41 protein-coding genes, 2 tRNA genes and 2 pseudogenes (1 of these 45 running past the window's edge) are annotated in these 51268 nt (G+C 40.0%); 24 read left to right on the forward strand and 21 right to left on the reverse strand.

Features of this window, described 5'->3' with window-relative positions:
• From mutS to ACE1AT_RS15190, 5 genes are all read left to right on the forward strand, one after another.
• Positions 1-1195: the end of a DNA mismatch repair protein MutS gene (gene mutS / locus ACE1AT_RS15170; RefSeq protein WP_374869690.1), read on the forward strand. The gene continues 1442 nt to the left of window position 1, outside the view; only the last 1195 of its 2637 coding nucleotides appear in the window; its start codon lies beyond the left edge, outside the window; it ends in the stop codon at positions 1193-1195.
• Between the two features lie 272 nt (positions 1196-1467).
• Positions 1468-2379, forward strand: a complete 912-nt coding sequence (locus ACE1AT_RS15175; RefSeq protein WP_374869692.1) for a DUF4007 family protein — start codon at positions 1468-1470, stop codon at positions 2377-2379.
• Between the two features lie 17 nt (positions 2380-2396).
• Positions 2397-5900: a hypothetical protein gene (locus ACE1AT_RS15180; RefSeq protein ID WP_374869694.1), complete on the forward strand. Its 3504-nt coding sequence runs from the start codon at positions 2397-2399 to the stop codon at positions 5898-5900.
• 10 nt (positions 5901-5910) lie between these two features.
• Complete coding sequence (locus tag ACE1AT_RS15185) at positions 5911-6249, forward strand: type II toxin-antitoxin system HicB family antitoxin (RefSeq protein WP_374869696.1); 339 nt, start codon at positions 5911-5913, stop codon at positions 6247-6249.
• A gap of 534 nt (positions 6250-6783) precedes the next feature.
• Positions 6784-9657 (forward strand): cation-translocating P-type ATPase, encoded by a 2874-nt coding sequence (locus ACE1AT_RS15190; RefSeq protein ID WP_374869698.1) that lies wholly within the window; start codon positions 6784-6786, stop codon positions 9655-9657.
• Positions 9658-9709: 52 nt separating this feature from the next.
• On the opposite strand, the gene ACE1AT_RS15195 is transcribed toward ACE1AT_RS15190, so the two are convergent.
• The 3 genes from ACE1AT_RS15195 to ACE1AT_RS15205 all read right to left on the reverse strand — a co-directional run bounded on the left by ACE1AT_RS15195 (position 9710) and on the right by ACE1AT_RS15205 (position 12112).
• Positions 9710-10597, reverse strand: coding sequence for a pentapeptide repeat-containing protein (locus ACE1AT_RS15195; protein ID WP_374869700.1), 888 nt, complete (start codon positions 10595-10597; stop codon positions 9710-9712).
• Between the two features lie 65 nt (positions 10598-10662).
• Positions 10663-11751 carry an ATP-dependent 6-phosphofructokinase gene (locus tag ACE1AT_RS15200; RefSeq protein ID WP_374869772.1) on the reverse strand — a complete coding sequence of 363 codons (1089 nt, stop codon included), beginning with the start codon at positions 11749-11751 and terminating at the stop codon, positions 10663-10665.
• A gap of 289 nt (positions 11752-12040) precedes the next feature.
• Positions 12041-12112, reverse strand: a tRNA-Gly gene (locus ACE1AT_RS15205).
• Positions 12113-12548: 436 nt separating this feature from the next.
• Between ACE1AT_RS15205 and urtA the strand changes: the two genes are divergently transcribed.
• From urtA to urtE, 5 genes are all read left to right on the forward strand, one after another.
• On the forward strand, positions 12549-13868 hold the full coding sequence (gene urtA / locus ACE1AT_RS15210) for an urea ABC transporter substrate-binding protein (protein ID WP_374869702.1): 1320 nt from the start codon (positions 12549-12551) through the stop codon (positions 13866-13868).
• A gap of 144 nt (positions 13869-14012) precedes the next feature.
• Positions 14013-15173 carry an urea ABC transporter permease subunit UrtB gene (urtB, locus tag ACE1AT_RS15215; RefSeq protein ID WP_374869704.1) on the forward strand — a complete coding sequence of 387 codons (1161 nt, stop codon included), beginning with the start codon at positions 14013-14015 and terminating at the stop codon, positions 15171-15173.
• Between the two features lie 163 nt (positions 15174-15336).
• On the forward strand, positions 15337-16458 hold the full coding sequence (gene urtC, locus ACE1AT_RS15220; protein WP_374869706.1) for an urea ABC transporter permease subunit UrtC: 1122 nt from the start codon (positions 15337-15339) through the stop codon (positions 16456-16458).
• Positions 16433-17179, forward strand: coding sequence for an urea ABC transporter ATP-binding protein UrtD (gene urtD / locus ACE1AT_RS15225; RefSeq protein ID WP_374869708.1), 747 nt, complete (start codon positions 16433-16435; stop codon positions 17177-17179). Before urtC ends, urtD begins: the two co-directional genes overlap by 26 nt.
• 114 nt (positions 17180-17293) lie before the next feature.
• Positions 17294-17992 (forward strand): urea ABC transporter ATP-binding subunit UrtE, encoded by a 699-nt coding sequence (gene urtE, locus ACE1AT_RS15230; protein WP_374869710.1) that lies wholly within the window; start codon positions 17294-17296, stop codon positions 17990-17992.
• Here the strand turns inward: urtE and ACE1AT_RS15235 are convergent.
• From ACE1AT_RS15235 to ACE1AT_RS15245, 3 genes are read right to left on the reverse strand one after another with little or no spacing between them, the layout of a single operon-like run.
• Positions 17971-19065 carry an AI-2E family transporter gene (locus tag ACE1AT_RS15235; protein WP_374869712.1) on the reverse strand — a complete coding sequence of 365 codons (1095 nt, stop codon included), beginning with the start codon at positions 19063-19065 and terminating at the stop codon, positions 17971-17973. The two genes, urtE and ACE1AT_RS15235, sit on opposite strands and share 22 nt — an antisense overlap.
• A gap of 8 nt (positions 19066-19073) precedes the next feature.
• Complete coding sequence (locus ACE1AT_RS15240) at positions 19074-19517, reverse strand: NUDIX domain-containing protein (RefSeq protein WP_374869714.1); 444 nt, start codon at positions 19515-19517, stop codon at positions 19074-19076.
• Positions 19518-19552: 35 nt separating this feature from the next.
• The gene (locus ACE1AT_RS15245; protein ID WP_374869715.1) at positions 19553-20164 is read right to left on the reverse strand and encodes a DNA-binding protein; all 612 of its coding nucleotides are present in this window, start codon (positions 20162-20164) and stop codon (positions 19553-19555) included.
• A gap of 171 nt (positions 20165-20335) precedes the next feature.
• Here ACE1AT_RS15245 and folD point away from each other — a divergent pair, with 171 nt between their 5' ends.
• From folD to ACE1AT_RS15260, 3 genes are all read left to right on the forward strand, one after another.
• Complete coding sequence (gene folD, locus ACE1AT_RS15250; protein ID WP_374869717.1) at positions 20336-21220, forward strand: bifunctional methylenetetrahydrofolate dehydrogenase/methenyltetrahydrofolate cyclohydrolase FolD; 885 nt, start codon at positions 20336-20338, stop codon at positions 21218-21220.
• Between the two features lie 135 nt (positions 21221-21355).
• Positions 21356-22282, forward strand: coding sequence for a geranylgeranyl diphosphate synthase CrtE (gene crtE / locus ACE1AT_RS15255; RefSeq protein WP_374869719.1), 927 nt, complete (start codon positions 21356-21358; stop codon positions 22280-22282).
• 197 nt (positions 22283-22479) lie between these two features.
• Complete coding sequence (locus ACE1AT_RS15260) at positions 22480-22938, forward strand: divergent PAP2 family protein (protein WP_374869721.1); 459 nt, start codon at positions 22480-22482, stop codon at positions 22936-22938.
• Positions 22939-23031: 93 nt separating this feature from the next.
• On the opposite strand, the gene ACE1AT_RS15265 is transcribed toward ACE1AT_RS15260, so the two are convergent.
• From ACE1AT_RS15265 to ACE1AT_RS15295, 7 genes are all read right to left on the reverse strand, one after another.
• Entirely contained in the window at positions 23032-23718 is a 687-nt protein-coding gene (locus tag ACE1AT_RS15265) for a hypothetical protein (RefSeq protein WP_374869723.1), read from the reverse strand.
• 233 nt (positions 23719-23951) lie between these two features.
• A complete protein-coding gene (locus tag ACE1AT_RS15270) occupies positions 23952-24281 on the reverse strand; it encodes an MgPME-cyclase complex family protein (RefSeq protein ID WP_374869725.1) in 330 nt (109 codons plus the stop codon).
• A gap of 63 nt (positions 24282-24344) precedes the next feature.
• Entirely contained in the window at positions 24345-25064 is a 720-nt protein-coding gene (locus tag ACE1AT_RS15275) for an ester cyclase (RefSeq protein ID WP_374869727.1), read from the reverse strand.
• 200 nt (positions 25065-25264) lie between these two features.
• Positions 25265-25987: a pyridoxine 5'-phosphate synthase gene (locus ACE1AT_RS15280; protein WP_374869729.1), complete on the reverse strand. Its 723-nt coding sequence runs from the start codon at positions 25985-25987 to the stop codon at positions 25265-25267.
• Between the two features lie 198 nt (positions 25988-26185).
• A complete protein-coding gene (locus ACE1AT_RS15285; RefSeq protein WP_374869731.1) occupies positions 26186-27181 on the reverse strand; it encodes a HEAT repeat domain-containing protein in 996 nt (331 codons plus the stop codon).
• A 106-nt stretch (positions 27182-27287) separates the two neighbouring features.
• A complete protein-coding gene (locus ACE1AT_RS15290; protein WP_374869733.1) occupies positions 27288-27818 on the reverse strand; it encodes a hypothetical protein in 531 nt (176 codons plus the stop codon).
• Between the two features lie 173 nt (positions 27819-27991).
• Entirely contained in the window at positions 27992-28366 is a 375-nt protein-coding gene (locus tag ACE1AT_RS15295; protein ID WP_374869735.1) for a cyclic nucleotide-binding domain-containing protein, read from the reverse strand.
• Between the two features lie 250 nt (positions 28367-28616).
• On the opposite strand from ACE1AT_RS15295, the gene ACE1AT_RS15300 reads away from it, so the two are divergent.
• The gene (locus tag ACE1AT_RS15300; RefSeq protein WP_374869737.1) at positions 28617-30344 is read left to right on the forward strand and encodes a dipeptide ABC transporter ATP-binding protein; all 1728 of its coding nucleotides are present in this window, start codon (positions 28617-28619) and stop codon (positions 30342-30344) included.
• A gap of 370 nt (positions 30345-30714) precedes the next feature.
• Here the strand turns inward: ACE1AT_RS15300 and glsA are convergent, their stop codons facing one another.
• Entirely contained in the window at positions 30715-31686 is a 972-nt protein-coding gene (glsA, locus tag ACE1AT_RS15305) for a glutaminase A (RefSeq protein WP_374869739.1), read from the reverse strand.
• Between the two features lie 881 nt (positions 31687-32567).
• Between glsA and ACE1AT_RS15310 the strand changes: the two genes are divergently transcribed.
• The 3 genes from ACE1AT_RS15310 (at position 32568) to ACE1AT_RS15320 (ending at position 35988) form a co-directional block, all read left to right on the forward strand.
• Positions 32568-33668, forward strand: a complete 1101-nt coding sequence (locus ACE1AT_RS15310; protein ID WP_374869741.1) for a septal ring lytic transglycosylase RlpA family protein — start codon at positions 32568-32570, stop codon at positions 33666-33668.
• 176 nt (positions 33669-33844) lie between these two features.
• Entirely contained in the window at positions 33845-35449 is a 1605-nt protein-coding gene (locus tag ACE1AT_RS15315) for a bifunctional pantoate--beta-alanine ligase/(d)CMP kinase (protein WP_374869743.1), read from the forward strand.
• Positions 35450-35616: 167 nt separating this feature from the next.
• The gene (locus ACE1AT_RS15320) at positions 35617-35988 is read left to right on the forward strand and encodes a hypothetical protein (protein ID WP_374869745.1); all 372 of its coding nucleotides are present in this window, start codon (positions 35617-35619) and stop codon (positions 35986-35988) included.
• Between the two features lie 121 nt (positions 35989-36109).
• On the opposite strand, the gene ACE1AT_RS15325 is transcribed toward ACE1AT_RS15320, so the two are convergent.
• A complete protein-coding gene (locus ACE1AT_RS15325) occupies positions 36110-37288 on the reverse strand; it encodes a response regulator (RefSeq protein ID WP_374869747.1) in 1179 nt (392 codons plus the stop codon).
• A gap of 480 nt (positions 37289-37768) precedes the next feature.
• On the opposite strand from ACE1AT_RS15325, the pseudogene ACE1AT_RS15330 reads away from it, so the two are divergent.
• A pseudogene (locus ACE1AT_RS15330) lies at positions 37769-37882 on the forward strand (IS5/IS1182 family transposase); the annotation flags it as partial.
• A 187-nt stretch (positions 37883-38069) separates the two neighbouring features.
• Here ACE1AT_RS15330 and ACE1AT_RS15335 read toward each other — a convergent pair.
• Positions 38070-38151: transfer RNA gene (locus tag ACE1AT_RS15335), tRNA-Leu, on the reverse strand.
• A 194-nt stretch (positions 38152-38345) separates the two neighbouring features.
• Between ACE1AT_RS15335 and ACE1AT_RS15340 the strand changes: the two genes are divergently transcribed.
• Entirely contained in the window at positions 38346-39089 is a 744-nt protein-coding gene (locus ACE1AT_RS15340) for a DUF561 domain-containing protein (protein WP_374869749.1), read from the forward strand.
• Here the strand turns inward: ACE1AT_RS15340 and ACE1AT_RS15345 are convergent.
• Positions 39086-40240, reverse strand: coding sequence for a DegT/DnrJ/EryC1/StrS family aminotransferase (locus ACE1AT_RS15345; protein ID WP_374869751.1), 1155 nt, complete (start codon positions 40238-40240; stop codon positions 39086-39088). The genes ACE1AT_RS15340 and ACE1AT_RS15345 overlap by 4 nt on opposite strands.
• A 312-nt stretch (positions 40241-40552) precedes the next feature.
• Between ACE1AT_RS15345 and fetB the strand changes: the two genes are divergently transcribed.
• Complete coding sequence (gene fetB, locus ACE1AT_RS15350) at positions 40553-41329, forward strand: iron export ABC transporter permease subunit FetB (protein ID WP_374869753.1); 777 nt, start codon at positions 40553-40555, stop codon at positions 41327-41329.
• 94 nt (positions 41330-41423) lie between these two features.
• Here the strand turns inward: fetB and ACE1AT_RS15355 are convergent, their stop codons facing one another.
• Positions 41424-43232 carry a hypothetical protein gene (locus ACE1AT_RS15355; RefSeq protein WP_374869755.1) on the reverse strand — a complete coding sequence of 603 codons (1809 nt, stop codon included), beginning with the start codon at positions 43230-43232 and terminating at the stop codon, positions 41424-41426.
• 1013 nt (positions 43233-44245) lie between these two features.
• Between ACE1AT_RS15355 and ACE1AT_RS15360 the strand changes: the two genes are divergently transcribed.
• Together ACE1AT_RS15360 and ACE1AT_RS15365 are read left to right on the forward strand one after the other, a co-directional pair.
• Entirely contained in the window at positions 44246-45478 is a 1233-nt protein-coding gene (locus tag ACE1AT_RS15360; protein ID WP_374869757.1) for an ATP-grasp domain-containing protein, read from the forward strand.
• A gap of 139 nt (positions 45479-45617) precedes the next feature.
• Positions 45618-46499, forward strand: coding sequence for a CoA-binding protein (locus tag ACE1AT_RS15365; RefSeq protein ID WP_374869759.1), 882 nt, complete (start codon positions 45618-45620; stop codon positions 46497-46499).
• A gap of 107 nt (positions 46500-46606) precedes the next feature.
• On the opposite strand, the gene ACE1AT_RS15370 is transcribed toward ACE1AT_RS15365, so the two are convergent.
• Both ACE1AT_RS15370 and ACE1AT_RS15375 read right to left on the reverse strand, forming a co-directional pair.
• The gene (locus tag ACE1AT_RS15370; protein ID WP_374869761.1) at positions 46607-47953 is read right to left on the reverse strand and encodes a serine/threonine protein kinase; all 1347 of its coding nucleotides are present in this window, start codon (positions 47951-47953) and stop codon (positions 46607-46609) included.
• A 48-nt stretch (positions 47954-48001) separates the two neighbouring features.
• On the reverse strand, positions 48002-49324 hold the full coding sequence (locus ACE1AT_RS15375; RefSeq protein ID WP_374869763.1) for a serine/threonine protein kinase: 1323 nt from the start codon (positions 49322-49324) through the stop codon (positions 48002-48004).
• 340 nt (positions 49325-49664) lie between these two features.
• Between ACE1AT_RS15375 and argB the strand changes: the two genes are divergently transcribed.
• The gene (gene argB, locus ACE1AT_RS15380) at positions 49665-50558 is read left to right on the forward strand and encodes an acetylglutamate kinase (protein ID WP_374869765.1); all 894 of its coding nucleotides are present in this window, start codon (positions 49665-49667) and stop codon (positions 50556-50558) included.
• A gap of 63 nt (positions 50559-50621) precedes the next feature.
• Here the strand turns inward: argB and ACE1AT_RS15385 are convergent, their stop codons facing one another.
• Complete coding sequence (locus tag ACE1AT_RS15385) at positions 50622-51029, reverse strand: hypothetical protein (RefSeq protein ID WP_374869767.1); 408 nt, start codon at positions 51027-51029, stop codon at positions 50622-50624.
• A gap of 82 nt (positions 51030-51111) precedes the next feature.
• Here ACE1AT_RS15385 and ACE1AT_RS15390 point away from each other — a divergent pair.
• Positions 51112-51268 (forward strand): annotated as a pseudogene (locus tag ACE1AT_RS15390) (RNA-guided endonuclease TnpB family protein); the annotation flags it as partial.

Raw genomic sequence — 51268 nt, forward strand, 5'->3', positions numbered from 1 at the left:
AGAAGACCAAAAATGGATTGCAAATTTAGAGGTTGATGAACGGGCGAGGACGGGTATTCAGACGCTGAAGGTGGGATTTAATAAAACTTTTGGATATTATATCAGTATTTCCCGTGCCAAGGCTGACCAAGTACCGTCAAATTATATACGCAAACAGACTTTAACGAATGAAGAACGCTACATTACTCCAGAGTTGAAGGAACGGGAAGCGCGGATTTTGACGGCGCGGGATGATTTGAACCAGATGGAGTATGAAATTTTCGTGGCGTTGCGGGAGGAAGTTGCAGCCCAAGCGGAGGTGATTCGGAATCTGTCGCGGGCTGTGGCGGCGGTGGATGTGTTGTGCGGTTTGGCGGAGTTGGCTGTATATCAAGGTTATTGTCGCCCTCAAATGGTAGAGGGACGAGAGATTTATGTTGTCGATGGGCGTCATCCGGTGGTAGAACAGTCTTTACCAGCTGGGTTTTTTGTACCGAACTCTACGAGTTTGGGAGGAAAGTCATTAGTCACTAGTCATTTGTCATTAGCAACTGATCAAGAACAAATCACAAATGACCAAGGACAAATGACAAATGACAATCCAGATTTGATAATTCTCACGGGACCGAATGCGAGTGGTAAGAGTTGTTATTTGAGACAGGTGGGGTTAATTCAGTTGATGGCGCAAATTGGTAGTTTTGTGCCTGCTAGGTATGCGAAGTTGAGTGTGTGCGATCGCATTTTTACCCGTGTGGGTGCGGTGGATGATTTGGCGACGGGTCAATCTACGTTTATGGTGGAAATGAATGAGACAGCGAATATTCTCAATCATGCCACATCGCGATCGCTGGTGTTGTTAGATGAAATTGGGCGAGGAACGGCGACTTTTGACGGGCTGTCAATTGCTTGGGCGGTGGCGGAATATTTAGCCGCTGAGATTGAGGCACGAACAATTTTTGCAACACATTATCATGAGTTGAATGAATTGTCAAGCATTTTACCGAATGTGGCGAATTATCAGGTGACGGTGAAGGAGTTACCAGACCAAATTATCTTTTTGCATCAGGTTCAACCGGGGGGTGCAGATAAGTCCTACGGTATTGAAGCGGGAAGATTGGCGGGTTTACCTGGGGTGGTAATTCAACGTGCCAAACAAGTGATGAGTCAAATTGAGAAGCACAGTAAAATTGCGATTGGATTGCAGAGTTTGGAGTAAAGCGATCGCTTGAATTTGTGGAGTTTGATAGAACCAAGGCGATGTCCGTTGGCTCGCCACGATTATCCCTAATAAAATTTTATTTTTTTGATGATACAACGTGAGTCTCCAACGGAGGCACACATCAATACAAATACATCGGTAGGTGCGTACAGTTGTACAGAGTTACAAGATATAAAAATTAAGCTTGTTAATATCATTTAGATTTAAATTATTTTATCTACTTTGAGTCATAATAACCAAAATAGTCTCTATTATATTCAATCCTACTTGTGATCCAGACAACTCTGAACTTAAAATATTTTGAAAATCCGGTAAATCCAGTCTTTGCCAACCATGAAACTTTTCACCCTCGTTTCGGTTGGTTGAAAAAAGGGTTTGATGCAGTCAATAGAAATCCAGGAATTTTTTTACAGGATGATGCGCCTGTACGTTTAGGCGTTGGTAAAAATATGGTACGTGCGATTCGCTATTGGTGTAGTGCTTTTAAAATTATTGATAAAAATAATTTACCAACAAGTTTCGGAGATAAACTTTTAGGAAACAATGGATGGGACCCTTATTTAGAAGATCCGGCATCATTATGGTTATTACATTGGTATTTGTTAAAACCTACTTGTGAAGCTGCTGCCTGGTATTATATTTTTAATGTATTTCGAGATTTAGAGTTTACAAAAGAAGATATTTTAGCAGGGCTGAAAGATTATATAGGTAACTTTAATAAAACTATTGCCGAATCTTCTTTTATCAAAGATGTGAATTGTATTTTAAGAATGTATGCTACACAGGATTTTAGTAAAAATAATACTCCAATTGAAGATTCGATTGATTGTCCTTTTAACGAGCTTGGTTTAATTCGTCACTTTGGTAAAAATTATCAATTTAAAATTGGCGCAAAGGCGAATTTACCTGCACAAATTATTGTTGCTACTTGTTTAGAATACGCTAGTTGGGTAAGTCAAGATAGCAAAACAATTACTATTCGGCGGTTACTTTATGATGAGGGTAGTCCGGGGATGGTATTTAAACTGACGGAAAATATTTTATGTGCAGCTATTGAGACGGTTGCTAAAGAATTTGAGGCGATAATTCTTTCTGATACCGCCGGGTTAATTCAACTATCTTTTACTGATGAACCAGAGACTTTAGCTGAAGAAATTTTAGGGCAATATTATAATTATTAATCAACATAAGTAAAAATATGATTAACAAAAAACTATCCCATTATTTCAGCCTCCAGCGTCGCTATTCTCGTTCAATAAACTTAGAAAGAGATTTAGAGAGTGTGGAAGCATTAGATGGTTATGTTCTGACTAAAAGAGCAATTGATTCTCTAGGGCGGATTTTAAATAGTTTGAATTCCGATGAAGGAAATAGAGCTTGGACATTAACCAGTGTTTATGGTACGGGTAAATCTGCTTTTGCTCATTATTTAATTTCGCTATGTGCTAATTCTCAAAAGAAAATACACATAAAAGCTTTATCTATAGCAGAGGAAGCATTAGGAAAAGATCATGTTATTTATCAATTAATTAAATCACAAATTAATTCTACAGGATTAGTTAGGGCTGTGGCTACGGGACAAAGAGAACCGATTAGTCATACAATTATCAGGGCTTTATCAATAGGCGTTAATAGCTTTTGGAGTGTTACTCAAAGAAACAAAATTAATATTGTTCGTAAATTGGTAGATTTAGAAACAGAAATTAATGATGGTGGAACGGTTGATAGTAAGGAAATTCCTAATTTAGTGTTAGAAGTTGCTAAGGAATCCAAAAGTGGAATTTTCCTGGTTATTGATGAATTGGGTAAGAATTTAGAGTATGCTGCTCATGCTCAAGGGGCTGAAGATTTGTATGTTTTACAACAATTAGCTGAATTACCAAAAGATAGCAAAACTCCTGTTTATATTTTAGGTATTTTACATCAGGCGTTTGCGGAATACGGTCAAAGATTAGCATCTGTGCAACGCAACGAATGGGCGAAGATTCAGGGACGATTTGAGGATATTGCTTTTACTGAGTCATCTGGACAAATGATGAGTTTAATAGGTGAAGCAATTGACTCTTCAGCAGCAGAAAATATAAGTTGTGCTATTAATAGTTACTCTCAAGAGTGGTGGCAATATTTAGAATCTACAATTGTAGACGAAGAAGTAAATGAGCAGGTGATTAAAGAAGTTTATCCATTACATCCTTTGTCGGCTTTAGTTTTACCTACTCTTTGTCAACGTTATGCTCAAAATGATCGTTCTTTATTTACTTTTTTAACTAGTAGTGAACCTTTATCTTTTCGTAATTTCTTAGAAGAAGTCACAATTACAAATGATAATTTGCCAAGTTTGAAATTAGAGCGAGTTTATGACTATTTTATTGAAGCCGCAGGAATGGGTTTAGCTTCTCGCCCTAATTTGCAAAGATGGGTAGAAATCCAAGATTTAATTAATGATGCTAAACGGTTAGAGGAAGACAGTCTTAGGGTTCTAAAAACGATTGGGATTTTAAACTTAATTACAGTTACAGGTTCAATGAGAGCGACACGAACTTTAGTTTCGTTAGCCATGTGCGATCGCCCATCAGAAGAACAGATTAATTATTGGCAAAAAATTATTGATCAACTGCTCAAGCAGAATTTAATTACTCATCGTCGTCAATTAGATGAGTTGCGGATTTGGCAAGGTTCTGATTTTAATGTTGATGGTGAGTTAAGTAACTATATAGAACAAGAGCGATCACCTTTAGTGAAACTGTTATCTGTTCACCGTCCTCTCAAACCTTTAGTTGCTCAACGTCACAGTTATCAAACGGGAACTTTACGTTATTTTGAACGAGATTATTTAGATAATTCTCAAGATTTGCATCTATTATGTTGTAGTAGTGCGGATGCAGATGGTTTTGTCGGGTATTGGGTAGACAAGGAAACTCCTCATTCTGTTCCTCCCACAACTAGCGATGGTAAACCATTGGTGATTTTGAGTGCTGCTAACTTAGATATTTTGCAAATTCGTACCCTAGAATTTGTGGCTTTAAATAATATCAAAAAAACAGCCAAAGAATTACAAACTGATGGAGTGGCGAGAAAAGAAGTAAATTATCGCTTACAAGAAGCCGAAGAATTTTTAGATGAAACCCTGAATCAGTCGTTTAGCATTGGTGTAAATCAGCAATATTGGATTCAAGGAAAAATCGAAAAACTCAACAACATTACTGATTTTAATAGTAAGCTTTCTGATATTTGCGATCGCGTTTATCATCGCAGTCCAATTTTGTGGAATGAATTAATTAACCGTCGAGATTTAACCTCCCAAGGGGCGAAAGCTAGACGAGAATTGATTCAAGCAATGTTGGAACATCAAAATGAAGAGAGATTAGGGTTAGAAGGTTATGGCCCGGAAGTGAGTATGTATTATTCTCTGTTAGAAGAAACAGGGATTCATCGTCAAGAAGATAATTATTGGGACTTTTACCCACCATTAGAAAATTCAGGATTGAATTCTCTGTGGGAAGCAGTTGAGAATTTTTGTTTAGCCGCAACAGAAACCAGCCAAAGTTTTGATTTACTCTATCAACATTTAGCAGCACCCCCTTATGGTGTAAAACAGGGTGCTATTCCAATAATTTTAGCGGCGGTACTGTTGTATCACGCTGATGATTTAGGGCTGTATCAAGACGGAACATTTATTCCTGTATTGGGAACAGAACATTTTGAATTACTAGTAAAATATCCTGAACGGTTTGCTGTGAAGTATTTTGCAGTCGTCGGATTAAGGGCAGAAGTATTTAAAGAATTAGAAGTTATTTTACGCAATCCGCAGTTAAAAAAATTGGGTAAAGTGCGTAATGCAACTTTATTAACTGTGGTTACTCCTCTTTATCAATTTGCCAAGAAACTGCCGAAATATACTCAACAAACCCGACGGCTTGCAGATGAACCCAGAGCGATTTTAAAAGCATTACAAACTACTGTTGAACCTGATGAATTGTTATTTAAAGCCTTACCAGCAGCTTGTAATTTACCTGCAATTGGGACTGAAGCTGGGGATGATGGTGTAACTGCGAAAACTTTACGCACGAAATTAGTTCATGCTCTGCGAGAAATTCATACAGCTTATGATCATTTATTAAGTGATTGTCAAAAACTGATTTATGAAGCATTTGGTGTGAGAAGTCAAGAAACAAAACTCAGGGAAGATTTGCGGGTAAGGGCGAATTATTTGGCGGGAAAATGTATTGAACCTTTACTAAAACGCTTTATTCGCGCCGCATCCGATGAAACGAAGAGTGATTTTCAGTGGTTGGAAGCTTTGGTAATGATTGTTGCAGATAAACCGGCTGAGTCATGGAGTGATGATGATGTGATCGCATTTGAAATGAAATTAGCAGATTTGGTGCGACGGTTTATAAATCTGGAAATTTTGCAAAAGGAAGTCGCCGCTAAGGGGGAAGGTTTTGAAGCGCGACGCATTACTATAACTCGTCCCGATGGTAATGAATTCAATCGAATGGTATGGGTAGATCATGGGAGAGAATCGCAGGTTGAGCAGATTGTTGACAAAATTCTGGGGGAATTACCCGATGATCAGCAGTTACGACAAGCGATTTTGGCAAAGTTGAGTGAACGGATTTTAAATCCTGATTTGGGAGATGGAGTTACTAAGATTGGGGACAAGGAAAATGATCAAATAGCGGGGAAAAATGTTAGTTGAAATAAGCATTATGATAGGAAAAGAGAACCTAGCATCAGTATTTATAAATTCTCTAGCCGTCACAAGTTTACATAAGCTGTCTCTTCATGTTCTAGTTGAACAGGCTGAGTCGGGACATTTTATTGCATCAGTCCCTGAGTTACCTGATTGTACGGTTGAAGCTGAAACCCGTGACACAGCGATCGCATCTCTACAGGAGCAAGTTAAAGCTAGACTGGCAAATATGGAGGTGCTGACGCTAGAAGTGGCAAATAATCCTTGGACAGATTTTATTGGGATGTGTTTGAGGGAGATGAAGAGTTTGCGGATCTGGCTCAGGAACTACGTAATGAGCGTGAGTTGGATATAAATCAATACGGTTCAGTTAAGGCTAAAAACTAAAACTAGCGTAGGTTGGGGAGCCAGTGCGTTGCGGGGGTCCCAAGAGTTGTAGCTGGACTGTACTTGACTATATGCATAAAAATTTTCGAGCCAGTGCGTTGCGGGGGTCCCAAGAGTTGTAGCACCTGGCGTTTGAGGAACGTAGACGCGCCCTGCGCGGCTTCTCGCAGAGTAACCCAACATTATCAACGCTTTGTTGGGTTTCGCTTGCGCTCAACCCAACCTACATTTCTTCTTAACTGAACCGTATTGGGTTATCAACAAATTTTAGTTATCGTTAAATTCTAAGTTAGAGGTTAAATATAAAACTTGAGAAACTTGTGAGGGTATCAAAGCACATCATTAGCTTCACAAGTTCCTCAAATTCTTGTCGTAACTTGAAACTTGGTTATACAGCCAATCTTAGAAGTCAAGATTTCTAGGATTGGCTGATTACTTAACAAAATTTAAAACAACTGCAATATACAGATATTCTGCACTTCATCTTTTCTTAAATACTGCGATGATTCCACATTCACCAATTTGGTCATTAACACCTGAGCAGGTTTACCAAACCTTAGCAACTAATCAGCAAGGACTGAGCGAAGCTGAAGCCAATTTCCGCCTCAAACAAAATGGCTACAACGAACTACCTGAACCACAAACGCGTTCTTTATTATTGCGTTTTATTGACCAATTAACTCATTTCATGGCTTTGTTATTGTGGGTAGCAGGAATTTTAGCATTTGTTTCTCAAATACCGGAATTAGGATGGGCAATTTGGGCGGTTATTTGGATTAATGCGATTTTTAGTTTTTGGCAGGAATTTCAAGCAGAAAAAGCGTTATCTGCTTTAAAACAAGTATTACCCGTCCAAGTAAAAGTTTTTCGTGATGGTGAATTATGCATTTTACCTGTACGGGAGTTAGTTGTAGGTGATGTTATTCAATTAGAAGAGGGAGACAAAATTTCTGCTGATGCGCGACTAGTTGAAAGCCAGTCATTTTATGTAGACCTGTCTGTTCTCACAGGGGAATCTGTACCGGTAACTCGCTCATGTGAACCAGTAATCTCAGAAAATACACGTGGTTCAGAGGCTAAGAATTTGGTTTTTGCCGGTTCTACGGTTGCTTCAGGACGAGGAACAGCAGTGGTTTATGCAACGGGTACTCATACAGAATTTGGGCAAGTAGCGCATTTGACCGCGAACGTAAAGCGCGAACCTAGCACTTTAGAAATACAAATATCGAAAGTAGTTCACATGATCACAATGATCGCCATCAGCATGGGGGTACTTGTGTTTATACTCACTAATTTATTAGTGGGTATGGGAATCAAAGAAAGTTTCATTTTTGCAATTGGTATTATTGTCGCATTTGTACCAGAAGGATTGTTACCAACAGTTACTCTTGCTTTGGCAATTGGTGTCAAGCGAATGGCACGAAAAAATGCTTTGGTACGCCGTCTTTCAGCAGTGGAAACATTGAGTGCAACGACAGTAATTTGTACCGACAAAACAGGAACTTTAACTAAAAATGAAATGACTGTTCGTAAGCTTTGGATTCCTGGTGGAGAGATTAATGTAACTGGAGTGGGTTATGAACCTAAAGGAGAAGTAGAAATTTTTAATTCTGAATTTGAATCTCAAATCAAGTTAATGTTAGCAGGTGCAGCGCTTTGTTCCAATGCGCGGTTAAATCATCCTCAAGGTTCAAGTCAATGGCAAGCATTAGGTGATCCCACGGAAGCAGCATTACTAGTTGTTGCGATTAAAGCTGGTTTGCATTTGGAAGAATTGCAGCAGCAAGCACCACGGATTCGAGAAATCCCATTTGACTCCCACCGCCGAATGATGACGGTAATACTAGAAAAAAGTTCTAATTTTTCTGTATTAAATAATGAATTAAAAAATACTATTTTTTCCCAATCATATCAATCGACACTCAGAGAGCAAAATTCAACACTAGTATTTACCAAAGGCGCACCCTTAGACATACTGCAACATTCCCGATTTATTTTGTGTTCTGGACAACAGCAAGAGTTAACAGAAGGACAACGAGGAGAAATCGAAGTAGCAAATGATCATTTAGCTTCTCAAGGTTATCGTGTTTTGGGGATAGCAACTCGCCAAGGTGGAGCAGAGTTACGGGAATCTGATGATCATTCTTTAGAGCAAGACCTAACGTTTGTTGGACTTGTAGCCATGATCGATCCACCGCGTCCAGAAGTTGCGGATGCGATCGCACTGTGTCAACGTGCAGGTATCCAAGTTACGATGATTACAGGTGACTACGGCTTAACAGCAGGTGCGATCGCTCAGAAAATTGGTTTAATCAATGATAAATCTAACGGTAAACCAAAAATTATCACAGGCGAACAGCTAGGACATCTTTCTAACGCCCAGCTACGTCAAATCCTCCACAAGCAGAAGCATGGCTTAGTTTTTGCGCGAGTGATGCCAGAACAAAAATTAAGGCTAGTACAAGCATATAAAGACCTGGGGCATGTTGTCGCTGTGACTGGTGATGGCGTTAATGATGCACCAGCCTTACGCGCTGCTAACATTGGCATTGCTATGGGTATGAATGGTACGGATGTTGCCCGTGAAGCTGCTGATATTGTCTTGGTGGATGATAATTTTGCTACCATCGTGATTGCCATTGAACAGGGACGAGCAGTTTATCAAAATATTCGCAAGTTTATTACTTATATCCTCTCGTCCAACATGGCGGAGTTTCTGCCATTTTTAGCAATGGTGTTGTTCAAAATACCCCCAGCTTTAGTAATTCTGCAAATCCTAGCAATTGACTTAGGAACAGATATGCTTCCAGCCCTAGCATTAGGTGCAGAGCGTCCGGAAAAAGGTTCAATGGTCCAACCACCGCGCCCAAAATCCCAAGGGTTGCTGGATTTACCACTGATGCTGCGTGCCTATTGTTTTTTGGGTTTACTCGAAGGATTAGCGGGGATGGTAGGATTCTTATTAGTTTGGTGGGCAAATGGCTATGGAATTACGGAATTGCAAGCAATCGCCCCAAGTATTTTATCGCACTCAGCTAATGCTAAAACCATGGCGATTTACTACCAGGCGACGACAGTCACACTAGCTGCGATCGTTGCGTGTCAAGATGGTAATGTTTTTGCTAGTCGTTCTGAAAGAGTTTCTATTTTTAAGTTAGGTTTTTTTACTAACCGTTTAATTTGGTTGGGAATCGCTGTGGAATGGGCGTTAATTTTATCGATTATCTACTCCCCAACATTGCAGAAAATCTTTTCAACAGCTCCTCTACAAGCTTCACAATGGTTAGCATTGCTTGTATGTCCACCATTGATTTTGATTGCGGATGAATTACGTAAGTGGGTTGTGCGACATCAAAAAGCCGCTCAAAAAAGTTGAATTAGCTAAAGATGTGAGCAGAATCACAGCGTCACCTCTCTAGCTAAGAAAATCATAATTCTACATTCTCTAGCTTGGCATGAGTGAGGTTAGCTTCAGTCATGTCAGCCTCTTTCAATTTTGCTCCACTCAAGTCAGCATAGGCGAAGTTAGCACTCATGAAAGTCTTTATAAAATTGACTCTGTTAAGTTTAGCCTCAATGAAATTAGTTCCGTTCATGATTGCTTCTCTCAAATTTGCTCCAGTCAAATCGGCGTTGCTGAAATTTGTTTCGCTTAAGTCTGCTTTCATGAGGTCTGCATCTTGCAAATTAGCTTCACTAAAATTCGCTCCACTCAGATTTGCTTTTACCATATAGGCATCTTTCAAAGAAGCTTTTCTAAGTTGAGCGCCGCTGAGATTTGCTTCCCAAAAATTGGCTTCATTAAGAACCGCCTCATTTAAATCAGCCTCAGACAGATTAGTATGTGCAAAGTTAGCTCTGCTCAGGTCTGCACCGTAAAAATTAGCACCATTACAACTCGTGTGGCTCAGATTAGCTTCAATAAATTTAGCCCTGACTAAATCAGTTGCTTTAAGGTTTGTGTTTCTCAGATTTACGCCAGTTAGATCCGCCTCACAAAGATTTGCCCCGAGCAAATTTGCGCCCTCAAGATTCGCTTGACAAAGATTAGCTTTGCAGAAGTTTGCTCTTACCAAATAAGCTTTGAATAAGTTTGCATCATTAAGATTAGCTCCAGTCAAATCAGCCGACATCAAATTAGCTTCAGATAATTGACTAAAGGAGAGATTTACACCCTTGAAGTTTATATATTGTAAGACGATGGAATTAAGATTTGCTTCCGAAAGATCAGGCACTAAATTTGGATTTTTGATTCTCCAATGATTCCAAGCATTTACACCTTTTTCGAGGATAGCAAGATGTTTGTCATTTGCCATATCAATCACCCTGATGAAATAAAATTTTGAGTCTTTCGAGATTGTCTAATACCTACTCAAAAACTTTAGGAAGTAAGCGCGACCGAAACATCAACTTTATTTCCGACATAAATCCCTAAAGCACGGGCTGTTTGCACTAGATAATCATTCGGATCTACATGTAAAGGACTGCGATCTAAAACCATTTCTAATGGTACTGCTTCCACTTTCCCATTACGCCAGGCAACCATTTTTCTTGTTTCTCCAGCCGCCAGTAAATCAACCGCAGCTTTACCAAATGCAGTCGCTACCAATCGGTCTAATGCTGAAGGAATCCCACCGCGTTGAATATGTCCTAAAACGGAAACTCGAATATCAAGTTGATTGTGGCTACAATTGCGAATTTCTTCGGCGATGTACTGTCCCATTCCGCAGCTAGGCGTTTGACATGATGTATAGCAACAGGAATCATCAGCTACTTTTGCACCTTCAGCAACTACAACGATCGCAAATTTCCGTCCCCAGCGATCGCGTAATTGTTGTAAGTGCAAACAAACGTCTTTGATCGAATAAGGAATTTCTGGAATTAAAATTATATCAGCCCCGCCTGCAATTCCGGCTTGCAAGGCTAGGTGTCCAGCACTACGCCCCATTACTTCTACAATCATGACGCGATCGTGACTTGCTGCTGTAAAGGTTAGGCGATTGAGTGAATCGACAATTGTATTGACTGCGGTATCAAAACCAACTACCCGTTCAGTTAACGCTACATCATTATCAATTGTTTTGGGGATAGCAATAAACTGCCAGTCGCCTTTAGTTTGCAATTCATTCAGAATCGCTAAACTACCATCTCCTCCTATACCAATTAAGGCACTGAGTTCTAGCGCTTTGTAACCCTTGAGTATGTTATCAATCTGTGCTAAAGTATCACCTTTATTAATACTGCCAAGAATTGTCCCACCCATATTTAACAATGGGTCAATCCCACGTAAATCTAAACCGTGAAATGAAAGCGGAATTGCTTTTTGTTCTAGTAAACCTCTGGTCGCGTAGGGTATTCCTAATACTTGCCAGTCATAAGTGAGGGTAGCATGACTAACCACTGCTCTGATCACGGCATTTAATCCCGGACAGTCTCCTCCACTGGTCAAAATGCCGATTCTTTTTTGGATTTTCATGCTTCACCTCAAAGATTGTCTTTTTTAGATTTAAGATTTTAGATTGAATCTAAAAGCTGATATATCTTTGAGATTAGGCAATAATTTTGAGGAATTTGTGAAGTTTTAATATATTGTAGCTGCGATGCTCCGTTTCCTTTAGTTAATACCCCAATTACCAATTACAGGTTCGTAGTAAGCACTTTATTGCTTAAAGATTTGAGGACTTAAGTCCTCATTACAAACACATAACCTCTGTGAATTAATATGGTTGAGTTCTACACAAGGCATTAATTTTTTCCAAAGCGGGTAACGCGATTCGAACGCGCGACATTCACCTTGGCAAGGTGACGCTCTACCACTGAGCTATACCCGCAAACTTTGCATATATACAAATATGTCAGATGAACAGATGATTGTCAAGAGGTAAAGGAAAATTTTTTGAGGAAGTGAGAACACAGGCTGTGTAAGGATACAAGCCCCTTAATTTATTAATGGAGAAAGAAAAAAAATTGTTGATTGAGAGGCGCAAAGCGCGATCCAACAAGGCGTCCTTGTCCAAATCCCCCTGATTCTAATTATCGGGAATATGTAATTAATTTTGTTTAAGTAAGTCGGCGGGAATAAACATAACGGGAGTTACGAAAAGCAAACATGTCTAAAACCCTTACCAATGACCAATGACCAATGACCAATGACTTATTATTAATCTTTGATAACAAACAGTATCAAAATAGACTGTTTCCGAGTTAAATGTAACACTAACATGCTTGCAAAAGTTTTTAGCTAATTCGTTTGAAAACAATTTAGATATGAGAATTAATCGGCGTAAATTTTTGGTCTATGGTTCCGCATCTTTTGGAGGAACTTTTTTCTTAAAGGCTTGTGCTAACAATTCTTCTACAAATACCGCAGAAAATCCAACTCCAGTCGCATCTGATGCAGCTTCTCCTGTCAGTGCTGCGAGTAATGGAAACACCATTAAAGTGGGAATTTTGCATTCTCTTAGCGGCACAATGTCTATCAGTGAAAAAAGCGTTGTCGATGCCGAAAAATTAGCAATTAAAGAAATCAATGCTGCTGGCGGTGTCTTAGGTAAACAAATTGAAGCGATTGTTGAAGATGGTGCTTCCAACTGGGATACATTTAGGGAAAAAGCCACCAAACTAATTGATCAAGATAAAGTTGCTGTAGTTTTTGGTTGCTGGACTTCTGCTAGCCGTAAGAATGTTAAGCCGGTATTTGAAAGCAAAAACCATATGCTTTGGTATCCGGTGCAGTATGAAGGTCAAGAATGTTCTAATAACATTTTCTACACTGGCGCTGCTCCCAATCAACAAATTGAACCTGCTGTTGATTGGCTACTCAAAAATAAAGGCAAAGAATTCTTTTTAGTTGGTTCCGACTACGTTTTTCCCCGCACAGCAAACACAATTATTAAAGCGCAATTACAAGCAAAAAGTGGTAAAACAGTCGGTGAAGATTACTTACCACTTGGTAACACAGAAGTTACGCCTATTATCACCAAAATTAAACAAACTTTGCCCAACGGAGGCGTAATTTTCAATACCTTAAATGGTGATAGCAACGTTGCATTCTTCAAACAATTGCAAGGTGCTGGTTTAACACCAGATAAATATCCTACCATGTCTGTAAGTATTGCTGAAGAAGAAGTTAAAGCCATCGGTGTTGATTATCTTAAAGGACACTACGCCGCTTGGAATTATTTTATGACAGTTGATACTCCCGAAAATAAAAAATTTGTCGAAGCTTTTAAGAAAGAATATGGTAATGATCGCGTCACCAATGATCCGATGGAAGCTGCATATATCGGAGTTTATTTGTGGAAACAAGCAGTCGAAAAAGCCAATTCTACCGACATCGCAAAAGTCCGCACCGCAGCCTACGGTCAAACCCTGAATGCACCCGAAGGACGAGTTACAATGGAAGCCAACCATCACATATCCAAAATTGTGCGGATTGGTGAAGTCAGAGATGATGGTTTGTTTAAGATTGTCTATGCAACTCCCGCACCAGTTGACCCAATTCCTTGGAATCAATTTGTGAAAGAAACCAAGGGATTTGCTTGTGATTGGTCAGACCCAAATAAAGGTGGTAAATACAAAGTTTAACCGATGAATTTTTCTTGGTGTCTTGGTGTCTTCGTGGTGAAAAAAATATTTTTTGAAACACATAGACGCGCCAGCGGCTTCCCGTAGGGTAGACACGAAGACACTAAGAATATTGAATTGGATTGATAGCTGCTTGGGGGAAATGTGTTAGCAGGATTTTTGGATGCCATATTTAATGGTATTAGTATCGGTGCTGTGTTGTTAATTGCAGCATTAGGTCTAGCCATTGTCTTTGGACTGATGGGTGTCATTAATATGGCACATGGCGAGTTGATGATGTTGGGAGCATATACCACATTTGTGGTGCAAAATGCTAGTAAACAACTCGGTGGAATCTGGTTGGAGAGTTATATATTTTTTGCTCTGATTTTTGCTTTTTTATTAACAGCAGTTGTGGGGTTAGTTCTAGAAAGAGGTGTGGTGCGTTATCTCTACAAACGTCCTCTAGAAACTCTGTTGGCAACTTGGGGTGTGAGTTTAATTTTACAGCAGTTTGTTCGCAGTGTGAATTGGGTTTTGGTAATTGCGATCGCGCTATTTTGTTTATTATTTTTTGGTGGTTTATGGGTTTTGAATTCCCGCACAAATTTAGGACGAGTTCGTAACTGGATTGTAACAGTAATCTTGTTACTTTCTTTAGGGGTGACAATCGCTGTCAGCAACTTTTTAAGCACTACTTATAAATTAGCAGTGACTCAACCTTGGTTTGGCGCTCAAAATGTAGATGTGACTGCACCTAGTTGGTTACGAGGGGGTATGTCTTTGGGTGGTGTGCAATTACCTTTTGCGAGGTTATTTATTATTGCTTTGACGATTATTTGTGTGGTGGGTATTTACCTATTTTTACAACGCTCAAATTGGGGATTAAGAATTCGCGCTGTCACACAAAATCGCAGTATGAGTGCTTGTTTGGGTATCCCGACACAAAAAGTTGATGCAATGACTTTTGCACTGGGTTCGGGATTAGCTGGTGTAGCTGGATGTGCGATTAGTTTACTAGGTTCTGTGGGGCCAAATACAGGTCAAAATTATATTATCGATACTTTTATGGTTGTGGTTGTGGGTGGTGTAGGCAACTTGATCGGTAGTATTGTGGCAGCATTGGCGATTGGAACGGTTAATTTTTTGATTGGTTCTGGAACTCTGGCTTTGTTATTGACTCCTGTTCAGCCTTTAGCAGATGTGTTTACGTTTTTTGCAACAACGAGTATGGCGAGGGTGATGGTGTTTGCGTTGATTATTGCGTTTTTACAGTGGAAACCTGCTGGTATTTTTCCACAGAAGGGTCGTAGTGTTGATGTTTAAATTGGCGAACAGGGAATGGGGATTGGAGATTGAAAGAATATGATCTCAGGTTCGTTTGATTACTTAATAATTCCCTTTGAACCCCACCCCGGTTTTGTCTAGCGCCAAAACCGGGGTGGGGTGCAATGACTGTGGTAAGTACAACTAATTATCTGAACCTGATATGAAAAGAAATAGAAGAAGATTAATTTTCATTGAAGTGGGGGTGGTGGTGGCGATCGCACTCATCCTAATTTTGATTATGCCTGTTATTTTGTCTAACTTTCGACTGAATTTGCTGGGACGATTTTTATCGCTGGCGATTGTGGCTTTAGGTATAGATTTAATTTGGGGTTATACCGGGTTGTTGAGTTTGGGACATGGGATTTTCTTTGGTTTGGGTGGATATGCGATCGCGATGTACCTGAAACTGCAAGTTCCCCAAGGTGAGTTACCTGATTTTATGGGATTGTATGGGGTGACGGAATTACCGTGGTTTTGGAAACCTTTTTATTCGTTTCCTTTTGCGGTTGTTGCTGTAGTAGTTATCCCCGCAATCTTAGCAGGATTATTAGGATATTTAGTATTTCGTAATCGTTTGAAAGGTGTATATTTTTCGATTTTGACGCAAGCGGCGACAATTGTTTTTTTCAATTTCTTTAATGGTCAACAAAAACTTTTTAATGGTACGAATGGGTTAATAGATTTTACAACTTTATTTAAAGCAACAGTTAGCGATGCAAAAACGCAGTTTGTTTTCTATACTATCACGGTATTGTTTCTTGTTGCTACCTACGCTCTTTGTCGCTGGTTAACAAGTGGACGTTTCGGTAGGTTGCTCATCGCAATTCGTGATGATGAAAGTCGGGTGCGTTTTTCTGGTTACAATCCTACAGAATTCAAAGTGTTGGTTTTTGCTGTTTCGGGAGCAATAGCAGGAATCGCCGGAGCATTTTACACTTTGCAAAGTGGTTCTATATCACCCAGAGCTATGGATATTGCTTTCTCAATTGAAATGGTAATTTGGGTGGCGGTGGGGGGACGCGCCACGTTAGTAGGAGCAATTTTAGGTACTTTGCTTGTTAATTATGCTCGTGTTTTTCTGAGCGAACAATTTTCTGAAATCTGGCTATTTTTCCAAGGCGCACTATTTTTAATAGTCGTGACAGTCCTACCAGATGGAATAGTTGGATGGTTACGTGAGCAAAAATTTTCGCTTTTACAACGTCCTTCTCAAATTGCTACTTATCCCAGTTTAGAACAAGACCCCGAAGTGCAGCATGAACGTCAAAATCTTGGAAACTGAAAACCTCACTGTGACTTTTGATGGTTTTCAGGCATTAAATCAATTGAACTTTAGCATGGATGTAGGGGAATTACGAGTAGTAATTGGTCCGAATGGTGCTGGTAAAACAACTTTTTTGGATGTGATCACAGGTAAAGTCCAACCCACAAAAGGAAGGGTATTATTTCAGGGTAAAAATCTCCGTTTTCTCAAAGAACATCAAATTGCACGTTTAGGAATTGGTCGCAAATTCCAAACTCCTCGCATATACCTGAATTTAACGCCTCGTGAAAATCTGGAACTGACTAGTAATCGTAATAAGAATGTATTTTCTACTTTATTCGGACGTTCGAGTAATGCTGAAAAAAATAGCATCAAAGGATTATTAGAAACTATAGGTTTAAGAAATAAAGCAGATATCCCAGCCGGTTTACTTTCTCACGGCGAAAAACAACGTTTAGAAATAGGGATGCTAGTCGCCCAATCTCCTGATTTATTACTCGTTGATGAACCTGTGGCTGGTTTAACTGATGAAGAAACTTATAATGTCGGAGAATTACTTTTGGCGTTAGCACAGAGTCATTCAATTTTAGTGATTGAACATGATATGGAATTTGTGCGCCAAATAGCCAGGAAAGTTACAGTTCTCCATCAAGGTTCGGTGTTGTGTGAAGGTAATATCGAAGAAGTGCAAAATGATCCTCGTGTGATTGAGGTTTATTTGGGACAACAGCAAGATTGATATGTGAACAAAGGGGACAAGGGAGACAAGGAGGACAAGGAAGAATTATTTAACAAGTCTCTTCCCAATGACAAATGACCAATGACCAATGACCAATGACAAATAACCAAAATAATGTTGCAAATATCTAATCTCGATGTTTATTACGGCGAAAGTCACATTCTTCGGAATGTAGATTTGAATGTGCCAGATGGACAAATGGTTTGTCTCATCGGACGCAATGGTGTAGGGAAAACAACTCTCCTCAAAACAATTATGGGGTTACTCAAACCCCGTGGTGGTACAATTACCTTGGCTGAGACTATAATTAATTCCAAATCTCCCGATCAAAGGGCAAAAATGGGTATTGGTTATGTACCCCAAGGACGGGAAATCATACCACGTTTAACAGTGAAGGAAAATCTTTTATTAGGTTTAGAAGCGAGAAGAAAGCAAGGGAAAAATCAAGAAATTTCGGAAGAGATTTTGACGCTATTTCCGGTTTTGAAAACTATGCTGACGCGCATGGGTGGTGATTTAAGTGGTGGACAGCAACAACAATTAGCGATCGCTCGTGCTTTAATGGGACAACCCCAGTTACTTTTACTAGATGAACCCACAGAAGGAATTCAACCTTCGATTATTCTCGAAATTGAAGCCGCAGTCCGTCGCATTGTTGCGACTACTGGTATTTCTGTTTTATTAGTCGAACAACACCTACACTTTGTCCGCCAAGCTGATTATTATTACGCTATGCAAAAAGGCGGGATTGTCGCTTCTGGTTCTACTGATGAACTTAGCCAGGAAGTGATTCAAAGATTTCTGGCTGTCTGAATTTCGGAACTGTATTTAACATCTTCGTCAGTTGCTGGAGTGAATTTTCCTTCACGCCAATTATCACCAACACTTTTGATAAAACTTCCTAAGGGAATTGCAACTAAAAGTCCTAATAATCCCCCTAATTTTGCTCCTATTAATAAAGAGATGACTACCCAAACTGGGTTTAAACCAGTTAAATTACTCAGAATGCGAGGAGCAACAAAGTTGTAGTTAAATTGGTCAATTGCTACTGCTACAGTTAAAGCTTCAACCCCTAACCAAAAATTACTTAATGCTACTAAAGAACTTACTATAGTAATACCTATTCCTGTACCAAAAGGAAACAAAGCAAAAAAACCAATTACTAATCCAAAAAGTAAACTTAAAGGAACTCGTAACGCTAAAAAAGCTAGGGTAATTCCTGATGCTAAGATAGTCGCTAATGTTACTTGTCCAATAAAATAATTTTGAAAGTCTTCTCGTAATGACTGACGCACTTGTAAGCCAATATGAGATGGAAACCACAAAAATATCCCATCCCAAAGACGTTCGCCATTTAAGACTAAGTAAAAAGTCAGTACTACTGTTAATAAAACATTGACCAAGCTACCAATAGTATCTAAAGCAAAGCTCAAGATTTTACCTGTAAAATTTTGAATTTGGTTGGAGATTCTATCGAGAAGTTGGGGGATTAATCCACTTAAATGAAAAGGTAACTGTTCTGTTGTTGCCCAATTTTGCAAAGCTTGTAGTTGTTGTCTCCCAGAATCTATCCATGTGGGCAAAATATTAGCTAATTCGTTGAGTTGTTGTATAATTAGCGGTACTAAAGTAATACCTAAACCTACCAATATTAGTACAGCCAAAAGAAGTACTCCAGATATGGCAAGATTACGTTGTACGCCTCTCTCTTGCACAAATCGAATCGGATAATCCAGAATAAAAGCTAATAAAATAGCCGCAACAACAATGCTTACTAAAGGTTGAAAATAATTAATTACCTGAAGCAATACCCAACCATTTAAGATGAGCAAAGGAAATGCTAAAGCTAAAGTTAACCATCTGGGTAGCTGATTTACAGATTGCATACTAATCACTAACCACTAACCATTTTGTGTCTCATAAAATCTAACAAAATTCGCTGATGTACTGGTCCAAGAGGGCGGATTTCCCCTGCAATTTGGGAATAACATTGTCCCTGGTGAATGTCTTCTAGCGTTACTAAACCCATATCCCAACCTTCGTTGAGAACAAGTTGGTTTAATTCCACCAACAACGGTGCTTGGAAGACGTGACGCACCACAGAATCATCTGCATAGCAGCCAAACTCAGACACCATTGGTGGTAGATTATAGCCAATTTCCTCTAAAACTTCTCGCTTGACAGCTATATCTGGGGTTTCTCCAGGTTCAATGTGTCCACCAAAGAGTCCCCAGTAACCAGGGTAGAGAATATTGGGGATGTTATCGCGCAGTTGCATCAGAAATTTGTCTTTTTGATAGAGAATAGCGATCGCTACATGCACCAATTGCTTACTCATAAATTTTTGATTGGGAAAGTGTGACGTTATTATTATTACCTTTCTTCTATATAAACTTCCCCATATTCTTTGCCTGCAATGGGAATACTACGGTAGCGAATTTGACCTTTAATTACTACTTGATCTCCGACTTGCAAATTTGTTTGATTGGTGATAGCCCAAATTTTACCAGTCTCGTCCTTTACTAGATAGGCTTGTTTTTTTAACAGGGGAGCAATTTTTTCAACCTTGCCTTGGATGTATACTGTTGTATTACTATCTGGTTGCGATCGCAGTTCTCGAATTGGAGTCACATTTGCACCGATCGCATTGATACCAGAAAAAGTAAAATTACCACAACTTATTAATCCTGCCATGAGAAAGTAAGTCAATCCCAAATGGAAAACCGTGAAAGGAAGGTAATACGATTTTGGATTTTGGATTACCCTGCGCTTCGACACGTAGACGGACGAAGTCCGGCTTCTCGTAGAGTAGTGGCTTCTGTTCCCTGAAAGGGTTCCCGAAGGGTAAGTAGCCGCAGAAGCGTCTATAGATTTTGGATTGGGATGAGATTTTGGATTGGGAATCGCCTTGTAGATATGAGTTCTGTCAATCCATCTGTCACATTCTTTTTTCAAATTGGTGTAAAATTCTTGTGCCTGTAGCATAAAAGATACCCTGGGAGAGAATTTTGGCATCAATGGTTGGTTCGTCGCTATTTAGAATGAATCAGTTCCCATTTAGTCTATGTTCTCACCACCAAAAAGACACTCTCAATTGAAGCAACCAATCTGAGAAAATGGGTAATGGGTAATTGGTAATGGGTAATTGTTAATCTAATGGAAACAAACACTGCAAAACTGCTTGATGGTAAAGCCCTAGCAACAAAAATTCAGCAAGAATTATCTGCTACTATTACCAGATTACAACCCCAAATGGGACGACCGCCCGGTTTAGCAGTGCTAATGGTAGGCGATAACCCAGCCTCAGCTGCTTATGTGCGCGGAAAAGAAAAAGCCTGTGCGAAAATTGGTATGGCCTCTTTTGGTAAGCATTTTTCCACACAAACCACTCAAGCTGAACTTGAAGAAGTTATTCACAACCTCAATCAAGATGAACGAGTGGATGGTATTCTCGTACAACTGCCCCTACCCAGTCATCTAGATGCGATTTCTTTATTACACCAAATAGATCCCAACAAAGATGCCGATGGATTGCACCCAGTAAATATGGGAAAGCTAGTGCGGGGTGAACCCGGTTTACGCAGTTGTACACCAGCTGGAGTTATGCGCCTGTTGCAGGAATATGAAATTTCCTTGCGCTCTAAACAAGCGGTAGTGCTAGGGCGTAGTATTTTGGTGGGTAAACCATTGGCATTGATGCTTTTAGAAGCTGATGCAACAGTGACAATTGCCCATTCGCGATCGCAGGATCTCGCAGCCATAACTAAAAACGCTGATATTTTAATTGCAGCTGTTGGCCGTCCAGAACTAATTACAGCTCAGATGGTTAAACCAGGCGCTGTTGTGGTAGATGTGGGGATAAATCGTGTCATCGATGCTAGTGGTAATAGTCGCCTAGTCGGCGATGTCCACTTTGAATCAGTTGCAAATGTGGTAGAGTTCCTCACCCCAGTTCCTGGCGGTGTTGGCCCTATGACTGTCGCCATGTTATTGCAAAATACGGTGGATAGCTATAGCCAACGCTTAAAGACTAAAGAGTGATTATTGCTCATTGTCATTTGTCTATTGTCATTTGTGAAAAACTATTGACCATTGACCATCGACTATTGACTATTGAGCAATGACTCTTTCCCTTAAAATTGTTACTTAAATAACAGAAATTTAAGGAAATTAAGGATGGTAACAACGGATAACCTGAAACTAACTCCAGAAAAAGCCAATTTTGACCTCATTACCTATTTAAAAGAAAGACAAAAGCTATGTGAAATAGCTTTGGAACAGGCTATTACCGTGAGTTATCCCGAAAAGATTTATGAAGCAATGCGCTACTCTCTTTTAGCTGGAGGTAAGCGCTTGCGTCCGATTATTTGCCTTGCAACCTGTGAAATGACTGGTGGCAAAATCTCCATGGCTATGCCAACTGCGTGTGCGCTGGAGATGATTCATACCATGTCTTTGATTCACGATGATTTGCCCGCTATGGATAACGATGATTATCGTCGCGGTAAACTCACCAATCACAAGGTATACGGCGAAGATATCGCAGTTTTGGCTGGAGACGGCTTATTAGCTTATTCTTTTGAATATGTAGCAATAAATACCAAAGATGTACCAGCAGAGCGAGTATTACGAGTAGTTGCGATTCTGGGGCGTGCAGTCGGAGCTGCTGGTTTGGTGGGTGGTCAGGTACTTGATCTAGAATCAGAAGGAAAATCGGATATTTCTTCCGAAACACTCAATTTTATTCATAATCACAAAACAGGAGCGCTTTTAGAAGCAAGTGTAGTTTGTGGTGGTATCTTGGCAGGGACATCCGAAGACAATGTACAAAGGCTGTCTCGATATGCCAAAAATATTGGACTAGCTTTTCAGATTATTGATGACATCTTAGATATCACCTCTACGCAAGAACAGCTAGGAAAAAGTGTCGGTAAAGATCAAAAAGCTAAGAAAGTAACTTATCCAAGCCTGTGGGGAATTGAAAAATCTCAAAAACAAGCCCAACAGCTCATTGAATCTGCTTGTGCAGAATTAGAACCGTTTGGGAAAGCAGCAGAACCATTAGTGGCACTAGCTCATTTTATCACCAGTCGCAGTCACTAGGCTGTTATTAATCATTAGTTATCAGTTATCAGTTACTGGTTATTGATTGACTGTAGCCTGCGGCAAGCTGCTACGCGTCTACACTGATTTTCTGCTGCACAGCACTGGGTTAATTGAGGATTTTTGGTTGCATCTATTACCTACTCACACACAAACACACAACTGCTGCTCATTGTTATTAACCTGACCAAAATACCATGCAGGATATAGGCAATATTTTAGACAACCGGGTGCTGGTGGTTGCTCTAGTAGCTTGTTTGATAGCTCAAGCTTTGAAGCTCATCATTGAACTAGTCAAAAATCGGAAATTGAATGTGAGTGTTTTAGTCACAACCGGAGGTATGCCCAGCGCTCATTCAGCTTTAGTTACGGCTTTAGCAGTTGGTGTGGGGCAAACTCATGGTTGGGCTTCTGCTGAATTTGCCCTGGCCACAGTTTTTGCGATTATTGTTATGTACGATGCAGCTGGAGTCCGTCAAGCTGCTGGCAAACAAGCTCGCATTCTCAATCAAATGATTGATGAATTGTTTCACGAACACCCAGAGTTTACAGGCGATCGCCTCAAGGAATTGCTGGGACACACACCATTTCAGGTGATAGCTGGCTCGGCATTAGGTATCACCATCTCTTGTTTAGCTAGTTATGCTTATAAGTGATATCCTCCCACACCATAATCTCTGATTTGGTGTGGGCGTATCCTTGTTAGTAGTTAGTGGTTGTTGACCAATGACCAATGACAAATGACCAACTTAATTTTGTGGTACGGCCACTGCCGATCGCAACAGCGTTACCTTACTACTATCAACAATCACTGCAAAAAAACCTCGTTCTGAAAGCTTCTTTAATGTACTGTATGCGTCTTTCTGATTAGTTGTATAAGTCGCTAGCAAGTAATGGCGTTGCCCATAAGCTGCAAAACCCACATCACCCCCCACTGCTTGCTTTACTTGATTTGCGAGTTCTGGACGGTTGAAATAATCTACTAACACAGCAAAACCATTTCCCAAACGTTGAGGTTGAAAACTTAGTGTTTGAGTCGGTGCTGCTGCTACCTGTCCTGGTCGAGTGGTGATAATAGCCGACAAACCCGCAATGCTATTGACATATCTAGCCCAACGGTTAGCATCATCAATTTTAGTAAATCCACCGATTCTAGTTACTGTATCGTTAAGATATTTACACGTTGTACTCTTAAGCTCAGGCGGTAAAGCACGACGCAATTGATTCCGACTATCTGTAGTTGGACTGATCACCAGTAACACATATTCACCGGGTTTGGGAGACTGACAAACGGGAATATTTTTTTCTTGGGCAAAAGCAGTATTCATCACAGCGATCAAGGAGGCGAAAGAAGTAACAGAGGCGATCGCTAGTGTGAAACTACTTACTAAAATATTTGGTAGATTATGAAATTTATACACTGCTGATTTATACATAAATTCCCAGTATTATCCACCATCTTTGATGAAAAATACATATATTTTCGAGATTGGGTAATGGGTAATGGGTAATGAGTAATGGGTAATAGTTGGTTGTTGGTTATTTCCGATCCCCGTTACCCCTTCGCCCCTAATCCCCACTCCCTTGGGCTACGGTGTACACACAAGCCTTGGGGGGAGAGGGGACCCCACCTGTCCCTTATCCCCAATCCCCAATCCCCTTTCCCCAACTAAGACACAGTGGTAAGAGATGCCAGAGGCTCGGCGATACTTTCAGAAGGGGCTTGAAATTCCCCTGTGATCACGTATTCTAATCGCAGTTTCAGCCAAGTAATAAATTGGTGATTAGTAGAAATAATTGCTACTGCTGGTTGCGGACATTTTGCCTTAACTTGTGCCATCTGGGGTGTTTCCAGAAAAGCAGGTTGTTTCACTACCCAAAAATCTATTTCTTTTTCTTGTTCGTGATAGTGACGGGTACGTTCTCGCAACACTTCTTCCATTGGTTCTTCTTCTAATAGAAAGCGTTGACTTGCCAAAACGTAATAGTATGTTTTCATTTTCGTTCTTTGCTAAATAGATTAAAGTGGGGACATAGTATTATCTACTATGTCCTTGACAAATTATCTCAGTTTTAATCTTTTTAACCACGATCCAAAAGGACAAGCATTGGCTGGTTGTTGATCATTAGCCTGTTTGTTACCACTTGTGAGCTTGTTTAAAAATTCGCTATTGTCAAAATAATGCTCAACAGCAAGAATTTTCAAATTATCTGTAACACGAGCAAGACTCATCCCAACTATTTCCACCGTCTGTCCTGTGGGTGCATAGTCTTTATATGGCCCATTAAATGTTCCCCAATGTCGCCACTTGAATGTAACGTTGGGTGGACCTGAATAAACCTCCAGTACTTCCCACAAAAATCCTTTTGGAAACGCAGTCCGGAAAAGTTTACCTGAAGATTCAAAGGTTTCCTCAGAAGCTTTATAATTTTCTACATCACCAATAAATGTATTGTAAGTTCCAGAAGCATATACATCTTGAGCAGTGTAGAGCGAGCCGCCGTTACTACTCATACGAAACTTATCTTGTACAACTGACAACCACTGTTGGGGATTGCTTTTAAAAGATACCTCCATTTCAAAGGTTCTCACCAAATTTTGTACGATCGCTTCTAGAGAACCTTCTAAATGACAACATTTGCTCTCCTGAGCAAGACCTGCTTTTGATTCGGCATAATCAGGAGGGACACCGTAGCGCCATTGAGCATCTTTGCTTTGTGCAATGACTTCATCCCGGTCTTGTACCCAAAGTGGTAGGTCTTGAGATTGTTGTGCGCTCATAGAATTTTTTGGTTTCAGATTTAACTTGTAGTGTCCGTAATTACCAATAAATTTCTAGATTTCGCAGAGATTTTATTTCTAGGGATCGGGAAAAGGAGACAAGGGGGACTTATCAGTTATCAGTTATCAGTTATCAGTTATCAAAATTAGACTGTTAACTGATTCATGACCAATCCCCAATCCCCAATCCCCAATCCCCTCTAAAATTGCCCGCGCATGGCTAATTTCATCTCCTGGACTGCTCTTTCCATGCCTACTAATACAGCCCGGCTGATGATGGTATGACCTATGTTAAGTTCTTCCATACCAGGAAGACAAGCAACGGGGTAGACATTCCAGTAGGTGAGTCCATGACCGGCGTTGATTCGCAATCCGGCTTTCATCGCTTGCTCGCACCCGGCTGTTAACACATCTAGTTCCTGCTTCCGACTTTTTTCGTCTTTAGCTTCAGCATAGCGTCCAGTGTGCAGTTCAATGAATTTTGCCTTTACCTTGACAGAAGCATCTATTTGTGCAGGTTCGGCATCGATAAACAAACTTACTGGAATACCAGCACTTTGTAGTTTATCAACAACCTCTCCAATTCTAGCAATTTGACCCGCGATATCTAATCCACCTTCTGTGGTTACTTCCTCCCGTCGTTCAGGGACTAAAGTTACATAGTCTGGTTTGATATCGAGGGCGATCGCTACCATTTCATCCGTAGCAGCCATTTCCAAATTTAAATGTGTTCTGACTGTCTGTCGCAATAAACGCACATCCCGTTCTTGGATATGTCGTCTGTCTTCTCGCAGATGGGCCGTAATCCCATCTGCACCACCTAATTCTGCTAATACCGCCCCTGCGATGGGGTCTGGTTCCACCGTCCGTCGCGCTTGCCGGATGGTAGCGATATGATCAATATTTACGCCGAGTGTAGGCACCCTCGTTTCTCCCTATGCACAGTTCACAGGATTTGATTGTAGCGGAATACTCCTGGCAAAGCGATCGCATCCTCACTCACCTGATTTAGTTGAATTTGCTGACAGTCAAGGTTGCGAATATGGAATGGCTATATTAATTATAATTAGCATTCAAAATTGATGAAAAGGGCTAAAGCCCTTACTACAAACAATTTAATTTTATTTTTTTGCTGGGGATGAATTATCCGATATACTGTCACCAGCAGGTAAACCTCGAATACGATTCATTTGTATCAGAGCATATCGGGCTGTTGCTTGGACTTCGGGATCACAATCTTGCACCGCATGACATAAAATTTGACTAATTTGAGCCATCATGTCATAAACACGAGTGAGATCACGAATAGCATTTTGCCGTACTTGAGGGCTTTGATCTTGTAGAGAGATAGCTAAAGCGTTATTCATTGGTTTAAGTGTGCTAACCCCAATTTCTGCTAAAGCAGCCAAAATGAGACTGCGCTGTTGTGAATCTGCATCAATCATTAAATCTACTAAGGGTTGAATAGCCCGTGAGTCTCCTTGTTGACCTAAACTCCAAATCGCTTTGCGTCGCTTGATGGGATCAGGACTGCTTAAATCTTGAATTAATTCTTCAACAATATTTACTTTGGCTAGGCGAGAAGTACTTTCTGTTGGTGATGGTGGTAGTAATTTTGTAGATTGTGACGTGGTAGATACTTGTAGAGTGGTATTTAATTCTTGTGAAGGTGGTGTCTCTTGGAGGAATTCTGTTTGAGTCGAGCTTTCCAACAAGGGGGTATCTTTTTTATTAGCGGTAACTTTTTTGCTTCCACCCAAGAATTTGATTAAAAATAATAATGCACCAGTACTTCCGAAAATAGCGATCGCCACTACTAACCACCAAACAAAATCGCGCTCTTTTGGTTGCTTGTTGTTTGTGCTAGATTCTGAATTGAGGCTGACAAAAATATTTTTATCCCAAGTTGTGGTCAAATCTGACACTTTGAGCGCTGGGTAAGTAGGGAGGTGCTTCCTGGTCAAAATGGCGGGATTTCTGAATACAGTCTCCCGATCACAAAACACCCCATCTGTGCATCTCTCAAGGTTTTGTGTCGCTGTGCTTGGGGAAGCATAAGCCAAACTCAGGTAAGTAAAACAGATGGTCAGCGTAATTGAATAACGGCATAGCCTCATATACTAAGTTTCAGTCAGAATATACGTGGAATTCATGGATACCACGATAACTTCAGACAGAACTAAATGTTAACTGTTACCAATGAATTTAATTTTGTCCAACTACTTAGCCTTTTGCTTGTCGCTCCAGATACTGACGTACCCCTTCGCTCATTTGCAATAGATTTGGCTGAATTTTCTTGCCGAGAAAATCCTCAACTATCTCTGCAACTTTGCTAGCAATAAACCAAGGTACACCTTTGATTTGCTTGGAATCAATCATGAGTTCGCCACGACTTTTAATAATCGTGCTATCACCATCTGCGAGAAAGCGGTTCTTTCCTGCACAGTGGACAGCTTCGGTATAGACGTGAGTTTTAATCCGCCACTCCACTAAAAACTCAGCTTCGTTCCAAGTATTGTATTCTGTCCAAGAGAGCATATCTTCACTGAGTATAGCCCTTGCTGCGAGTGGAATTTCTCCCCCTCCATGCCATTCGTTGATACTGTAGACTTGTCTATCCTCCTCACGGCGGGATTTCACCTCAATTTGACGTATGTTTGGCATGTAGGGAATTAGTTCAACTAGCTTATCTCGGTAGGTGGCATAAACTAGGGAACGAGGGAAAGAAATCCGCGTATCAGCAGAGATCAGCATTGTGCAATTTCTTTGGGATTTGAGATTTTTGATTTCACTGGAACTTTAATCTTACAATTTTCCATAAATCAGCGATATATTAAGATGCGCGATCGCCGCTATTACAAATTTCTTTGGTTTCTTAGGAACTAGCCATTATATTTTTATCTCATTGCCAATTATAGGGTACTAGTTCACCCCAATAACTCTTGTCGTAAGCGAGTCAATCGTTCTGAGTAGTTTCTGATCACTTCGATCGCAAATACCGGAGTTTCCTGAACAGCGAACAAAAACCTTGCTTGGTCTAAATAAGCTAGTTTGCACTCTATTTTGGCGATCGCTGTATAAGTTCTGTTTTTGATACCAATCAGCACTCCTGTACCAAACACATTTCCGGCTTTTATAGTCTCTACAATCCTACCATTGACTTTTAACTCAACTTCTCCTTCTACCACACCATACATGCAATCTCCTAATTGTCCTTCCTCAAAGATTATTTGACCAGGTGAAAAGATTACCGGACCAAGTTGTTTTTGAAAAATAGTAATAGTTTGTATAGGTTCCAACATGGCTTCTTCACCCCACTTCAAAACAAATTGAAATTATAGTGTGTTTTATTTTATAGATTTTATGAACAAAATCTCACACTCTAATAATAAGTTTGATACATTGTTCGTCATGAAGTAGGTAGACATTAACGAGCAAAAATGCTAAACATTAAAACCATCTCAGGGATGATTTTTTCTCTCTGTTTTTAGTGGTGATGCTTTATATTTAGTAACTTACACGCTGATATCTGATTGATAAAAATTAAATCATATGACCTTATTTTCTATTGAACATTTGCGGGTTGCCTATCCTCACCGTAGTCATGAAAATACTCAGTGGGCTGTTGATGATGTATCTTTCAGCCTGCAACCGGGTGAAAAAATGGGATTGGTAGGAGAGTCTGGGTGTGGTAAATCAACTTTGGGAAGAGCAGCAATGCGGTTGTTACCACCATCTACTCAGATTGAAGGACAGGTGACATTTCAAGGTCAATCAGTGTTTGATTTAACACCAATACAGATTCGTAAATTTCGGGGTGAGGCGGTAGCATTAATATTTCAAGACCCAATGACGCGCCTTGACCCATTGATGACCATTGGCAATCATTGTGTAGAAACACTAAAGGCGCACTCACCCAAATTGTCAGCAAAAGCAGCGAAAGAAAAAGCGATCGCCACTTTAGAGAAAGTCAATATACCTGCTACTCGCTGGAATCAGTATCCGCATGAGTTTAGTGGTGGAATGCGACAACGGGTAGCAATTGCTTTAGCTTTGTTATTGCAACCAAAGCTAATAGTCGCCGATGAACCCACCACCAGCTTAGATGTCACAGTCTCAGCCCAGATTTTGCAAGAACTAACCCGACTGTGTGCAGAAGAAAACATGGCACTACTCTTAATTTCCCATGATTTGGCAATGGTGGCAGAGTATTGCGATCGCATTGGCGTTATGTATAACGGCAAAATGGTAGAAATGGGTACCACAGAATCAGTATTTCGACATCCAGAACACGAATATACGCGATCGCTCCTCCAAGCGGCTTTGCATATTCAAAGTGTAGAAGATACTGAGTTGGGACAAGGGGGAATTTCTCTTTTGTCTTTTCCCGATCCCCAATCCCCAATCCCCGTACTCTATGAGAAGCCGCTGACGCGTCTACGCGTAGCGTCTCCTCTGGAGAATCCCCGATCCCCGATTCTGCGTGTCCAAGACCTCAAACAGCATTACACTATCGAGCCTAATTTTGTTGAGCGCATATTTAAAGGGCAAGGTCAAACTATCAAAGCTGTTGATGGCATTAACTTAGAATTATATCCAGGGGAAATTTTAGGATTAGTCGGGGAGTCTGGTTGCGGTAAAAGTACATTATCGCGGACAATCTTGCAACTAGTTCGTCCCAGTGCTGGGAAAGTTGAGTTTCTTGGTAAAGACATCACTAACTTATCTCGACAAGAAATCCGCCAGCAACGACGACAAATGCAAATGGTATTTCAAGACCCCCATGCTTGTCTCAATCCGGCGATGACTGTAGGACAAAGTATAGCTGATCCACTATTAATTCATCAGATTGCAACTCCTGAAGAAGCAAAACAGCAGGTTTTAGGAATGCTAGAAAAGGTCGGATTACAACCAGCAGAGGTTTATTATCAGCGTTATCCCTCAGATTTATCAGGAGGACAGCAGCAGCGAGTCGCAATTGCTCGTGCTTTGATTACTCATCCGAAACTTTTGATTTGTGATGAACCCGTGAGCATGTTAGATGCTAGCGTACAGTCGCAAGTATTAGATTTGATGTTGGAGTTGAAAGAAGAATTTGATTTAACGTATTTGTTTATTACTCATGATTTGTGGTTAGCGAGATTTTTGTGCGATCGCATTGCTGTCATGAACGGTGGCAAAATAGTTGAAATCGGCCCCACCAAAGAAATTTTTGCCAACCCTCAACATCCCTATACACAAACTCTCCTTGCTGCTGCGCCTTTATTAGCAAGAGCATGAAGACGTGAGGAGGTGAGAAGTAACATAGTAAAATAGGATTAGTTTAAAATGAGAACTCCAAAAAATCGTCCTCCAGCACATCCGACCTAAGTAGCTACATATTTGTACTAAGACGCGTGGTATGAATAGTAATCTATAGCAGGAGTTTTATGGATAACAATTCATACTGGAGTGTAATGTCCAATTTATAGCTTGAACGCTATTTACAACTATTAAAATCCACCAGTTAGCTAGGTGGATTTTTTAAGTAATCAAATCGACCTTAAACAAGGGTTGCAGAACAGTTACTGGTACTAAGATTCAAAAAAAATATGATAGAGCTTCAAACTACATTTAAACTTCCCAATTGGATAGTACAGGCTTAGATTGACTATTGACCATTGGCTAACCCCGAACACTCAAACAAATGTAAACCCAAATGTTGGGAAAGCTCCTCGCACACCTTTACTCCCCGGACGCTGTTACCACGTGCATCTAAACGCGGGGAAAATACTGCAATCCCCATCTTGTTGGGTACTACGGCGATAATTCCACCAGAGATCCCACTTTTGGCGGGAATACCAACTTTGTATGCCCACTCTCCAGCGAAATTATACATTCCACAGGTGTACATGACACTGAGAATGTCTTTGATATACCGATGATCAACAGCTTGTTGCTTTGTCATTGGGTTGATACCTTTATTTGCTAGTGTCGCCGCCATCACTGCTAAATCATGGCAATTCACCATCACAGCACACTGCTGAAAGTATAAATCCAATGCTTCATCAATGGGTTTGTCAATCATGCCAAAGTTGAGCATAAGGTACGCCATCGCTCGGTTACGGTGTCCGGTGGTACGTTCTGAGGTAAACGCTGAGATATCAACGAAGACATCACGCCCGATGTAGTTTTGGAACATCTCTAACATCCGGTTTAAACGCTCAGTTGCATCCGACCCTTTGATCAAACTAGTTGTGGCGATCGCACCAGCATTAACCATTGGATTGTAAGGTCGCTTGGATTGTTCGTCTAGCACAATGGCGTTGAATGCGTCTCCTGTCGGCTCCACACCTACTCTGGTTAAGATATAATCTCGCCCGTGATCTTCAAGGGCGAGTCCATATGCAAATACCTTCGATATGGATTGAATCGTAAATAGCTGCTGATAATTCCCAACTTCGTAAACTTCACCGTTCACACTGACGATACTGATAGCAAACAAATCCGGGTCTACCTTAGCCAATTCTGGGATGTATTTGGCGACTACACCATCCTGCAATGGTTTGTATTTGGAATACAAGTCATCAATGAAAGTTTGTAGTGATGATGAATTTTTTGCTAAATCTTCTTGGTTTGTCATGAAGCTGAGTGAAAAAGTCTGAAGTATGAAGGATAAAGTATACTAAGTTTAAAAAATCACGCGTTCTCAACTACCCAAAGTCAAATATTGTGTCTCATTGCTGTGGTTACAAATGATTCGCATAGCATCAGCAATTCTGGTTAATTTTTTAGATAATTATTTTTTATTTTTTTGTAAAAAAATCTTGGAAGTGGAACTACCTTTTTAGTCTCTTGTTTAAGACATATGTAATTTATCTTACTATATATCTGCTGCGCTTGATGAATTCAGTGTATCTAAACACTTGTTACAACAAGAACATTCATAAAAAGATAATCAATATCAAAATAATTGTAATCATAATTCCACATCTTAGCTCTATTATCAGCGATCCCCTTGTTGCTGTCTTTGATTAACTATTGGCAATCGCTACTGAAAAAATGTTATAAAGATAACTTAAGATTATGATTAATTTTAATTTTAAATAGTAAGTATAATTACTTATTATAAGTAAATTCATGGAAAAATAAAATTTTTGAAAAACTCAATAACATTAATGAGCTGTTTAGGCAAGACCATATGCAATTTGATAGATTTAAATACCAAATCATGTTAAGTTTTCCTAATAAAATTTCTAAACAATAAAAAAACTATTACATCGCTAAGATCCTCTTTTTAGAAAGGTTTTAAGCCTAAAATACCAATTTAATTTCGATAAAGTTACCAAGACTTGCGATAAAACCCTGATCCCCAAGATCAGAAGTTCGTGTTAGTCTGTTGCAGTTAATAGCAAAAAGTGAAAGCGGAACGAGTTCGGTTGTTGGCTAAAGTTATTCTCAATTGAATGCTTAACCTACGAACTATCAAAGCTCCGTTCTACAGTCGCTTTAATATTCGGACGCATGAATCAAAAACATTTGTGGACTGTTGTCACTGTGTGTAGCACAGTTTTGGGAATGCCCTTAGTTGGACGTACTGAGACAGCTAAGAAAATCGCTCCAACCTCACCACTTACGCCTTCCGGTGATGTGGAAAAAGTAGGAGAATACCAATCCCCAACAGCAAATCCTGCTTCAGATGCTGCGATCGCTAAGATTCAAACACACCAAGCAGCAGGTCGCTCAGTGGCAACGCTCTATATCCGCGATATTCCCGTGATCAGTTTTCTAGGACAAAAATCAGTTGTCAGTGAAGAAACAAAAGTTGGTGAAATCGCTAACGTCAACGGGGTATCTCAAGCTCTTGATACCAGCAGTCCTACTCAAATAGCAGCAACCAACGGGACAGGTGCAAGTTTGGCAACTCAGACTAGCTCGGACGAAGATGACCCCATTCAAAGGGCAAGTGTAGTAGCAGCAAAAATTAACCAGCTAGTCCTAGATAAAGTAGACGCCAGCAAGATAATTGTAAGTTGGAAAGCATCAGAAGCATCTACAAACTCCAATCAAGATCAGAATAAAGGCCTAACTGGTCAACAAAAAGCTGGCGATCGCTTCGTAGTTAAAGCCAATAACCAAGAACTGGTAGAGATCAACCAAAACACAAAACTCGCGGATACAACCAACGATCCCGCTCAAGATGCATTACAAGTAACCAACCGCTTACGTAGACTCATAGGCAATGCATCGCCTTTAGGTCAGATCGCTAACTTACCTGCGCCTTTCTCGCTGTCAAACAAGCTACCACATCAGATTGCTGTCAAAGTCCAAGATACTTTCAAAGGTGTAGCTTCCTACTACGGCTATGATTTTTCTGGTAATAAAACCGCCACTGGTGAGAGGTTCAATCCAAATGGAATGACAGCAGCTCACCGCAGCTTGCCTTTTGGTACAAGAGTACGTGTGACCAATACCCGCAATGGTCGGTCTGTGGTTGTGCGAATCAACGACCGAGGTCCATATATTCGTGGTCGGGTTATTGACCTCTCTCTAGGCGCAGCGCGGATTTTAGGTATGATGAGCAGCGGTATCGCACCTGTGCGAATTGAAATTCTGGGAAGGTAGTTTTTTGGTGTTAGTTGTTGTTTGTTGTTTGTTGGTGGCAGGTTGCAAACAACAAACAACTATCAATCACCAACAAGCAACCACCATTTCCTTTGTTCCCCTAGACTAGCTTCTTGCCTCCCAAATCGGATATAAACTAACGGGGGAGAGCTTAGATCAAGACTAGGGGTATTTTTGTGCGCCTGTTGACAACTACTGTGGCTTTACGCTGCTATTTAGATCAGCGCCGTTCGGAAAACCAGCTTACAGAGCAAGAACGGCCATCAGAATTTGAGGTGACTGGGAGACCTTTTACGGCTGTTGGTCTAGTTCCCACTATGGGAGCCTTACACCAAGGTCATTTCAGCTTAATTCAACGGGCGCGGCAAGAAAATGCTACGGTTATTGTCAGTATTTTCGTCAATCCTCTGCAATTTGGTCCCAATGAGGATTTTCACCGCTATCCCCGCACTTTAGACCAAGACCTGCAAATGTGCGAACAAGCAGGGGTAGATATAGTTTTTGCGCCGACTCCGGAAGAAATGGGAGTTGACCTGAAAAATATACAAGAATCAAAAGTTACACAAGTTAACCCGCCATCTGCTATGATATCAGGCTTGTGTGGTAAAAATCGTCCAGGTCACTTTCAGGGTGTGGCAACGATTGTTACCAAGCTGTTCAATTTAGTACAGCCTGACCGAGCTTATTTTGGTCAAAAAGATGGTCAACAGTTAGCTATTATCAAACAGTTAGTAGTTGATTTAAATTTTTTGGTCGAAATTGTTGCTTGTGCAACGGTGCGGGAAACATCTGGTTTAGCCATTAGTTCTCGTAACCAATATTTGACTACCACAGAAAAACAGCAAGCAGCTGTGTTGTATGGTGGGTTGCAAAAAGCCCAAGCAGCCTTTCGTGCTGGAGAACGCAATGCTAACAAACTTATTGCAGTGGTGCAGCAAGAAATAGCAATGGTCAGTTCTGTATCTGTGGAATATATTGAATTGGTTGAACCGAATACTTTAATGTCAATAGAAAAAGTTCAGGAGGAAGGAATGCTCGCGATCGCCGCTCGTCTTGGTTCTACACGTTTGATTGATAATACGATTTTACGCGATCGCCAGCCAATCATTGCTATTGATGGGCCAGCTGGAGCTGGTAAATCTACCGTTGCACGTCAGGTAGCAGCCAAACTAGGTCTAGTATATTTAGATACAGGAGCCATGTACCGTGCCGTCACCTGGCTAGTACTGCATGAAGAAATCGCCTTAAATGATGAGTGTGCGATCGCAGAATTAGCCAATAGGTGTGTGATTGAATTGTCTCCAGGACAGGACTTACAATCTCCTGTGCAAGTGTACATTAACCATCATGATGTTACCCAAGCAATTCGCTCAACTCAAGTTACGTCTAATGTTTCCGCGATTGCTGCACAAAGTGCTGTGCGTCAAGCATTAGTAAAACAACAACAAAGGTGGGGTAAAAAAGGTGGTTTAGTTGCAGAAGGACGGGATATTGGTTCTCATGTTTTCCCCGATGCAGAAGTGAAAATATTTTTAACCGCCTCTGTACAAGAACGCGCCCGTCGCCGTCTACAGGACTTTAAAAAACAAGATCAGCCTGAAATATCCTTAGAACAGCTAGAAAAAGATATTGCTGAACGCGACTGGAAAGATAGCACTCGCAAAGTTTCTCCCTTGAAGAAAGCACCAGACGCCGTTGAAGTGATCACAGATGGTTTGTCAGTAACCGAAGTTACAGAAAAAATTGTGGACTACTACCAGCAACGCTTATCTCAGTTTTAAGAGTCATTGGTAATTAGTCAATTGTCAATTGTCAATTATTGAAAGTAGCAATTGACAATTGACTCATGTCAATTGACTCCACAAAGCAGAAGTTAATTTACATTAAGTCAAAGAATCTTAGGAGAAAGTCGCTATCCTAGAGGAAGAGCAGGACGATACTTTAACAAATGACCTTTAAAAACTTTCAGTTAAGTCTGTATCAACTACGCCCCTGGCTCACCTTCATAGTAATTGCTTGGTTGCTAGGATCATTGGGCTTAGGCTGGTTGGTAAATTCATTGCTAATTATCGTTGGGCTACTTTTGCTCACACCTATTTTGGCATTTTTTGGATTTCGTTGGTGGTTGCAACGTAACCTAATTACTGATCGATGTCCCGTTTGTAGATACGAATTTACGGGTTTGAATCAAACTCAGTTACAGTGTCCTAATTGTGGAGAACTGTTGTTAGTACAACAGGGTCATTTTCAGCGCACTACACCCGACGGTACGATCGACGTGACAGCTGTCGAAGTACCAGCACAATCACTTGAAGATTAGTTATTAGTCATTGGTCAATGGTCAAGAGAAAAAATGACTAATGACTAATGACTAATGACTAATGACTAATGACTAATGACTAATGACTAATGACTAATGACTAATGACTAATGACTAATGACTAATGACTAATGACCGATTCCGAAAAAGCTTGTGTGTGTTTACGTACTATACCCATTACCTTGTCAGATGATATAGGTTTGGCGAGTAAATCTGTAGATCCTGCCACTTTAGCTCGAATTCGCTCTAAAGGACTATCACTGTCTCTTAAAATTATTATGGGCGTATTAGAAAATAGGGAAATACGCCTGAGTTGAGCGCAGATTTCGTAACTACTGCTAACTGGTAGTACTAAATTCAAAAAAATGAGGTTTGGTCTATGCTCAATTAGAATTGATAGGGCATGAATAGTATCTTGAATATTAATAAATCTAAACCCATTAGGAATGAGAATATCTTCAAGTGTTTGACTCAGCGAAAGATTGTTATTTACACAAGCAACGAGTAGACTATTGGGATTTGTATTTTTTTTGATGAAAGAATTTTTATTAACTTCAATAATTCGTAAGGGTAAGTCAAAAACTTTTACTAATTCAATGATTCCTTTGGATATATAAGGAAGCAAAGAATGGGAAACTGAAAGTACACTTTGCTTCATTTTGACGGCTAAATCCCATAGAGTATATTTGCCGTTAATTAAAGTCACAAAATTATTGTAGACTGCTGAACTTACATGTTTCTGAAGTTCTTCTGGTTTTCGCAATTTTGGTGCTAAATTAGGTGATATATTCTTGAGACCACTTGCTAACCAATCTTCCCAAGACTCTTGCATGAGCTTTAAAGACATATCTGCATCGCTGATACTGACTGGTGCTTCTAAGAAGAGTTCTTGGTTGCGATCGCAACTTATAGAATAAAAATTGGCTTGTTGAGTAAGATCAAATAATAACTCTGCGGTAGTGTTTTCTATAACAGCCGTCATTTGTTCAGGCTTAATTTTCTCTTGATTATATAGAGACACTAGTAAACAATAATCCCAGTAATCAAGTGATAATTCTTGAGGATGTAAATGTATCTTATCAATATCAATACTAGGGCAGTATTGAGCAAATTGCCGCCTCAACCGTCGGAAAGGATGAGTACCTCCTGTTGCCCAAATCATTTTACCAGCGTGGTAATAGAAAATCCATTTTTGTCCATTAACACTTTTAATATTTAATTTGCCACTATATTTTAATTGATTACAAGTTTTAAATTCATTAATTAATTTATTTGATACCATCATTTGCGGATGGTTCATATTTTCTCCTTCATTAATATGATTAACAAGTGATTTTGAAAATACCTGTATTTTGATATGTTGGTATTTAAAAGGAAACAGGGAACGGAGGAGTTTAGGTTAGGGATTTAAACTCTAATCCAAACTTGCAACTTATAGAAAATGGAGTTTTAGACCCCGATAGGGGAACAGATAAATTCCCTCAGTTCGCAATGAAGCTGTTCTGGAAAACATATATCATCTTATACATTAAGTAAGAAGATTAAAACAGTATAAATTCTGAATTTATTTTTGTGTTAACTGTGTAGAGGTTGGTTATCTACCTCTAAAAATTTGATAAATAAATGTACTCATATTAAGCGTTTCGCTTTTTTGAATAAACTTTACCTGACTCAAAAGCCGATTCAAATAACATGATATTTGAAAGTTTATCTTGGCAATTAATAAAATAATTAATACCAGTATACTTAGAGAATTATCATCTGTTTAGGGCATAGTCAGGGGAGAATCCATGATTTTAGGCTATTTAAAAGTAGTGGGATAAAATTTGGAGAATTACTTAAAGTCATAGCGGATAAAGGCTATCAAGGGATTAATAAAATCCATCAATTAACCCTCTTCCGTCACTCTAGGCAGAGTAAAATAAAGGTAAAACCCTGAAGTGGAGGCTGGGACTATGACACAGCCTAGAATTCCTGATACTACAGTCACCTTTATAGATAATTATTGTACTGCCTACCAAAAACTCTTCCCGGAAGTGAGAAGTTACCTTCGTTGAGCCAGGGGTAATTCATATTAAAAGTGCGGATGAAAGGACTTGAACCTTCACACCTTTCGGTACTAGAACCTAAATCTAGCGCGTCTGCCAATTCCGCCACATCCGCATCAGTTTTTCATCATAACATAACAAATACTCTATAGCAATAAAGTTTTTGTTTGTGGCTACTGGCTAGTTTTCCAAATAACATTGACGCATACTTCAAGTGTGCTGAGGTTGACTCCCTGGACTAAAAGCTCTAGGAGGAAGCCTTCAATTTGTGTGAAAATATTTCTACTTTGATGATTTGCGAGAGAAACCATGACGATGCATCCGACTCTCCAACGTGCATTTGCTAACCGCTGCGCCCTCAAAGTTATCAGCGGTTTGAATAATTTTGATGCTGCTCGTGTAGCAGCAACAGTGAAAGCTGCACACCACGGCGGTGCGACTTTTGTTGATATTGCTGCTGATCCTACCTTAGTAGAATTAGCTAAGAGCTTGACTAATCTACCCATTTGTGTATCTGCGGTAGAACCAGAAAAATTCTTGTCAGCAGTAAATGCTGGTGCGGATTTAATTGAAATTGGGAATTTTGATGCTTTCTACGCTCAAGGACGTAGATTTGAGGCTGAGGAAGTTTTAGCACTGACTCACCAAATTCGTGTTTTACTGCCAGAAATTACCCTTTCTGTGACAGTTCCCCACATTCTCACACTTGACGCGCAAGTACAACTGGCTGAGGAATTGGTAAAAGCTGGTGCTGACATCATCCAAACCGAAGGTGGCACCAGCAGCAATCCCACTCATGCTGGTACATTGGGCTTAATTGAAAAAGCTGCTCCCACATTGGCAGCAGCTTACGAAATTGCCCGTGCGGTATCGGTTCCAGTACTGTGTGCTTCCGGAATTTCTAACGTTACCGTACCCTTAGCGATCGCGGCTGGTGCTGCTGGCGTTGGTGTCGGTGCCGCCATTAACCAACTCAACAACGAAGTAGCCATGATTGCTGCTGTCCGTAGTTTGGTAGAAGCTTTAGGAACGAGTGTAGAGGTTAGAGGCTAGGGATCGGGGATCGGGGATCGGGGATCAGGGATCTGACAATCCTTGAGGCTATAAATTACCTGATCTTGTTGTTCCTCGGAAAGTTCTGGAAACATCGGTAAGGATAAAACCTCTTGGGACGCTTGTTCAGATACTGGTAGTTGTCCTGGTTGATAGTTCAAGCTTTCGTAGACTGGTTGTAAATGTAGAGGACGGGGATAGTAAATCATTGTATTTACGCCCTGTTCTTGCAATTGGTTACGTACCCAGTCTCTTTTGTTGTTAAGGACACGAATCGTGTATTGGTTCCAAACTCCTTCGCCACCATTTAATTCTTGGGGGGGAATAATACCGGGAACTTGATTGAGAAATTGTTGGTAACGAGATGCGATCGCTCGTCTTTTTTGATTCCAAATATCTAAATAACGCAGCTTGATTTGTAAAATAGCTGCTTGGATGGCATCTAAACGGCTATTAACACCTATTTCTTCGTGGATGTAGCGATTTTTTTGACCATGCTCTTTTAGTACCCTTAACTTAGCAGCAATTTCTGGATCATTGGTCGTTATCGCCCCGCCATCGCCACAACCACCGAGATTTTTGGTAGGGTAGAAGCTAAAACAGCCGATGTGTCCTATACTTCCTACTCTTTGTCCGCCCCAAGTTGCACCTGTAGATTGAGCGCAATCTTCAATCACTGTGAGATGATGAGCGTTAGCGATACTCATGAGTGCAGTCATATCCACAGGTTGTCCAAACAAGTGGACAGGAATAATTGCTTTGGTTTTGGGTGTGATCGCTGCTGCTACTTGCTGTAAATTTAAATTAAAAGTAGTTGCATCGATGTCAACAAAGACTGGTTTTGCTCCTACAGCATCAATTACCTCAGATGTGGCAATAAAAGTGAAGGGTGTTGTAATTACCTCATCGTCTGCACCTATATTAAAAGCTCTTAGTGCTAGATAAAGCGCATCTGTTCCGGAATTACAAGCCACACATTCATTGACACCGTGATAAGCAGCAAACTGCTGCTCAAAGTTTCCAACCACCGGTCCGCCAATATAACGACCAGAAGTTAAAACCTCTAAAACTGCACTACTCACTTCTGCTTCAATCGAGGCGTATTGCTGTTTGATATCAAATGCAGGAATGGAATTTTGACTTTGAACCATGAGTTTATTATTTATAAAAATGTAGGCTGAAAACCCTTGAGAAACAGCAACGTAGTTGCGAATTTCGTACTACCCTACCTAGCCCTTTCAGGGCGGCTACGCCAACAGAACCCTCTAAAGTGCGGGAAGCTAACGCAACGAGGGAACGGGAACGCTAAAGGCGAACAGGCCGCGTGTTGTAGCTTGCTTGGCACGGGGTAAGCATCAACACAAGATCCCATACATATAATGAAAGTTCCCGGTGGTTGTTATTGGTTAGTAGTCAACCAATCAACAACTAACAACTACTACTAACTAGTAACGCCAAAATCTATGCAGGAACTGATCAAATTAGATTTAGTTGATTTGGCTAGTGCGACAGCATTAATGGCTGTAGTCATTGGTTTATCTGTTTGGGAAAATCTAGGATTAGAACTCAACCTAGCCCTGGCAACAGGGAGAACCATTTTACAATTAGTAGTATTGGGATACGTTTTAGATTTCATCTTTGCTTTTAACAATGCTTGGGCAGTTTTAGCGTTTTTAGCATTATTGCTGACAATCACGGCGATTGTCGCACGAAATCGCATTAGTCAAAAAATACCGCAAGTTTTGCCTTTAGTATGGGGTTCCCTTTTACTTAGCACGATTGTGGCTATAGTTTATACTAATCTTGTGATTATTCAGCCAAATCGATGGTATGAACCACAATACCTAATCCCTTTGGCGGGAATCATACTAGGTAATGCGATGAATGCAGCTGCGATCGCTGGTGAACGTCTCGTCAATACAATCAAAAACAGCCATCTAGAAATCGAAACTCATCTCAGTTTAGGTGCAACTCCACAAGCTGCGATCGCCCAGTATCGTAAAGACGCCATTCGTGCTGGTTTAATCCCTACTATTAACCAAATGATGATTATTGGTTTAGTGACAATACCAGGATTTGTTGCTGGACAGATATTAAGTGGTGTAAGTCCCCTTGATGCTGCTTCTTACCAAATAGTAATTATGTTAATAACTGCCTTTGCCAACTTACTAACAATCATTTTGTTAACTAAGGGGTTGAGCCGTTTGTTTTTTAACTCCGCAGCGCAGTTGGTGAGGTGAGGGGATAAGGGAAGGGGGACAGGGGGACAAGGGAGAGTGGGGAGTCCTAATATATGACCATTCGCGCCTATTAACCACCAACAACCAACCATTTTTAACGTGTTGGTATATGTCCATGAATTTGCCTACCTTGGGCATCATAGACAATCACAGCTAAGTTAGCGTTATCACTAATGACATCTAGGGCTTGCTGTAAGCTTTGTAGGTGATTAGTGATATTAGTTACAGTATTCTGATCGGCTTGATTTAAGCTGCTGTTCAGAGCTTGTTCATACTCCGGAGTAATCCGAACAATTATTTCTCGGTCATTAATGGTATAATTGCAAACTCGAACTTCACCAGAACAGGTTTTTTCTAAATCAGTCCGGGTTTGTTGTAGAGAGTTAGCAACTTGGAGTTTTGTTTCTGCTTGTTTAAGGGATGTTGAATAAAGTTGGATCAAAGTTTGAGCTTGAGTGTAGTACAAGCTATCTTGTTTGACCTGCTTCACAGTATTTAAAGCTTGGTTCCAGTATGTCACCGCAGCTTGCCATTGGTTTTGTTTTTCGTAGCGTTTAGCTTGTTCTGCGTTTTCAATGGCTTGTTGGTAGGTTTTAGCTGCTAGTTGTAGTTTAGTGGTGCGATCGCGGGCGGCTACAAGTTTGGGTTTATACTCTATCAGCAGTTTTTCGACTTCTGAGTATACAGAGCTAGTCTTAGGAATAATAGTTAAGGCGTTAATTGCTACTTGCCAAGTGGATTGGACTTTCTGTAATTCTGGTAAGGTTTTAGCTGTGGTTTCTTGGTTAATAGCAACATTCGCGACATTTTTAGCTGCTGTTATTTTTTTTAACCATTTGTCTTCTACTTGCAATTGCTGATTCACAGTTCGCAATTTGGCACGATATATCGCTAATCTTGGCTGCACCCATCCATAAAGTTCATTATTGATACTAATTGTTTCTAGTGGTGCGATCGCTTGTCGCCAGAGATTTTGTCTAGCTTTTAGTTCTTCGAGAGAATTTACCGGGGTTTGACTTTTTTGTGTTGCTAATGAGACTGCACCAAAGGCTTTGATGATTTTATTTATAGTTTCTGAATATCTAGATAGATTAGCTGCTAGTGTCTCAGCTTCTTGGTAACGTGATGACCAACTGGGAATAGTTTTTAGTCCTGTGGTTGCTTCCACAAGTTGCTGTTGTACTGTTGTTAATTCTGTTTTAGATTTGGAAGTTTGTATTAATCTTTGCCATGATTTGTGTAAATTATCGGCTGTTTGGATTTCTTTACATTCAGACATTACACAAGGACGAGTCAACAAGTAAGCAGCCCCACCTAAGACTGCAATTGCAGCTACAACAATAGCCGATACAATAGGTTTAATTGGGCGTCTTGACTTTAATGTTGTGTAATAAGACAAATCTGGTGCATCTGCCATGGGGTCAAAATGGTGATCTTCAGATTCATCAGGGTTATCTGGAGAGGACTGTTCATCCATCAACGCATCGGAAGCGGTAAATGGGGAAAAATTATCTAGCTTCTCTTCTTCCCCTAGTCCTCCCATTGGTTTCTCATTCTCAGAAGAAACCTCAAACTCCCTCATTTCCTCAACTTTCGCTTCAGAGGCTTTCAGAATCAGGGAATGTTTAGCATAAGGTAACTTTACCCCTGCGATTCTCAGAAAGATTTCCACGTGTTGTCCGTGGTGATTAAGTAGCGATTGGAGTGCTTCTTCAAGCAATACAAAGATGTTCTCAGTATCAGCTGTCACACCTTGGGGGTGTTGAGTTAAAATCATGAGTTGATCATTTTTGACAGCACACTTTACCTGGAAATATTCACCAGATGGAATTTCGGCACGCAGCTGTTCTTGTAAAATTTGCCCTATGAATTGTAAATCTTCTTCTATGACTGCTACTTGCATAGAGCCATCCTGCTGATTTATATAGTTTTGATCATCTTCAAGTGTGTTAAAAGAACTTATTTTAAGTTTGGAACGTAGATACACAGTTTCATGACCCCCAGCCTTGTAATGTGAGAGAACATTTTTTTAGCACAATTTTTCAGCTTTTACCAAAAGTTAATATTTTCAATTTATTCTTTTAGAAGTGATATGAACAATATATATTAACTATTTAATCAAATCAGCGCCATTATTAATTTCAAGTCAAAATTGGGAATAATAAGATTTTTCGCTTTTACAATATAAAATCTAAAAATATTTAACATAGAGCAATCCTAAATCATGTGTAAAATTATCTGCTTCTTTCCCTCTATATTCTCTGTCCCTCTACGGTTTTTACTCAGAATTCACGTTCAAAAATCAATATATAATTAAATAATTATTGTTTATATTAATAATTTCAATATTTTTACAGACATAGTTAATTTGACAGTGATTATGACTAAAAATAATCATGAATGATAGTTTTTTGATGGTACAAGCACCCTCCCTCTAAATCTCAATTTTGGGGAATGGAGTCTGTGGAGCAAATCAAAAATCTAAAATCTAAAATCCTGTTAAAGGATGATAGTTTTAAGAAAAAATTTACTAAATATCTGTCCAAAGTCTATTGATAATTCGTGTTTTCTCTGATATAAATTCAAAAGCGAAAACTTGCAGTTGCTAAGATTAAAATTCTCTCTTACATGAAAAAATTTGTTTTTACTGTTATATCAAAATTTGATGACAAAAACTCTTGTTCGCTGAAATACAAGAAGTTTTACTGATAAATTTAATTACTTATTGTAAAAATGGTAAAAGCAGTAACAAAAGCGATGAATTTACCAGATTTACTGGATTGGATAAAATTAATGAGAGAAAAATTTATTTTAAGATAAACGACCAAAGTTTGATTATGCAAACTAGGTGCGGCTTTCAGATGTTAGACAGCACCACTGCGACCAAATAAAAATGGCTAGAGATAAGGTGTGTCAATGGAATTGCTAGAGTATCAAGTCAAAGAGTGGTTTCGGACAATAGGCATTCCTGTATTGCCTTCTCAAAAAATTGACCATCCCACGGATTTAAAAAGATTAAAGATAAAATACCCAATTGTACTGAAATCTCAGGTACATGCTGGAGAGAGGGCAAAAGCAGGTGGAGTCAGATTTGCTGAAACGACTATAGATGCGATCGCCGCCGCCCAAAATATTTTTAATTTGCCAATTTTAGGCGAATTACCAGAAGTATTGTTAGCAGAAGCTAAGTATAATGCGGAGCAAGAATTTTTTTTGGCGGTAGTTTTAGATACAGCTGTTTGCCGACCGATACTTTTAGGTTGTAAAGAAGCAGATATTGATTGGGAATCTGCTGGCAAAAAAATGCAGCACGTGGTTGTAGAACAAGATTTTTCTCCATTTTATGCGCGACGTTTGGCTTTAAAGATGGGATTACAAGGTGCATTAATGCAATCTGTCAGCATAATTGTTGAGAAAATGTACCAGTTGTTTATAGAAAAAGATTTAGATTTAGTAGAAATTAATCCTCTGGGGGTAGATGCTTCTGGTCAAGTGATGGCTCTCAATGGTAGTGTCAATGTTAATGAAAGAGCGATCGCTCGTCACCCAGATATTACTGAGATGGCGAGAAAAATGACCCATCGTCATAGCAGTGTAGAGTTTAACAAAAGATTAAGTGAATGGGACGCAGTAGAACTACACGGTAAAATCGGCATTTTAGGCAATGGTACCGGTTCAGTATTAGCAACTTTAGATTCAGTAGTCAATGCTGGTGGTAAACCTGGTGTTTGTTTGAATTTGCGCCACGCTTTCCCCACCGATACTTTACCGACTACCTTTCGCGATCGCTTAGATAGAGCGATAAATATTTTGGCTGCTGATAAAAGTATTCAAGTTATACTGATCAACTTTCTCGGTAGTGTTCCTCAAAGTGGGGAAGTCGCAGAAGTAATTGCTAATTTTTTACAGCATCAGAAAAACGAAATCAAAACCCAGACTTTACGTTCTAACAGTAACAAAAGCCGACAGGAAACCCACTTACCACGCTTAGTTGTTCGTCTTGCTGGCTCTGAATTTAATGCAGCCAGAAAATATTTGACAACATTAAAAGTTCCTAGCGATGCATCTATAGTAGTAGTAGAAAATTTAGATGAAGCAGTAGCACAAGCAGTAAATCTTGCTAAAGCTACTGCTCACAGAAAATTTTGATAATGTTTCCTTCTGTCCTTGAAAATTGGTGTGGGGGTGTAGGGTTTTAGGGGTGTAGCAGAAAAAACCTCTTTTTTGGCGGTGAAACTTGTTTCATCGGGACTACTTTGTGCCTTGTGCCTTCATGTATGTGTTTTTTATGAATTTAACGCCAGACAGCAAAGTTATAATCCAAGGCTTTAGTGAATTTATATCGGCTACTCATATTGCCCAAATGGTAGATTATGGCACTAATTTGGTAGCAGGGGTAAAACCTGGATATGGTGGTCAAAAAATACATGGTCTACCAGTGTTTGATCTCGTGGAAGAAGTGGTAGAAAAATATGGATTAATTGATACTACGATAATCAGTGTAAACGCTTACGAAGTATTAGATGCGGCTTTGGAAGCGATCGCATCTGGTATTCGCCAAATTATCATTATTTCTCCTGGCGTACCACCATTAGATATGGTGCAATTACTACGTAAAGCTGAAGCCACAGAAACACTAGTGGTCGGACCCAATAGCCCCGGCATTATTGTCCCAGGGCGAATTCTTTTAGGCACTCAACCGAGTGAATTTTATACACCTGGTCGAGTAGGAATCATTAGTCGTAGCACTACCCTTACCTATGAAGTCGCCAGAGAACTAACTACAGCGAATCTGGGACAATCAATCAGTGTCAGTATTGGGAGTGATGCGATCGTTGGTTCATCGTTTATTCAATGGTTGCAAATTTTTGATGAGGATGACTCCACAGAAGCGATCGTATTAGTTGGTCAACCCGGTGGAGGACGGGAAGAAGCAGCAGCACGCTACATTGCTGAAGCAATTGATAAACCAGTTATTGCCTATATTGCAGGTACACACGCACCACCCGCAAAACACTGGCGTCAAACCGGGACATTAGCAGCAGTAATCGGACGTCATCCAGACTTTGGTACAGCAAAAAGCAAACTAGCTGCATTCTCAGAAGTCAAAGTCCCAGTGGCGGAACGTCCCTCTATAATTCCAGAATTAGTAAGGAAGATAATTCAATAGTTGATACTCCCCACGGCTAAAAGCCGGAGGATTCTTGAAGAGTCCACAAACGAACTTTCAATGGTGCTATCAAAGACACCCTACTGATTCCACTTAGGTCTAAACCGTCATTTGTCATTTTCTAATCCCAACCATTGTCCAATCTCTTGAATTAGCCAATGACGTTCTATAGTTGACAGAGGGCTGGAAGTGAATTTCTGTCCTTCTACTTCTATGGTGACTCCTCTGGGTGCTGAACCTTGATTCACTGGCTCGTGATATATTTTTTCAATTAATGCTGTTGGACGCTGTTGTCGCTTGTAGCAAAAACCAAATATTTTCCAACGTATTTCAAAATTTTGGCGATCGAAGTAGAAATCAGTATGTCCAAAAGAAGGTAACACAGTTCCTTGTACCACTGCAATCAGCATTGCCACAAAGAAAATCAACAAAAACCATGCCTGAGAACTCCCCCCTCTGATAAAAAAGTTTATCAGTTGTGGTAGTTGCCAGAGAAAAGGAATCATAATTCCAACTAAGTAAAATAATCTAAAAGCTTTGCCGCCGCGTCTCGGTATTTTAATTTCTAACTCACTAGCAGACTTCTTAATTTGAATCTGACTACCTGTGGGCTTACGACTAGTAATAGGTGGAGTGAGGCTATTTTTATTCTTGAGTGCTGCAAGTGCTTCTCTGGCAGTACTAATTCGTTCTATTACATTTGGTTCTGTAAGCTTACCAATCCAATTGACAAAACCCCGGTCAATGTTAACCTGATCAGCAAAAATAATCCGTGCATCCAGATGAGGTAAATCGGCGGGAGATATCCCCGTAAGCAAATGTATTAAAGTTGCACCCAAAGCATACAAATCAGAAGCAGGAACAGCCCGCCCAGCAAACTGTTCTATTGGTACGTAGCCATAAGTACCGACAACAGTGAAAGTAGCACCTTCCTGCACCGCTTGATCCTGCACCGCACCAAAATCAACCAAGTAAACCCGCTTATCTTCACCCCAAATCAAATTACTGGGTTTGATGTCGCGATGTAGGACAGGTGGGTTGAGTTCGTGTAGATAAACCAGAATACTAAGAACTTCAACAGCAATTTTTTCTACCTGTAATTCTGAAAAATGTTCACCTTTGTCTATTAAGTTCTGTAGGGATGTTCCAGGAATATAACTCTGTACTAGCCCAAACCAAGGGAATTTAGAACCAGATTGATGTTCTAAAACAAAGTAATCTCGGTATTTGGGAATACGGGGATGATTAAGATTTTTTAATACTTGAGCCTCTCGTTCAAACAGTTTATGTTCATCCCACTGCATTTGGGGGCTAAGAATTAGCAACTTGACTACAACTAGTTCTTGAGGCTGTTTAGTCAAATCTTTTGCTAACCAAGTTTGGCGGCTAGCATCTGCACCTAATTTTTCCTGAATTTGATAGCGATTACAAAGTATTTCTCCTGCTTCTAACATCCCCAAATTCCCCATGCAAAATTGTTAGTGTTAACTACTAACCAATCCCTAACCAATCCCTAACCAATGCCTGATTTGTGCTGCCATCCAGCGACACTCTTCTTTACTTAGAGGTGGCTTTAATTTTCCAAATGAATACTCAGATACGCCTAAAGCTAATGTTACCTCTGGTACTTTGTGACTACCATAACCACCAGTCTCGCCACTAAATACTTTGTCAATTTCGGAAACCTTTCCTCGCTGTCTACGCAAGCAAAGACCTAGTAATTTCAATTCAATTTCAAATTGGTGATGGTCAAAGTAAATATTTGTTTCCACAAAGTTAGGCAAGAGAAACCAACCTGTTAGCAGTAAACTCGCTATTAGCCATATCCAACCTTCTACGCTACCCAGGCTAAAACCACCACTGAAAAAGTATAACCAAATTGCTAGTACTACTGTGGCAGCAATATTTTTCGGATCAGTTAATGTCTTTTGCCAAAGTACAGGAATTCTAATGTGTAAGTGTTCAGGAGATTTTTGCAGTTGAATTTGACTATCAGCAGGTTTGGCACGAACTATTTTAGAGATAGCAATTTGATTGGCTTTGAGAAGCTTCAGTGCTTCTTTGGCACTAGTAAAGCGTCTGTCTAAATTCGGTTGTGTCAACTGTTCTAACCAGCGAACAAACCCAGGATTAACTTTTAGTAAGTGAGCAAACTGCAAGCGAGAATTTTGCTGTGGCAAATCTGCTGGTGGAATACGGGTGAGCAAATGAATCAAAGTTGCGCCCAAAGCATAAAGATCAGATGCTGGAGTTGCCCTACCACCAAACTGTTCTAATGGTGCATAACCATAAGTTCCCACTATTGTAAAAGTTGCTCCTTTTTTGGCGGCGCGATCTTGTACTGCGCCAAAATCAACTAAATAAATCTGATAATTTTTTCCTAAAAGTAAATTGCTGGGCTTGATGTCGCGGTGCAATACTGGTGGACTCAAACTGTGCAGATAAATCAGAATCTTCAAAATTTCAGCAGCAATTTTTCTTACTTCTGCTTCGCTGAATACTCTCCCTTTTGCCAGTAATTCCTTAAATGACGAACCGGGAATATATTCTTGTACTAGGGCAAAATGGAGTATTTGATCTTCAAAGCCAAAATAATTACGATACTTTGGGATACGCGGATGATTTAGTTGTTTGAGTATCTGGGCTTCTCGCTCGAAAAGTTTAACATCTTCCCATTTTGCTTGGTCGCTAAAAGTAAGCAGTTTAACGATGACTTGTTCATGAGTGGACAAATCCCATGCTAACCAGGTTTGACGACCAGCATTGTCACCAAGTTTTTCTATAAGCTGATAGCGATCGCGTAATACCTGTTGGATTTGCAACATCGTCTGGTGAAATATAGACGTCTGAGAAAAAGGGTTTGGGGCTATGGGGGTATGGAGGAGCCAGTGCGTTGCTTTGGTTCCCAAAGTTGTAGCACAAGCGCGTGTGTAGGAAGATTTTGGAAGTGCGGGTAAAAATTTTAGGGGTATTTTACAAATATGAATTTCAAAAAACTCTTGTTTCCTCTTACACCTTTATACTCTTACACCCTGAGAGCCTTATATCCTTATACTTTTACACTTTAACGAAATCAGCACGAACATCTTAGCAACAAATATTCTTTTCTATGAGAAATTGTTGTGAGTACCAATTTAACTAACAAAAGCTCCTCATAGACTTATTATGATCCAAGATTCTGAGTACATTCGACAAGATGCGGCAACTCGCGTACAAGTGCTGAGTGAAGCACTACCTTACATTCAACAATTTACAGGTCGAACTGTTGTTGTTAAGTACGGTGGTGCGGCGATGAAAGATAGCAACCTCAAAGATAAAGTCATCCGTGATATTGTCTTTTTATCATGTGTTGGCTTACGACCAATTGTGGTTCATGGTGGTGGCCCAGAAATTAACAGTTGGCTAGACAAATTAGGAATTGAACCACAATTTAAGAATGGTCTGCGTGTAACAGATGCCCCCACAATGGATGTAGTGGAAATGGTGTTAGTCGGTCGTGTCAATAAAGAAATCGTCTCTTTGATTAATCAAGCTGGTGGTTCTGCTGTGGGGCTATGTGGTAAAGATGGCAACCTGATTAAAGCCCGTCCCCAGGGAGATGAAGGTATAGGTTTTGTTGGGGAAGTCAGTTATGTCAATATTAAGATTTTGGAAACACTAGTAAGTAGTGGGTATATTCCCGTAGTATCTAGTGTAGCCGCAGATGATAACGGACAAGCTTATAATATCAATGCTGACACCGTAGCGGGCGAAATAGCAGCAGCGTTAGGGGCAGAAAAGTTAATTTTGCTCACTGATACACGTGGAATTTTGCAAGATTACAAAGAGCCGACTAGCTTGATTCCCAAAGTAGATATTAAAGAAGCTCGTGATTTGATTGCTAGTGGTGTGGTTAATGGTGGGATGATTCCTAAAGTTAATTGTTGTGTGCGATCGCTTGCTCAAGGAGTTCGCGCCGCACATATTATTGATGGTCGCATCCCCCACGCCCTGCTACTAGAAATTTTTACTGACGGCGGTATAGGCACAATGATTTTTGGTTCTCAGTTTATATCTTAAATTTATGAGGGGAAGGAGAAAAGAGCAGATCTTTTCTCTTTCACCTTTACCCATAATAAATTCTCAAGGATACTGAATAATAATCGGTTGCCGAATTGGTCTATTGTGATACCAAGAATCTTTGACAATTACAGGATTGATTAATGTTGAGTTTCTAATTTTTGGATTGACCAACACAGGATTAACTAAAACGTTTTCACGTATATTTTGATGCAATTTAGGGTAAGTATTATAAATCCTGCGATTTGGCATCAATCCTGTCACTGGATCTACAGGCATAGGGGTAGAAATAGGACTACCGTATATAAAGCTACCAGTATTTGGTGTTTGAGGTTGACTGACACCGTAAAAACTCCCGTTATCAATTACTATTACCTGCTGGGCAGAAACGGGAGTTGTAGTCGCACTCATCAGTGCTACAGTGAAACCTAATCCCAGTAAATACGCTTGATTAAACTTGATTTTAAGCATGTTTTTGATTCACTAAAATTATGATCAGTAAATTTGTAGAAATAAATTTAAGTATGATTTAACTATCAAAATATAGCGGGAGCGTGAGAACCCCTACGAAGCAATGGCAGCACAGTCTGCACAGCAAACCTTGAAGTCTGTAGGTGAATCAATAGTTGGGTACAACGGGTTAGTTAAAGCTTATTACCGTGGTGAAGTTGATAAACCATCGTTACCCGGTTACAGAAAAAGTGGTGGAC

It is taken from the genome of Pelatocladus sp. BLCC-F211 (assembly GCF_041928655.1).
Lineage (GTDB): Bacteria > Cyanobacteriota > Cyanobacteriia > Cyanobacteriales > Nostocaceae > Pelatocladus.

Bases quoted from the DNA above. Each gene is read 5' to 3' on its own strand.
- ACE1AT_RS15180 (WP_374869694.1), top strand. From the start codon at position 2,397: ATGATTAACAAAAAACTATCCCATTATTTCAGCCTCCAGCGTCGCTAT.
- ACE1AT_RS15185 (WP_374869696.1), top strand. From the start codon at position 5,911: ATGATAGGAAAAGAGAACCTAGCATCAGTATTTATAAATTCTCTAGCC.
- ACE1AT_RS15190 (WP_374869698.1), top strand. From the start codon at position 6,784: ATGATTCCACATTCACCAATTTGGTCATTAACACCTGAGCAGGTTTAC.
- ACE1AT_RS15195 (WP_374869700.1), bottom strand. From the start codon at position 10,597: ATGGCAAATGACAAACATCTTGCTATCCTCGAAAAAGGTGTAAATGCT.
- urtA (WP_374869702.1), top strand. From the start codon at position 12,549: ATGAGAATTAATCGGCGTAAATTTTTGGTCTATGGTTCCGCATCTTTT.
- urtC (WP_374869706.1), top strand. From the start codon at position 15,337: ATGAAAAGAAATAGAAGAAGATTAATTTTCATTGAAGTGGGGGTGGTG.
- urtD (WP_374869708.1), top strand. From the start codon at position 16,433: ATGAACGTCAAAATCTTGGAAACTGAAAACCTCACTGTGACTTTTGAT.
- urtE (WP_374869710.1), top strand. From the start codon at position 17,294: ATGTTGCAAATATCTAATCTCGATGTTTATTACGGCGAAAGTCACATT.
- ACE1AT_RS15235 (WP_374869712.1), bottom strand. From the start codon at position 19,065: ATGCAATCTGTAAATCAGCTACCCAGATGGTTAACTTTAGCTTTAGCA.
- ACE1AT_RS15240 (WP_374869714.1), bottom strand. From the start codon at position 19,517: ATGAGTAAGCAATTGGTGCATGTAGCGATCGCTATTCTCTATCAAAAA.
- ACE1AT_RS15245 (WP_374869715.1), bottom strand. From the start codon at position 20,164: ATGCTACAGGCACAAGAATTTTACACCAATTTGAAAAAAGAATGTGAC.
- folD (WP_374869717.1), top strand. From the start codon at position 20,336: ATGGAAACAAACACTGCAAAACTGCTTGATGGTAAAGCCCTAGCAACA.
- crtE (WP_374869719.1), top strand. From the start codon at position 21,356: ATGGTAACAACGGATAACCTGAAACTAACTCCAGAAAAAGCCAATTTT.
- ACE1AT_RS15260 (WP_374869721.1), top strand. From the start codon at position 22,480: ATGCAGGATATAGGCAATATTTTAGACAACCGGGTGCTGGTGGTTGCT.
- ACE1AT_RS15265 (WP_374869723.1), bottom strand. From the start codon at position 23,718: ATGTATAAATCAGCAGTGTATAAATTTCATAATCTACCAAATATTTTA.
- ACE1AT_RS15270 (WP_374869725.1), bottom strand. From the start codon at position 24,281: ATGAAAACATACTATTACGTTTTGGCAAGTCAACGCTTTCTATTAGAA.
- ACE1AT_RS15275 (WP_374869727.1), bottom strand. From the start codon at position 25,064: ATGAGCGCACAACAATCTCAAGACCTACCACTTTGGGTACAAGACCGG.
- ACE1AT_RS15285 (WP_374869731.1), bottom strand. From the start codon at position 27,181: ATGAGGCTATGCCGTTATTCAATTACGCTGACCATCTGTTTTACTTAC.
- ACE1AT_RS15290 (WP_374869733.1), bottom strand. From the start codon at position 27,818: ATGCTGATCTCTGCTGATACGCGGATTTCTTTCCCTCGTTCCCTAGTT.
- ACE1AT_RS15295 (WP_374869735.1), bottom strand. From the start codon at position 28,366: ATGTTGGAACCTATACAAACTATTACTATTTTTCAAAAACAACTTGGT.
- ACE1AT_RS15300 (WP_374869737.1), top strand. From the start codon at position 28,617: ATGACCTTATTTTCTATTGAACATTTGCGGGTTGCCTATCCTCACCGT.
- glsA (WP_374869739.1), bottom strand. From the start codon at position 31,686: ATGACAAACCAAGAAGATTTAGCAAAAAATTCATCATCACTACAAACT.
- ACE1AT_RS15310 (WP_374869741.1), top strand. From the start codon at position 32,568: ATGAATCAAAAACATTTGTGGACTGTTGTCACTGTGTGTAGCACAGTT.
- ACE1AT_RS15320 (WP_374869745.1), top strand. From the start codon at position 35,617: ATGACCTTTAAAAACTTTCAGTTAAGTCTGTATCAACTACGCCCCTGG.
- ACE1AT_RS15325 (WP_374869747.1), bottom strand. From the start codon at position 37,288: ATGAACCATCCGCAAATGATGGTATCAAATAAATTAATTAATGAATTT.
- ACE1AT_RS15340 (WP_374869749.1), top strand. From the start codon at position 38,346: ATGACGATGCATCCGACTCTCCAACGTGCATTTGCTAACCGCTGCGCC.
- ACE1AT_RS15345 (WP_374869751.1), bottom strand. From the start codon at position 40,240: ATGGTTCAAAGTCAAAATTCCATTCCTGCATTTGATATCAAACAGCAA.
- fetB (WP_374869753.1), top strand. From the start codon at position 40,553: ATGCAGGAACTGATCAAATTAGATTTAGTTGATTTGGCTAGTGCGACA.
- ACE1AT_RS15355 (WP_374869755.1), bottom strand. From the start codon at position 43,232: ATGCAAGTAGCAGTCATAGAAGAAGATTTACAATTCATAGGGCAAATT.
- ACE1AT_RS15360 (WP_374869757.1), top strand. From the start codon at position 44,246: ATGGAATTGCTAGAGTATCAAGTCAAAGAGTGGTTTCGGACAATAGGC.
- ACE1AT_RS15365 (WP_374869759.1), top strand. From the start codon at position 45,618: ATGAATTTAACGCCAGACAGCAAAGTTATAATCCAAGGCTTTAGTGAA.
- ACE1AT_RS15370 (WP_374869761.1), bottom strand. From the start codon at position 47,953: ATGTTAGAAGCAGGAGAAATACTTTGTAATCGCTATCAAATTCAGGAA.
- ACE1AT_RS15375 (WP_374869763.1), bottom strand. From the start codon at position 49,324: ATGTTGCAAATCCAACAGGTATTACGCGATCGCTATCAGCTTATAGAA.
- argB (WP_374869765.1), top strand. From the start codon at position 49,665: ATGATCCAAGATTCTGAGTACATTCGACAAGATGCGGCAACTCGCGTA.
- ACE1AT_RS15385 (WP_374869767.1), bottom strand. From the start codon at position 51,029: ATGCTTAAAATCAAGTTTAATCAAGCGTATTTACTGGGATTAGGTTTC.